The following is a 57,325-nucleotide window of genomic DNA, read 5'->3' on the forward strand; positions in this document are numbered from 1 at the left end:
GAGCTCCTGTCCGTGTCTCCCTGTCGGGCTGACATCCAGAACATTACAGCCGGAACAACGAACCACCAAATCCCCCCGACGTGACCCCCACCACCCCTCGTTGCACCCCTTCCCACGGGGGTGGATCGTCGCCCGCAACTGCTCACCCTCGACAGCGCTCACCCTCGACAGCTCTGGTGCCGATGCCCCCGCTCGCCGGGCCCAGCGCGGGGCCGGCATGGACGAGCACTCGAAGAGTGCCGGTTGTACGGCGACAGCGCGCCCCGGTGCATTCCTGCTTCGTTCGAAGCGTCGCGGCCACGCAGGCCGATGCACCGTCTCGAGGACAGGCGGCGCACGACACACGGCGGCGGTTGCCTCGCACTGACGGCGAAGGGGCCCTGCGCACCACCCGTGTGGTGTGCAGGGCCCCTTCGGGCGTTGCGAGGACGATCAGGCGGTAGCGCCTGCCTCCTTGCGTGCAGCCTCGATGTCGTCCGACTTCGCGTAGACACGGGCGGCGTTGAACTCCGCATCGACCTGCGGGTCGTCCTGCTTGGTGACCAACGAGACCACCCAGGCGACGACGAGGCAGATGACGAAACCGGGAACGATCTCGTAGAGCGTGCTCGACAGCTCGGTGTGGCCCCAGATGAAGGCCGTCACGCCACCGCTGATCATTCCGGCGAGCGCACCCCAGCGGGTCAGGCCCTTCCAGTACAGCGCGAGGAGGATCAGCGGACCGAACGCGGCACCGAAGCCGGCCCAGGCGAACCCGACGAGGTCGAGCACGGAGGAGTCGGGGTCGAGAGCGAGCAGCGCGGCCACGACCGTCACGACGAGGACACCGATACGTCCGAGGACGACACCCTTCTTCGCCGTCGTCTTCTTGCCCACGATCATGTAGAGGTCCTCGACGAGGGCCGAGGCTGACACGATGAGCTGCGACGAGATCGTCGACATGATCGCGGCAAGCACGGCGGCGAGCACGAGGCCCGCGACCACAGGGTGGAAGAGGATCTGCGACAGCTCGAGGAAGACCGTCTCCGGGTCATCGAGGGTGGCGTTCGTCTGCTGGAAGTAGGCGATACCGACGAGCCCGGTCATCACAGCACCCGTGGCCGAGATGATCATCCAGGCGATACCGACACGGCGGCCGGTGGTCGCGTCGCTCGGCTTACGCATCGCCATGAAGCGGACGATGATGTGCGGCTGGCCGAAGTAGCCGAGGCCCCAGGCCAGCGACGAGACGATGCCCGCGACGGTCGCGCCCGCGGTCCAGGAGAGGGCGTCGCCCCCGTTGGTCACGTCGGCCTCGCGGATGCCGTCGACGACCGAGCCCCAGCCACCGATCTCGACGATCGCGACGATCGGCACGGCGATGAGTGCGGCGACCATCAAGATGCCCTGGGCGACGTCGGTCCACGTCGCGCCCAGGAAGCCACCGAACAGCGTGTAGGCGAGGGTCACGCCGATGACGACGGCGATGCCGACCCAGTAGTTCGAGTCGAACGAGCTCTCGAAGAACTTCCCGCCGGCCACCATGCCGGAGGACACGTAGAACGTGAAGAAGACGAGCACGATGATGCCCGCGGTGACGCGGAGCGAGCGCGAGGTGTCGCGCAGACGGTTCTCGAAGAAGCTCGGGATCGTGATCGAGTTGCGCGTGACCTCGGTGTACGCGCGCAGCCTTGGCGCCACGAACTTCCAGTTGAGCCAGGCACCGACGGTCAGGCCGACGGCGATCCAGGCCTCGATGAGACCCGACGCGTAGATCGCTCCGGGGAGTCCCAGCAGGAGCCAGCCCGACATGTCGGAGGCTCCGGCGCTGAGTGCGGCCTGCGCCGGCTTCAGGCGCCGCCCACCGAGCATGTAGTCGTCCATGTCGGAGGTGTTGCGGTAAGCGGTGTAGCCGATCGCAAGCATCGCGAGCAGATAGACCACGATGGCGATTGTCTGCCACGTTTGGTCGCTCATGGGGATGGAATCCTCTCCATTTGCTGGTTGAGGCACACCGACGGCGTGCCCAAAGCCCTAGACACTGCCAGTCCATCCCTGGGAAGAGTCAACCCCGAGGCCGCCACGGTCATGGAGTTGCCGCGCTCGGACGCTCTGCACGACGGGCGTTGGACGCCGACGTCGCAGGAGTGACGTGACCCCCCTCACGATCGTTGAAACGACGGGGCTGAGAGAGATCGAGCGTTGGCCCGTCAGGCGAACTTCTTTGCATCATCGACCATAACATGCTGTGTGACGGCGGTCACACTTTCACACACCGTCCACATCCTGAGCACAATCTGCTCAGCGTGCCGCTGGCGCCCACCGTCCGCGAACCATGTCGAACAGCCGTGGGACGATCCGTGCGCCGTCCGCACGGAGCCCGTCGTGCAGGTACTCGTTGGTCACCCAGAGACTCGAGCTCCCCGTCGCATCGAGCGTCTCCCGCGCGAGACCGAGGTCGACGTACGGGTCGTCGTCGTACTGCACCGCGGCCAGCGGGACCTCGTTCGACGCGAGCCGATCGACGTCGTACAAGAGGGGCCAGGACTTCCGCGAGGCCAGGGCCTCGGCCACTCCACGGAACGGGCGCAGGGCCCGGATCTCGTCGAACATCCACGGGTAGACCGTCTCACCGGTCAGTCGCAGGGGACGTACCGACGTCGAGAACTCCGGTGTCCGCAGGTACTCGTCGTGCGCGGCCCAGCCCGGCTCGCGCTCGCCCTGGTGGTAAATGACCTCCTGCAGCAGCATGTACAGCGGGTTGCTCACGTACCCGGTCCGTGCGCCGACCGCAGACAGGAACGCGGGGTCGAGGCCGCCGTCGGACGCGAACGGGGACTCGAGCAGCCAGTGCAGACCGTCGGCCCCGTCACTCATCCCGAGAGACTGTCCGAGCACCTGCAGCCGGTGCGGAGTGAGCACGTCGCCGTCGGGCAGGAGGACCTCCTGTGCGCCCAGGAGGTCGGCGATCGCTCCCAGGGTCGCGACGTCGTCGGGAAACTCCCGCTCGAAGGCGCGGTTCCGCTCGAGCTGGCGGGGGAAGGTCCGGGCGTAGACCGTCTCTGCGTCGGCACGGACGGACGGGATGCCACCGGTCGTCAGGCAGGCGTCGAGCGCCTCGGGGTACCGCGAGAGGTAGGACAGGGTGATGAAGCCGCCGTACGACTGACCGAGCGTCGTCCACCGCCGTCCGCCGTAGAGGGCATGGCGCAGCCGCTCCGCATCCTCGACGATCGCGTCGGCCCGGAAGCACGCGACGTACTCGGCCGCAGCGGCTGGGGTCGGGAACGAGTCGAGGAGCGCGCCGTCGATGCGGGACGACCGGCCGGTCCCCCGCTGGTCGAGGAGGACGACCCGGTGGGTCTCAAGGACCTTCGACCACCAGCCGCCGGCTGCCGTCGGGCGAGGCCCCTGGCCGCCAGGGCCGCCCTGAAGGAAGAGGAGCAGGGGTAGGTCATCGCCGTCACGTGCCGGATCGACGACCTCCCGCGCATAGACGGTGATCTCGCCGAACCTCGTCGGGTCGGTCCAGTCGACGGGGACGGAGATGTGGCGGTCGCGGAACAGCAGCCCGGGGATCGTGGAGGTCATCCATCTACCGTATGCCGACATCGCCTGACGGATCTGTTCGCGTCGGGACCGGGGTGAGGACGGCTGCGACCATCGTCTCGACCGCCCCCGCCATGTCCAGGTCCGGCTCCGAGAGGAAGTGGAGCTGCAGCCCGTCGGCGAGAGCGTGCAACCCCGTCGCGAGCGTGTCGGCGTCCAGGGACGGTTCGATGCGACCGTCGGCCTGCATCTGCCGGACCGCGCCGGCGAGGACTGCTCGGAAGAGTCCGCGCCGGCTGACGAAGTACTCGTGCGCGGCGTGCGCCGGGTCGGCAGCCTCCACCGCGAGCGCGGTGTAGAGGTGGACCAGACCCGGTACGTCGGCATTCGCACGCATGACCTCGACGAACGTGTCGAGGGCACCCTCGATCCCCCCGTCGACGAACGCCGTCAACGCACGCGTGCTGTCGGCGTCGTCCCGAGCTCGCAGGACCTCGACGAAGAGGTCCTCCTTGGAGTCGAAGTGGTGGAGCAGCCCCGTCTGGCTCAGCCCTACCTCGTCCGCGATCTCCTTGAGCGAGGCGCCACGGTACCCCTGGCGTGCGATCACGGCGAGCGCCGCCGTGAGCAGCCTCTCGCGTCTGGCGATCCCCTTGGCGTACGGCCCGCGTCGTGGCATGGAGCGATCGTAGGCCCGGACGGGCCCGAACTGAGTCTGGTGTCGCCGTCGGGAAAAGAGACCGATCGGCAGCGTTGAACGGGAGTTGGCGAAGACACGATGGAAAACGAGCCTTGCCCCGGCGGATCGAAGGAGCACGGTCAATGACACGCAACGAAGAGACCGCGCGTCGCGGGATCCCGTACTCGGTGCTGGCGAAGCCCGCGGGCGCGGCCTGCAACCTCGACTGCTCGTACTGCGTCTATCGCTCCACGTGCTGCCGTACGACGAGAAGCCCCAATGGATGTCCGCCGAGACGCTGAGCACCTACGTCCGTGCGCTGTTCGCCGCGCACCCCGACGGCGAGGTCACCGTCGCCTGGCAGGGACGCGAGCCCATGCTCCGTGGTCTGCCCTTCTTCCGCCGCGTCGTCGAGCTCTCCGAGCGGTACCGGCGCCCGGGCCAGCGCGGCGCGCACGTCATCCAGACCAACGGGACCCTGAACGACGACGAGTGGGCGACGTTCCTCCGGCGTCACCACTCCCTCCAGTTCATCCCGATCGTCGAGCGGGTGCCGGCAGGAATGGGGCCGACGGCGGAACGCAGCTGGCGTGACGACGACGGGCACCGCGTCCTCTATACCCAGGACGGAGACGGAGTCACGTCACGCACCGTCTCCCCCGCCGGCTGGGGGCGCTTTCTCAGCACCGTCTTCGACGAGTGGGTGCGCCACGACGTCGGCGAGATGTTCGTCCAGCACTTCGACGGAACCCTCGGGAACTACCTCGGCCGGCCCAGCCTGTGCGTGCACGTCCCGCAGTGCGGGCAGGCCGTCGCGGTCGAGCACAACGGCGACGTCTACGCGTGCGACCACTATGTCGAGCCGGACTACCGCCTCGGCAATATCACGGAGACGAGTTTCCCTGACCTGCTGGCACAGCCAGAGCAGGTCGAGTTCGGCCTCAGCAAGCTCACGAGCCTCCCCGAGCAGTGTCGCGAGTGCCCCGTGCGCTGGGCCTGCAACGGAGGATGCCCGAAGGACCGGTTCGTCCCGACCCCGGGCGGCGAGCCAGGGCTGAACTACCTCTGCGAGGGTTACCGGGCGTTCTTCGGCCACGCGCAGCCTGCGGTCTCCGCGATGGCCGAGCTCCTCCGGCGCGGCAGGCCGGCGACCGACGTCATGACGATGGTCCGTTGACCACCGCCGCGCTACTCGTCGTCGTGCCGTACCGGCTCGGGTGAGTGCCGCGGTGCCGTCACGATCGCGACGACCGCCGCCACCGAGACGACGAGCAGGGCGATCAGGCCAAGCACGAGGATCGCCACCAGAAGAGGGTGATCGGCCCCGAGCACCCCGACCTCGTGCGGGTCCCACGAGAATCTCTGCATGTGCCCCTCCTCGGACCGACGCGTCGACAGATCAGAACTCCAGTTAACCAGGTCCCGCGCACCGATGCCGAGAACGACGAAGGGCCCTGATCGGCGTCTTGCCGATCAGGGCCCTTCTGCTGTGCGCCCGGAGGGATTCGAACCCCCAACCTTCTGATCCGTAGTCAGATGCTCTATCCGTTGAGCTACGGGCGCGTACCGTGACTCCCCCATCGGGCGAGCCGTAGATGAGCCTAGCGCTTCCCCGGCCTGTTCCCAAACCGATGAGCCCTGGGGCCACCGTGATCCGCACCACGTCCCACCGTAAGGGCCGGACGACGTCGGATCAGCAGAAAAGGTCCCGACTTGTGCAGCCGAGACCTTCCTGAGCGGAGACGGAGGGATTTGAACCCTCGAACGGGTTGCCCCGTTACCACCTTAGCAGGGTGGCGCACTAGGCCGGACTATGCGACGTCTCCTCAGACACACACGAATGTACGTCCGCCGATAGGTTACCTGGCCGGGGGCGCATGGAGCAAAGCGCCGTCCCGAACCGCGCGATTCCGCCGTACTGCGGGGCTCGCCGGCGTGCTCCACAAACGGAACGAGCGGGCACCGAGTCTCGGTGCCCGCTCGTTCCGTCGGCGGAGGGCGAGGGATTCGAACCCCCGGTTGCTTGCACAACAACGGTTTTCAAGACCGTCACATTAGGCCGCTCTGTCAGCCCTCCCAGAACCAACGCCCTGCACGGTCGAGTCTACCGAGAGTGGGGCGAGGATCCGAACCTGAGAACCGGAGGCCCCTGGATCAGGCCCGTGCGTTGGCGCGGAGCTGACGCATCGCAAGCTGCACGAGCGCGATCAGCGTCTGCTTGGTCGCGGCACGCGAGCGGGCGTCCGTGTACAGCATCGGCACGTGCGCGGGGATCTGCAGAGCCTCACGCACGTCGTCGAGCTTGTGCTTGGCCACTCCGTCGAAGCAGTTCACACCGACGACGAACGGGATGTTGCGGGACTCGAAGTAGTCGATCGCGGGGAAGCACTGCTCGAGCCGCTCGGTGTCGACGAGGACGACTGCGCCGATCGCGCCGCGGACCAGGTCGTCCCACATGAACAGGAAGCGGTCCTGACCCGGGGTGCCGAACAGGTAGAGCCACAGCGAGCCCGGCAGCTCGATACGGCCGAAGTCCATGGCAACCGTGGTCGACGTCTTGCGCTCGGACTGACCACCGGCGTCGTCGACGCCGACGGAGTGCTCCGTCATCGCAGCCTCGGTGTTCAGCGGCTCGATGTCAGAGATCGACCCGATGAAGGTCGTCTTGCCGACGGCGAAGCCGCCCGCGACGACGATCTTGACGACCGTCGGGGCGGTCCGGGCCGGCGCGGCCGAGCCCTGGGCTGCCGGTGCTGCTCCAGCCTGCTGAGCAGGCTGACCGCTAGAGGGCGGAAATGCCATTGAGAACACTCTCCAGAACACTCAGGGACATACCCGAGCTCGCGCTGCCGTGACCGGTGTGCACGTTGACGGGGGTCGAGGTGTGGACGGTGACGTAACGCTCCTCCTGGAGGTCCGCCACGAGGATGCGGGTGACGCCGAGCGGCAGTCGGAGCAGCGCGGACAGCTCGGCCACGGACACGTAGGTGTGCGCGGCGTGCTGGAGGATGGCGCGCTTCTCCGGAGGCAGCCCCTGACTGCTGACCGCACCGGGAAGCACCTCCACCAGTGCCTCGAGCGGCAGGTCGGACGTCGCCGACCGTACTCGCCCTCCGGTGACCGCGTACGGCCGAACCGTTGACGCCTCATATGTATCAGCGCTGTGCATACCGCCTCCGAAAGATCCGTTCGTCATCGATCCGACCTCATGCCACTGGTGTACGCGTTGCCCCGTCGACGGGGAGGCTGCCGCGCATCTCGGAGATGAGCTGCGGCGTCAGCGTCGCCTCGGTCCGAGAGACGAGAAGCGCCATCTCGTAGCCGATCAGACCGATGTCGCAGCTGGACTCCGCCACGACGCCGAGAACCGAACCGTTCGACACGTTCATCAAGAAAAGGAAGCCATTGTCCATCTCGACAATCGCCTGGCGCACGTTCCCGCCATTGAGCTGGCGTGCTGCGCCACGGGTCAGGCTGGACATGCCGGAGACGATCGCCGCCAGCTGGTCACCGCTGGTGCGGTCCAGCTGGTCGGACATCGCCATCAGCAGACCGTCTGCCGACACCACCAGCGTGTGGCGGCTGCCGGGCACGGTCCGCACAAAGTTGTCCAACAACCAACCAAAGTTGGTGGCCTCGGTACTGAGCGCGTTCACTCTTCCTCCTCGTCAGGTCCCATCGGTCCGTGCGCGCCGTCAGCGCGCCGGAGCCGATGAGTGGGGCTCATCATTCAGGGTGACAGGGGCTCCTGTCGAGGGTGCCTCGTCGGTGACGGCCTGACGGCCGCGTGAGATTCCCGATTGGAAGGCAGAAAGTCGGGTCCGCATCTCTTCCGGATCGCGATCGATCGTTGCGGTCGGGCCGTCGTTCGCCGGCGGTGCCGAGGAGCGACGCCGGGGTGCGAGTCCATCACCGAACGACATGGAGGCCGGCTGGTACTGCTCCTCCGCGTCACGCTGGAACGGGTCGTCCTCGCCGCCCGACCGCAGCAGCGACGTCATCTCCTCGTAGAGAACCGCCGAGGCGAGCCACTCCGAACGCGCCTCGACCGAGTCGTGGGACTGTGCGGCGACAGGCTTGCCCGCTCCCGAGCTCTCTGTCGTGGCACGAGCACTCGGGCGCTGCGGCATCCCGGCGACCCGGGAAGGCTGCTGCGACTCGGCCGCAGGCTGCGTCGGCGCAACTCCGGACGACGTACGGCTCGGCGCGGAGAGCGGTGCCGCATCGTCGCTGACCTCGGGCGGGGTCCAGACAGCGTCGGCCTGGGGGGCCGGAGCCGGCTGGCTCGGTACGGGGTCCGGTGCGGGTGCCGGTGCCGGTGCCGACTGCGGCGCGGCGACCTGCGAGGGCTCCTGCGCCTGCTGCGCGGTGGCGGACGAACGAGTGCCGAACGGGTCGCTCGACGTCGACTGCTCCGTGAGGCGCGGTGTCGCGAGCGGCATCGATGCCAGTGCGGCAGCGGAGGGACCCGAAGACGGACGCTCGTCGTCGCGGTTCTTCTTTCCCCCGAAGCGCGACTTCTTGCGCTGGCTCTCGCGGAGCGAGCGGCGCGTCGGCAGATCCGCCATCAGGTCCTCGAAGGCAGGGAGCGTCTGGAACGCCTCGTCCTTCGGCTCGCTCCGAGACTCGGCCGGAGCAGGCTCGGGCTCGGGCTCCTCGTACCGGTACTCGACCGGGGCCGGAGCGGGCTCGGCAGGAGCCGACTCGGGCTCAGGCTCGACCGGTGCGGGCTCGGGCGTCCACTGGCGGGTGTCGCCGAACGGTCCGGGCTGAGCAGGTTCAGGCGCCGCGTCCGGCGCAGGCTCCGGGGTCCACGCCCGATCAGCCGCGGGTGCGGGTGCCGGCGATGCCGGCGCCTGGTCGTCTCCGCTCGCGACACGGTCCTCGAGAGCACCCATGCTGCGGAAGCTGGAGAACATCGCGGAACGCGAGTCGGCGTCGACGGAGATCTCCTCGACGGCGCCGTCGCCGGGCAGCAGCGCAGCCGGGTCGGCAGCGTTCGTGTCGAGCGCGACGGAGGGCTCCTCCGACCGCGTCCGGCTCGGCAGGGCTGCCGCGGCCGACTGGACCTCCGACGGAGGCATCCAGTTGTCGTCCGCCGACGTCGGCAGCTCGTCGGGGAGGGTCGGCTCCGCCATCGGGGGCAGGACGATCGATCCCGTGGTGGGGCGCGAGTCGTTCTGCGGCATCGCGGCACGACGACGAGGCATACCGGTGCCGGTGGTGCCGTCCGTCAGGGCCTCGAGGTCCACGGGAACGGCGACGGGTGCGTCGCCGACGGGCAGGGCACCCGTGGAGGGTCCACCGCCACGGACGGGCAGGCTCCCGGTGGCCGGAGCCACCGGCTGCTGGCCGGTGTCCGCCGCACCCACGAACGACCCGGCGGCGATCTGCGTCGAGGCGGACAACGGGTCGGTCGGCTCCGGGAGCGGCAGGTTCTGCTCCGCCACGAAGAGCGGCAGCGGCAGGCCGACGATGACGAGCGTCCCGTTGCCGTCCTGGACCGGGAGGAACTGGACGGTCGCCCCGAGGCGGTCCGCAAGGCGGCCGACCACGTAGAGCCCGAGGCGCTGTGCGCCGACGGCGTCCGAGGCCGAGCTGGAGCGCACACGACGCGAGGCCTCGGTCGTCTCCTCCTCGGTCATGCCGAGACCGTGGTCGCGGATCAGGATGCGGACGGCGCCGGCGTCACGCTCGATCGAGACCTCGACCGGGGTGTGCGGCTCCGAGAAGTTCGTCGCGTTCTCGAGGAGCTCGGCGAGCAGGTGGGCCGTGTTCAGCGCGTTGTGGCCGAGCATGACGGGGTCGACGTCGAGATTGAGCCGGATCCGGTCGTAGAGCTCGATCTCGGACGACGCCGTACGGATGACGTCCGAGGTCGGCATCGGCTGCCGCACGCGGCGACCGGAGTCGATGCCCGCGAGCACGAGGAGAGACTCCGCGTTGCGGCGCATTCGCGTCGCGAGGTGGTCGAGCCGGAAGAGGTTCGACAGCGCGTTGGGGTCTTCCTCGGAGCGCTCGAGGTCGTCGAGGAACGCGAGCTGACGGTTGAGGAGAACCTGGTCGCGGCGCGCGACGTTGACGAACATCTCGGCGATGGAGCCACGCAGTGCGGCCTGCTCCCGTGCCACCTGGATGGTCGTCGAGTTCACCTCGTTGAACGCCGTCGCGAGCTGGCCGACCTCGTCCCCGGACTCGACGGCGATCGGAGCGATGTCGATGCTCGGCCCCTGGCCGGGCACCGACACCTGCTCGACCATCGTCGGCAGCTGGTCACGGATGTCACCGGCCGCCTGGGTCAGGCGCTTCAGCGGTCGCGTGATGTACCGGGCGATGAGGGTCGCGATGAGGACAGAGAGGAAGAACGCGACGAGGGTCGCGGCGATCGTGATGCCGGCCGCGGTGTTCGCGCTCGTCTGGGTGTCGGTCGCGAGGTCGCCCGACGTGCTCCGCAGGTCGTCACGCAGCAAGGTCGACTGGTCGAGCTGGCTGCGCGACAACGAGAGCCAACGGCTCTTGTCACGGTCCGAGAGCGAGGACAGGGAGCGGTCACCCACGGACTGGCGGACATTGGCGTACGAGCCACGGGTGGCGGGCAGCGCCTCACCCCCGGGCAGGTCGGCGACCGCGGCCTCGGCCGTCTCGAGGACGGCGTCGCCGCCGTTCACGACCTGGGCGGCACGGTTCGCCTCGCGGTCCAGGTTGGTCTGGCCGCTCGCGGACTTGATGAGGAGCGACTGGACGATCGGCTCCTCGACGGTGATCTCAGCCATCCAGTCGTCGACGTCCGCGTACGCCTGCAGGTACTGCGCGAGGGCGCGGTCTTCCGACGTGAGCGCGACGGTGCGCTGCACGCCGACGGCGCGGTCGATCAGCTCGGAGTACTCGCTGGTTCGCGTGTACTCGGTCGCGCTGTCCGCGTCGATCCGCTCGCGCAGGTCCTCGAGCTGCTCACGGTCGGCGATCGTACGGTCGACGGCGGTCTGGACCTCGTCGTCGAGCGCGGAGAGGTTCAGGTCGCTGAACCTCGCGTCACGACTGTCGAGCACGTCGTCCGTCGACGCGCGGGCGCCGTCGACCAGACCGTAGAAGGCCTCGATCGCCTGCTCCGGCTCCGCGTTCTCGGCGCCATCGACCGTACGCCCGATCGCAACACGCACAGCTGGGCCGCCGGAGTCGTAGATCGACAGGGCCCGCTCGACGGCGAACGCCTTGCCGGCAGCATCCTGGACCGTCAGCGCGTCCACCAGCTCGTGCGTCTGCGCGGCCACCCGAGCGCTCGACAGCGACTGTGCCGAGATGATGGTCGCGGCGATGAACAGCACGAAGACCGGCACCGCAAGTGCCGCGAGAATCTTCCCGCGGACGCTCAATCTGCGGAGCATACGAACCTCTCTCGTCAGTGGCCGTTCCAGGGCTCTGAGGGTGACCCATGGCCCGTCGTGCCGGTGGATACTCCGGCGTGCGAACCAACTATCGGTGGTATTTGCGCGTTCACCTAATCCGCTCAGAACGCTGACACGACACACGCACGTGGTCGGCGTAGGGTCAAAACGTGCGAGCTGTGACAACTACCGCGCCGGGCGGCCCTGAGAACCTATCGCTCATCGAGACGGTTGAGAACCCCCCTTCTGCAGGTGAGGTGCAGATCAGAACGGTCGCTTCCGGTGTCAATCCTGCCGATTTGCTGCAGAGGGCGGGCCACTACCCACCGCCGCCCGGAGCCTCGGACCTACTCGGTCTGGAGCTTTCGGGAATCGTCCACGATGTGGGATCTGGTGTCACTGACGTGGCCGTCGGCAACCGTGTCTGCGCCCTCGTCGACGGTGGCGCGTACGCCGAGCTGGTGAACGCGCCCGCGGCCCAGGTGATCCGCGTTCCCGAGGACTTGGAACTCCGCGACGCGGCAGCGGTCCCCGAGGCGGCGTGCACCGCGTGGAGCAACCTCGTCGGCGTCGCCGGGCTCACCGCAGGGATGACGGTCCTGATCCACGGAGGCTCGGGCGGCGTCGGGTCCATGGCGGTGCAGATCGCGCATGCTCTCAACGCCTTCGTGATCTCGACGGCCGGGGGCCCGGAGCGCTGCGAGCAGGTCCGGGCGCTGGGTGCCGACGTCGTCGTCGACCACCGCTCCGAGAGCTTCGCCGATGCCGTGCTCGAGGTGACGGACGGCCGAGGCGTCGACGTCGTGCTCGACGTCGTCGGCGCCGCCTACCTGGCCGACAACGTCCGGGCCCTGGCCACGAACGGGCACCTCGTCGTCATCGGCATGCAGAAAGGACGGCGGGCGGAGCTCGATCTGGGCGTACTCCTGACAAAACGCGCAAGTATCACGGGAACGACCCTGCGATCACGGCCGGCGGCCGAGAAGGCGGCCATCGTCGACGGGGTCAGGAGGCACGTCCTCCCGCTGATCGCGGACGGGCGGATCAGACCGGTCGTCGACACGGTCTACCGGTTCTCCGAGGCTCGACAGGCTCACGAGAGACTGGCAGCGGGCGGCGTGTTCGGAAAGATCCTCCTCACGCCGTAGCCCCCGGTGCCGCAATCGTCAGGCCGGCGGCTCGGGCGTAGCGGCCACAGCCCGTCGTCCCCGCCCCTGCCGACCGGTCAGGGCGATGGCGCTCGAGACCAGCAGAAGTCCGAGCAGCTCGGGCCAGGTCGGGATCTGGCCGAGACCGATCGCCCCGACGACGGTCGCGGACGCCGGGAGCAGTGCCAGCAGGATCGAGAACGTGGCGGTGCTGACGCGCCGCAGCACCACCTGGTCCAGGGCGTACGGGATCACCGAGGACAGCACCCCGACCCCGACGACGGCGGCGAACAGCCCGGCGTCGTGCAGCACGGGTGCGGAGCCTGGCGCGAGGAACGGCGCGAAGACCAGCGCGCCGGCCGTCATCGCGACGGCGAGGGAGGTGACGCCCTCTCCGCGCACGGCGACCTTCCGGCCGAGGAGGATGTACCCGGCCCAGCAGGCCGCGGCGGTGAGCAGCGCCGTCAGACCGATGACCGCGTCGTCGCGCGGCACCGCCTCCAGCGTCACACCCGCCAGGAGCACGACGCCTGCCCCCGCGAGCAGGATCGCGACCCGGTCGCGCCACCCACGGCCCGTGATCGCGGCGACAGCCACCGGTCCGAGGAACTCGATGGCGACCCCGGTGCCGAGCGGCAGGTACTGGATCCCGATGTAGAACGCGACGTTCATCGCGGCGAGCGCGATGCCGAACACCGACGCCCACCCGAGGTCACGGGCCGTCCACTCGCGGCGCCACGGTCGCCGCCACAGAGTGAGGACGACCGCCGCCACGACGATCCGCAACCAGGCCACCTCGGGAGCCCCGAGGACGGCGAAGAGGCCGACGGCGATGGCCGCACCGGCGTACTGCGTCAGCCCGGAGGTGACGAAGATGGCGGGCGCGGGGACGGAGTCGAGCGCCCGTCCGGGTCGAAACTGCATCAGGCGAGCCTAGGCCCTCGACCCACCGGGGACGAGACGGCTCGGGTGCGGGGCGGCGACCCGCCCCGCACCGCGTCAGCCCTTGACCGAGCCGGCGAGCAGGCCGCGGACGAAGTACCGCTGCAGGCCGAGGAACACGGCCACCGGGACGATCATCGAGATGAACGCGCCCGCGGGCAGCAGGTGCCAGCTGGCGCCGCGAGAACCGGAGAGCTCGGCGAGCCGAACCGTCATCGGTGCCACGTCCTTGGCCGACCCGAAGGTCAGTGCCACGAGCAGGTCGTTCCACACCCACAAGAACTGGAAGATGCCGAACGCCGCGATCGCCGGGACCAGGAGCGGCATGAGCACGACGAAGAAGATCTTGACGTGCCCGGCGCCGTCGACGCGGGCCGCCTCGACGAGCTCGCGCGGGATGTCCTTCATGAAGTTGTGGAGCAGAAAGATCGCGAGCGGCAGCGCGAAGATCGTGTGCGAGAGCCAGATGGGCCAGAACGACCCGGCGATCCCCCAGTCGACGTACTGCGTCAGCAGCGGCACGAGGGTGACCTGGATGGGCACCACCTGGAGCGCGAAGACCGCGACGAACAGGAAGGTGCGGCCCTTGAAGTCGATCCACGCGAACGCGTAGGCCGCGAGCAGCGCGATCGTGATGGGCATGACGACGGCGGGCAGCGTGATCACGATCGAGTTGATGAAGTAGCTGGCGAACGACGTCGAACCGCTGAACAGGGCGTCGGAGTAGTTGTCGAGCGTGTAGTCCGTGCTGAAGAACGACGTCCACCAGCCGCTGGACCGGATCTCCGTCGGCGGCCGGAACGAGGTGACGAACAGGCCGAAGGTCGGGATGGTCCAGAGGACGGCGAGACAGATCGCGATGATCGACGCCGGCTTGGAGGTCAGCCGCCGGGCGGCCTTGTCGGAGCGGGTGCGACGGGGGGCCTTGGTGTCGTCGCCGCGACTCCCCTCGGGGGCGTCGATGTCGGGCGTCGTGGGGACTGCCTGGCTCATCGGATCTCCTCCGTCTTCCGCAGCTGACGCACGTTGTAGATGATGATCGGGACGACGAGGACAAAGAGGATCACGGCGAGTGCGCTGCCGAGGCCGGTGTCGCCCTGCCGGAGCGCCTGGGTGTAGAACTCGTTGGCGATCACCGACGTCTCGAACCGCCCGCCCGTCATGGTGCGCACGATGTCGAAGACCTTCAGCGTGCCGATCGCGATGGTCGTCAGGACGACGACGAGCGCGGGGCGGATGCTCGGCACGGTGATGTGGCGGAAGAGCTCGAGGCCGTTGACGCCGTCGAGCCGGGCCGCCTCCACGACGTCGTCCGGGATGGCGCGGATCGCGGCCGCCAGGATCGTCATCGCGAACCCGGCCTGGATCCAGATCATCACGACGATCAACCAGAACGTGTTCATCGGCGCGTCGAGCAGGAACTTCTGCGGCTCGAGGCCGAGCCACACGAGCGTCTGGTTCAGGAGGCCGATCTGCGGACGCGAGGCCGGCTTGTACTCGTACATGAACTTCCAGATGATCGAGGCACCGACCATCGAGATCGCCATGGGCATGAAGATCAGGGTCTTGGCGAACTTCTCGAACCGCGAGCGGTCCACGACGACGGCGTAGATCAGCCCCAGCAGCGTCGCGGCGATCGGCACGAGGATCACCCAGATCGCGGTGTTGCGCAGCACGATCTGGAACTCGTCCTGCGTGAACGCGGTGACGTAGTTGTCAAAGCCGACGAAGACGTCGCTCGTGCGGTTGTAGAACGAGTCACGGATGGTCTTGATCCCGGGGTACAGCAGACCGAAGGCGATCAGCAGCACCGCCGGGCCCGTGAAGGCGGTGACGACCACCCATCGCGGCGTGTTCTTGGGGCGGTCGACGAAGAAGAGGATCAGACCCATCACGACGACGAACAGCAGGATCGCGACGAGCATGACGCCGAGCTTCTGTCCGACCCCGTCGGCTTCCAGCAGCCAGTCCATGGAGCACTCCCTTGTGCGGGTCGGGGCCCGGCGTCGTACGACGCCGGGCCCCGACCGGGTTCAGGCGGATCAGGTCAGGAGGACGGCCAGGAGGCCTCGATCGCGTCGAGCACGTCCTCGTCGGACTTGTCGCTCGCGATCCACTCCGTCATCTCCGTCCAGAACGACCCTGCGCCGACCTGGCCGGGCATCATGTCCGAGCCGTCGAAGCGGAACTCGTACTCCTCGTCGGTGAGCAGCTCGACCGAGAGCTGGTCGATCGGCGACTGCAGCAGGCTGGTGTCCAGCCCGTTGTTGGCGCTGATCCAGCCCTGGGGCGTCGCCGTGGCCTTGTTGTTGGACCACTCGGGGCTCGCGAGGTACGCCTGGAAGGCCTGGACCTCGGGGCGGTCGTCGAAGGAGACGACGAACTCGCCGCCGCCGAGCAGCGGCTTCTTCTCGGCGTCGGACGGCGCCGGGAGGTAGAAGGCCCAGATGTCGCCGTCCTCGGCCACCTGCAGGTCAGGGTCGAGCGTGGACCAGTTGGCCTGGTAGAACGACGCCTGGCGGTGCATGTAGCAGAGCTGGTCGATGATCGGGTAACCGGCCTCGGTGAACTCGGTCGTCGCGATCGAGGTCACGTCGCCGAGACCGCCGTTGACGTACTCCTCGTTCTTGAGGACGGTGCCGACCTGGGCGAGAGCGTCCTGGACCTGCGGGTCGTTGAACGGGATCTCGTGGCTGACCCACTGGTCGTAGACGTCGGGCCCGGCCGTGCGGAGCATGACGTCCTCGAGCCAGTCGGTCGCCGGCCAGCCGGTCGCGTCGCCCGAGCCGATGCCCGCGCACCAGGGCTTGGTGTCCGGGTCGTCGGCGGTGTCCTCGACGATCTGGTCGGACAGCGCGATCATGTCCTCCCAGCTCTCGGGCACCTCGTACCCGGCGTCGGCAAACATCGAGGGCGAGTACCAGACGAACGACTTCACGTTGGCGCCGAGCGGGGTGCCGTACAGCTCCCCGTCGACCGTGCCGTAGTCGCGCCACGACTCGGAGTAGAACTCGTCGACGTTCTGCGAGGCCTGGTCACCGACGGGCGTCAGCGCGTCGGGGTAGTCCGCGACGAGCGTCCGGAGGAAGCCGGGCTGCGGGACGAAGGCGATGTCCGGCGCGCTGCCGGACTGGATCCGGACCGGCAGCTGAGCCTCGAACTCCTTGGAGCCCTCGTACTCGACGGTCGCGCCGGTGCACTCCTCGAACGGGTCGTAGGACTGCTCCTGCTGCTCGGCCTCGAGGTCGACGATGCTCGAGTAGACGGACACCGTGGTGCCCTCGAGGTCGCCGTAGACCTCGTAGTCGGCACAGTCGACGTCGGCCATCACGTCGGCGGTGTCGTCACTGCTGTCGTCGCTGCTCGAACACCCGGCGAGCACGAGCGCGAGCCCTGCCCCGCCTGCCGCGAGCACAGTCAGGCCGCGCTTCCCGCGGGCCGTCGTCGTTCTGGTCATCGAAGTTCCCTCCACATCGTCGTGGCGGCATCTCAGGCGAACCCTCAGATGCTCGGTGCAACCTCCGTCACACGTTCACACTACGTATGTAAGCGTTTGCACGAGCGACGTGCAACCGCTTTCGACGTGTTCTTCGCTAACGATTGAGTTACGCAGGACCTTCACCGGGACGGGGCGGCCCTGCCGACGTCCGGGCGACGAGCTCTGTCGGGTACGTGACGACCTCCGGTGCGCGCTGCCCCCCGAGCATGTCGAGCAGCAGCAGCGAGGCGTCCGCGCCCTGCTGGTAGGGGTCCTGCGCGATGGTCGTCAGCCCGACGAGCTCGCCGAGCTCGTGCCCGTCGATCCCGACGATCGACAGGTCTCCCGGCACGTCCCAGCCCTGGTCGCGGGCACCGAGCACGGCGCCCATCGCCATCTCGTCCGACGACGCGACGATCGCCGTGACGTCGGGCCGCCTCCGCACCAGCTCCTTCACGGACGAACGACCGCCCTCGACGTCGAAGTCCCCGTTGACCACGAGCGAGTCGTCGACCTCCAGCCCGGCGTCCGCGAGCGCCATGCGGTACCCCGCCTCCCGGCCGATGGGCGGGGACCAGGAGGAGACACGGTCGGGCACGCCGGTGATGTGCCCGACGACGCGGTGGCCGAGGTCGATCAGGTGCTGGGTGGCGAGCGCCCCCGTCTCGTCGTCGTCCAGGCGCACCGTGACGTGCCCCGCGGGCCCCGATCCGACGAAGACGAGCGGGTGGTCGAGCGCCGCGAGCGAGGCGACCTCGTCGTCGTCGAGGGGAAGCCCGACCACGAGGATCCCGTCCACGCGCCGGCGCAGCACCGCCGGGTCGACGCGGCGCCTCGGTGCCCCGCCCGCGACGTCGAACGTGTAGAGCAGGACGTCGTAGCCCAGGGACCGCAGCGTGCGCTCGACGCCGTCGATGACGTTGGCGAAGAACCAGCGGTTCACCCACGGGGTCAGCAGCCCGACGGTCCGTGTGCGCCCGCTCGCCAGCGACGAGGCCGACGGCGAGGCGACGTACCCGAGCCGCTCGGCCTCCCGCATCACCCGCTCGCGCGTGGCCGTCGAGACGTTCGGCAGACCCCTCAGCGCGCGCGAGACCGTCGCCGTCGATACGCCCGCGGCCTGTGCAACCTCTTCGATGCCCGTCACGACGCCTGATTGTGCTCCGACTAGGGTGGTGGTGCGACCGCGTCGCGCCCACTGGACGCCCGCGGCCCACGAAACCACGTGCTCGCGCACCCGTACCGCCACCGGAAGGACCCCGATGATCGAGCTCCGCACCCCCCGTGAGATCGAAGAGATGCGCCCGGCGGGAGCGTTCGTCGCGCAGGTCCTGACCGAGATCCGGGAGACGACGCGCGTCGGCACCAACCTGCTCGAGATCGACGCACTCGCCCACCAGCGCATCCGGGAGCGCGGCGCCGAGTCCTGCTACATCGACTACCACCCGTCCTTCGGCGCAAGTCCGTTCGGCAAGGTCATCTGCACGTCGGTCAACGACGCGGTGCTGCACGGGCTCCCCCACGACTACGCGCTGCAGGACGGCGACCTCCTGACCATCGACTTCGCGGTCGCCGTGGAGGGCTGGGTGTCCGACTCGGCGCTGTCGTTCGTCGTTGGTGGCGCGAAGGGCGAGCGCGGCGCCAAGGACGAGCGTCTGATCACGACGTCCGAGGAGGCCCTGGCGGCCGGCATCGCCGCCGCCCAGCCCGGAGGCAAGATCGGCGACATCTCCGCGGCGATCGCCGAGGTCGGTCACGGCGCCGGCTACCGGATCAACACCGACTTCGGCGGGCACGGTGTGGGTCGCACGATGCACGGCGACCCGCACGTGCCCAACAACGGTCGCAAGGGCCGCGGCTTCCCGCTCCGCCCGGGCCTCGTCATCGCGATCGAGCCGTGGTTCCTCGAGACGACGGACGAGATCTACACCGACCCGGACGGCTGGACCCTTCGGTCGGCGGACGGCTCCCGCGGGGCGCACTCCGAGCACACGATCGCCATCACGGAGAACGGGCCGCTCGTCCTGACCGACCGCGGCTGACCGACGGGTCCGGCCGCCCGTGGCTCGTCGTCCGCCGGCTGCGGAACGGGACCGTCGGGCGAGACGGCGGAACGGGACCGTCAGACGAGGCTGCGGAGCACGCGTGCGGCCCCGAGCTCCTCGACCGTGCCGGTGACCTCGTCGGCCGCAGCCCTCACCGACTCGTCGGCGTGGCCCATCGCGACGCCGCGCGCGGCCCAGTCGAGCATCTCGATGTCGTTGTGCCCGTCCCCGACGGCGACCGTCCGGTCCGGCTGCACGTGCAGGATCCGGCGCAGGCGCTCCAGCGCGCTCGCCTTGGACACACCCTGCGGGGCCAGGTCCATCCACGCCGACCAGCCGATCGCGTACGTGACGTCCCCCAGGCCGAGGTGCGACGCCAGCTCGTGGAACTCCTCGCTCGTGTGGTCCACCGAGCGCACGACGACGCGGGTCACCTCCTGCGACCACAGCTCCTCGAAGGGGACGACGGTCTGGTCCCCGCCGAGCTCGTGCCCGGGGAAGGGCTTGTTCAGCCGGAAGCCCGCGCCGATCTCCTCGACGGCGTAGAGCGCGTCGGGCAGCTGCTCCGCGATCAGGCGCAGCGCGGGGCCCGGGTCGAACGTGACGACGTCGTCCAGCTCCCACCCGCCCGGCAGGTCCGGGTCGAGGCGCACGGTGACGGACCCGTTCGAGCAGACGGCGTACCCGGTCAGCCCGAGGGCCGCCGCGACGTCGAGCACCGCCACCAGCGACCGCCCGGTGGACAGCACCACGTGGTGCCCGGCGTCCCGGACCGCGGCGACGGCGTCGCGCGTCTCGTCGGCCAGGTGCTCGTCGTACGTCAGGAGCGTGCCGTCGATGTCGAGGGCGACGAGCATCGGGCGGGCGGGGGTCGCCGGGGCGGACGTCACCGTGCGACCGGTTCGAGCACCTCGAGCCCGCCGAGGTAGGGCCGCAGCCCCTCCGGGACGCGCACGGAGCCGTCGGCCTGCTGGTGGTTCTCGAGGATCGCGACGATCCAGCGGGTGGTGCCCAGGGTCCCGTTGAGCGTCGCGACCGGACGCGTGTCACCGCTCTCGCCCCGCTCGCGCACGTTCAGGCGGCGGGCCTGGAACTGCGTCGTGTTGGAGGTCGACGTCAGCTCGAGGTAGCGCTGCTGCGACGGCAGCCACGCCTCGCAGTCGAACTTGCGCGCGGCGCTCGTGCCGAGGTCGCCGGCCGCCGTGTCGATCACGCGGTACGGCAGCTCGACCTTGGCCAGCATCTCCTCCTCCCAGGCGAGCAGGCGCTGGTGCTCGGCCTCGGCGTCCTCGATGCGCGCGTAGGAGTACATCTCGACCTTGTGGAACTGGTGGACGCGGATGATGCCTCGCGTGTCCTTGCCGGCCGACCCTGCCTCGCGGCGGTAGCAGGCCGACCACCCGGCGTACCGACGCGGCCCGTCGGAGAGGTCGATGATCTCGTCGGCGTGGTACCCGGCCAGCGCGACCTCGCTGGTGCCGACCAGGTAGAGGTCGTCCTTCTCCAGCCGGTAGATCTCGTCCGAGTGCTCCCCGAGGAACCCGGTGCCCTGCATGACCTCGGGCCGCACGAGCGTCGGGGTGATCATGGGGGTGAAGCCGGCGGCGACGGCCTGGTCCATCGCGGCGTTGAGCAGCGCGAGCTCGAGGCGCGCGCCGATGCCCGTGAGGAAGTAGAAGCGCGCGCCGGAGACCTTGGCCCCGCGCTCGGTGTCGATCGCCTGCAGCCCCTCGCCGATCGCGAGGTGGTCGCGGACCTCGACGCCCTCGGCGGCGAAGTCGCGCGGCGTGCCCTCGTGGCGCAGGACGACGTAGTCCTCCTCGAGCCCGGCCGGTGCGCCCTCGACGACGTTCGGGATCTGCCGGAGCACGGTCGTGAGCGCGGCCTCGGCCTCGGTGGCCTCCGCCTGGCGGGCCTTGACGTCCGCGGCGAGCTGCTTGGTGCGGGCGAGCAGCTCCTGCTTCTCCTCCCCCTGGGCGCGAGCGACCTGCTTGCCCAGACCCTTCTGCTCGGCGCGCAGCTCCTCGAACTGGGCCAGTGCCGCACGACGGCGCGTGTCGGCCTCGAGGGCGGCGTCCACCAGGGACGGGTCGGCTCGGCGATCGCGCTGGCTCGATCGGATGGTCTCGGGGTCGCTCCGCAGCATCTTCAGGTCGATCACCCCCGCAGCCTAGCGAACACACCTGGACGGCGAGCGCGGCACCGCGGACTTCGAGGCCCCGGGCACTACGGTGGCCCCATGCTGCCCGAACACTGGTTCGCCCTCGCCGCGCTCGCCGTCGCCCTGGTCGCGCTCGGATTCTCGATCGCGAGCTGGTACACCTCACGCACCGCTGCACGCGCGCTGTCCGAGGTCGCCGCGCTCCCGCCGACGGCCGGTGCGGAGGGCGAGCTGATCGCGTTCGTCGCCAACCCGTCGAAGCCGGACGTCGCCGACTTCGAGGAGATCGCCCGGACCATGTGTCGCGAGGCCGCGCTCCCCGACCCGCTGTGGATCGAGACGACGCCCGACGACCCGGGCATCGGCCAGACCCGCGAGGCCCTCGAGAAGGGCGCCAAGCTGGTCGTCGCCGTCGGTGGCGACGGCACGGTCCGCGCGGTCGCCGAGGCGCTCGTCGACACGGGCACGCCGATGGCGCTCGTCCCCTCGGGCACCGGCAACCTGCTGGCCCGGAACCTCGACGTCCCGGTGGGTGACCACATACGCGCGTTGCGCCGCGTGATCGCCGGTGTCGACCGGACGATCGACGTCGGCTGGATGACGGTCACCGAGTGGGCCGAGGGCGAGGAGCCGGAGGACCCGGACGCCGAGTTCATCTTCCTCGTGATCGGCGGCCTCGGCTTCGACGCCGCGATGGTGGCCGACACCGACGACCAGCTCAAGGCCCGGATGGGGTGGATGGCCTACTTCTTCTCCGGGGTCCGCCACCTGCACGGGCGCCGCATGCGGACGCAGATCACGATCGACGACCACGAGCCGGTCGAGGCCAAGCTCCGCAGTCTCATGATCGGCAACTGCGGACGGCTTCCCGGCGGCATCAACCTGATCCCCGACGCGGTGATCGACGACGGCATCCTCGACGTCACCGCCATCGACACCCGCGGCGGGATCGCGGGGTGGGCCCAGCTCTTCGGCGAGGTCGTGATGCAGGGGTTCGGCGTCTCGAACGACCTGCCCGCCAAGATCGGCAAGATCGAGCACGCCCGCGCCCGGACCGTCACCGTGCGCGTCGAGGAGGGGCAGCAGGCCCAGGTCGACGGCGACCTGATCGGCAAGGCCGTCGAGCTCAAGGCACGCGTCCAGCCGTCCTCGCTGGTCGTGCGCACCGCCTGAGCGCGGCAAACCGTAGGCTGGGCGCGTGTCGTCGACTTCGAGCTCCCGAGCAACCCGCCTGCGCGTGGGGGTCCTGGCGATCCTCGGGGCGCTCCTGGGTCTCGTCGCCCTCCCGGCCCACGCCGCGACGTCGGACGACGGCGTCCCCGGCCCGGTCCTGCTCCTCGGCACCACGGGTGTGCAGTGGGAGGACGTGGGCCCCGAGACGACACCCCACCTCTGGGCGCTCGGGCAGGACGCCTCCGTGGGGAACCTCGTCGTCCGGAGCGTCATCAGCTTCACCTGCCCCTCCGAGGGGTGGCTCGCGGTCTCCGCGGGCAACCGTGCGGGCGACACCGAGAACCCCGACCTCTCGTCCTGCCGCACGCTCGAGGAGCCGGCCGACGGCGCAGCGGTGCCGGGCTGGGACGACTACTCGACGCTCGCCGCCGACTCGAACTTCGCCCCGCAGCTGGGGACCCTCGGCGAGGCGGTCGCCTCGAAGGGCCTGGCCGCGACCTCCGTCGGGCCGGGTGCCGCCATCGCCCTCATGGACGCCGACGGCGTCCCGGTCGGCGAGCACGTCGTCGCCCCGCCCGCGGACGAGGCGTTCGGCGAGGCCGTGGGTGAAGCCCTCGCGACGTCGGACCTCGTGGTGGCCGACGCGGGCTCGTTCCGTGAACCCGGCTTCCCGCTGATCCCCCGGGGCGAGGACGACGTCCCCGCCGACGAGGACGACGACCCCGAGCCGCAGGCCGGCCCGGACGAGCCCGACCTCGACGACCGCGCCGCCGACCTCACCGCGCTCGACGCCCGGATCGGGGCAGTGCTCGACGCCGCCGCCGACGCCCGCGCCGACGGGCTCGACCCCACGATCCTCGTCGCCTCCGTCGCCGACGCCTCCCGCTCGCCCCGCATGCAGGTGCTCGCCGCCTCCGGCCCCGCCGCCGACGGCTCCTACGGCGAGAGCCTCCTGACGTCGCAGTCCACGCGCCAGGTCGGGTACACCCAGACCACGGACCTGCTCCCGACCCTGCGCGGGCTCCTCGACCTGACGCTGCCCGACGGCGTCGCGGTCGGCTCCCCCGTCACCCCCACCGACGGCCCGGACACGGGCACCGCGCGGATGGACAATCTGGTCGACCAGGGTGTGCACGCCGTCGCGATCCGTCCCCTCGTCGGTCCGTTCTACGCGATCTTCGTCGTCGTGAACCTGCTCCTGTACGCCGGCGTGACCGTCGGGCTCAGCCGCCGGGTGCTGTCCCGGGTCGGCGAGACACCCGCCAGCGACGCGCAGCCGGGCGACGACACGTTCGTCGGTCGCCTCGCCCGCCGGATGCGCGCCCACCCCAGCGGGGTGCTGCGCGCGATGCAGGCCGCCGCGGTCGCCGTCGCGGCGCTCCCGGTCTCCACCTATCTCGCCAACCTCACCCCGTGGTGGCGGGTGTCCGGCGCCGGCTGGGCGCTGACCGGGCTCGTCGTCGCGTGGGTCGCCGTCATCACGGTCATCGTGATCGCGCCCGTCTGGCAGCGGTGGCTGCTCGGGCCGCTCGGGGCGGTCGCCGCCCTCACGGCCGCGGTGATCGCGCTCGACGTCGCAACCGGCGCGCGCCTGCAGATCTCGTCCCTGATGGGCGTGCAGCCCATGGTCGCCGGGCGGTTCTACGGGTTCAACAACACCGCCTTCGCACTGTTCGCGACGTCGACGATCCTCTTCGCGGTCGCGGTCGCCAACCCGTTGGTGCTGCGCGGACGCCGGGGTCTCGCGGCGCTGTGCGTCGCCGTGATCGGGCTGGTCGCCGTCGTCCTCGACGGTCTCCCCAGCATCGGTGCCGACTTCGGCGGCCCCCCGGCGCTCGTCCCGGCGTTCGCGCTGCTCACCCTCTTCGCCGGGGGCGTCCGGATCACGTGGCGGCGGGTGCTCGGGATCCTCGTCGCCGCCGTCGTCGTCGTGTCGTCGTTCGCCGTCGTGGACTGGCTGCGCCCGCCGGACGACCGCACGCACCTCGGACGCTTCGTCCAGACGGTGATCGACGGCGGCCTGTGGGACGTCGTCGCCCGCAAGCTCGAGCAGAACCTGCAGATCCTCTTCGGCAACGCCCTCACGCTCGTCGCGATCGCCGGGATCCTGCTCGTGGTGCTCGTCCTCGGCAAGCCGCTACGGCTCGCCGCGACCCAGCCCGACGGCGGGGCGTACAAGTGGCTGTCCAACGGAACCCCGCTGACGCAGCTCGGCCAGGACGCGCCGATGCTGCGGCCGGGCCTGATCTCCCTGACGGTCGCGCTCGGGATCGGGTTCGCGGTCAACGACTCGGGCGTCGTGATCCCGGCGACGGGCATCGCGATCGCCGTGCCGCTGCTCGTGGCCGTCTACGTGAACTGGCTGCGCGTGGTGCGCAACCGCGCCACCGCGGACGAGGCCCGCGCGGGTCAGGCGGAGACGGACGAGCCCGGCGAGGTCAGCCGCGGCCGGTGACGGCGCCGACGGCGGCACGCGTCCGGCGTGCTGCCAGTGCCATCTGCACGTCGCGGTACTGCGCCGCGCGGTGCATCTGCCCCTTGAGGTCCGTGCCCGACGCGCGGTGGCGCAGGTCGCACGGAACCTCGACGGCCACGTAGCCCTGGCGGAGCAGGTCGATCGTCATGCCGGTCTCGACGCCCCAGCCGCGCGCGAGCGGTGTCGCGGCCTCGAAGGCCTGGCGCGTCATGCAGCGCATGCCCGACAACGGCTGGGTGGGGGTCCACCCCGTGAGCCGGTGGATGCCACGGCGAGCCGCGCCGACGACGATGCCCCGACCGCCGGCACCGGGCTGCGGAGGCAGCAGGGCGATCGCGATGTCCGCGACCCCCTCGAGGACCGGGGCGATCAGCGGGGCGGTGTTGACCGCCGACCCGCTGAGGTCGCCGTCGATGAAGAGCAGCAGGCGTGCGGCACGGTCGGCCACGTCGCGCATGCCCACGACGGCGGCGCCCGTCTCCATCGCCGCGGCCTTGCCCCGGTTGTGGGAGTGACGGACGACGACGGCCCCGGCCTCACGTGCGACGTCCTGCGTGTTGTCGTCGCTGCCGTCGTCGACCACGAGGACGAGGTCGACGTGCGGGATGGCGCGCGCTGCACGGACGGTCTCCGCGATGCGGCGGGACTCGTCCTTCGCCGGGATGATCGCGGCGACACGCTGCCGGTGCCGGCCCGCGGGCGGTCGCGGGGACTTCGCCACGGGGTCGGGCACGCTCGAGGTCGCGTACCCGGCGGCGTCAGGGCTGCCGGGCACGGGCCCGTCCGAACTTTGCGCGTTCACACCAATCATCCTAGTCAGGCCAAGAGAGCGTCGACGAATGCCACGCGGATGGTCCGTGGAGGTTCTGAGAAAGGCCCGGGACGGGTCAGCGCAGCGTCACCTGTCGCGCGACGATGCCGGCGCGGGCGCGGCGCTCGTTGGCGTCCAGCGGCTCCGTGATCGCGAGGACCTCGTCCAGCTTCGCACGGAACGCGACCGCAGGCTCCTCGAGCTCGGCCGCCTGCGTCCCCCGCGGGAACTCCCAGACGGGGACCGACAGACCCGACGCGCGGAACGCGCCGATGAACTTGCCCGAGCCGAGGCCAGAGTCGCGACGCGCCTGCAGGCGGGCGATCGCGTCGATCAGGGTCTCCTCGTCGTACGGGAACGCCCAGCGCAGGAACTCGCGGCTCATCTCGCACCAGTACGCGGACTCGACCGAGTCCAGCTTCACCGTCGGGATCAGGCCCTCGGCGGACTCGGCGATCGCCTCGCGGGTCTCAGCCGTGACCTCGTCCTCGGGGTCGAGCCAGAAACCGAGGTCCTCGTGCATCGTCACCTCGAACGGCACCGAGAGGTCGAGGATGTCCTGAAGGCGCGGACCCTCGCCCGGCAGACCACCGCTCGGCAGCGCGGTCCCCGGCTCCGTGTCGGCCGCGGCAAGGATCGTGGCCGCGAGGTCCCGGGACGTGTCGCCCGAACCCGCCAGCGTCTGCAGCGCGATCTGGATCACGCCGTCCGTGCGGTGGATCGCCGTCACGCCGTCGGGCAGGACGGTGCAGACCTGGATGTCCTTGGCACCGTGCTCGGCCGTCGTCCGCGCCGTCGCCGTCGCGGCGGGCACGACCTCACGCATCGCGACCCAGTCGGTCTCGCCGGGCAGGCCCTCGAAGGGGCGGAGGACGAAGTTCGATGCGGAGTGCTTGACCATGCCCCCGAGTCTATCCGGGCGACGCTGACTCCAGCACCGGCGGTCGAGCCGGTGCAGCCCCGGCGGTCGAGCTCGTCGAGACCCCGTCGGTCGAGCTCGTCGAGACCCCGTCGGTCGAGCTCGTCGAGACCCCGGTTTCGACAGGCTCAACCAGCACCGGCGGTCGAGCTCGTCGAGACCCCGGTTTCGACGAGCTCAACCGGCGGACGGTCTGACCTGCCGCGTCGCCCCGTTCGGTGGCAGTATCGGGGACATGGATCCCCGCGCCGGTACCCCCGCCCAGCCGTCCGACCTGATCGACGTCGACGCCGTCGTCGGTGCCTACTACGACCTCGTGCCCGACCTCGACGATCCTGCACAGCGCGTGGTCTTCGGCACCTCGGGCCACCGGGGGTCGAGCCTGGACCACGCCTTCAACGAGGCGCACATCATCGCGACGACCCAGGCGATCGTGGAGTACCGCCGCTCGCAGGGGACCGACGGTCCGCTCTACATCGGCCGCGACACGCACGCCCTGTCCGAGCCGGCATGGCGGACGGCCATCGAGGTCCTCGGCGCGGCAGGGGTGGAGACCTACGTCGACGCGCGCGACTCGTGGACGCCCACCCCGGCCGTCTCGTTGGCGATCCTCACGCACAACGGCGCTGCGACGTCGGACGGCGTGCGCACCCACGGCCCCGGGCTCGCCGACGGGATCGTGGTCACCCCGTCCCACAACCCACCCCGCGACGGCGGCTTCAAGTACAACCCCCCGCACGGCGGGCCAGCAGGGTCGGAGGCGACCAGCTGGATCGCGGACCGTGCCAACGAGATCCTGCGCAGCGGCGTCGGACAGGTCCGGCGCATGCCGTTCGAGCAGGCGATTGCCGCCGAGACGACGCGCAAGCACGACTTCCTGACGTCCTACGTCGACGACCTGTCGAACGTCGTCGACATGGACGTGATCCGCAGCTCCGGGGTACAGATCGGGGCAGACCCGCTCGGCGGCGCAGCCGTCGAGTACTGGGGCGAGATCGCGGAGCGCTACGACATCGACCTGACCGTGGTGAACCCGGAGGTCGACCCGCGCTGGTCGTTCATGACGCTCGACTGGGACGGCAAGATCCGGATGGACTGCTCGTCGCCGTCGGCGATGGCGTCGCTCGTCTCCAAGATGGTCTCGACAGGCTCGACCGACGGAGGCGGGGCGCCGTTCGACATCGCGACGGGCAACGACGCGGACGCGGACCGCCACGGCATCGTCACGCCCGACGCGGGCCTGATGAACCCGAACCACTTCCTCGCGGTCGCGATCCACTACCTCTACGGCGGAGCCCGCCCGGGATGGGGCGACGGCGCCGCGATCGGCAAGACGCTCGTCTCGTCCTCGCTCATCGACCGCGTGGGTGCCTCGCTGGGGCGACGCGTCATCGAGGTTCCGGTCGGCTTCAAGTGGTTCGTCCCCGGGCTGCTCGACGGGTCCGTCGGGTTCGGTGGCGAGGAGTCCGCGGGAGCCTCGTTCCTGCGCTCGGACGGTCGCGTGTGGACCACTGACAAGGACGGCATCCTTCTGGCACTGCTCGGCTCCGAGATCCTCGCCTCGACCGGCAGGACGCCGTCCCAGCACCACGCCGAGCTCGTCGCGGAGCACGGAGAGTCCTGGTACGCCCGCGTCGACGCACCCGCCACGCTGGACGAAAAGGCCACGCTCGCCAAGCTCTCGCCCGAGCAGGTCTCGGCAACGTCGCTCGCCGGTGAGGAGATCACCGCGAAGCTGACGTCGGCGCCGGGCAACGACGCACCGATCGGCGGCCTCAAGGTCACCACGGAGAGTTCGTGGTTCGCGGCACGCCCGTCGGGGACGGAGAACGTCTACAAGATCTACGCCGAGTCGTTCCGCTCGGCCGAGCACCTCGAGCAGGTGCAGGCCGAGGCGAAGGACGTCGTCTCCGCCGCGCTCGGCGGCTGAGTATGCGGGCCGGACACGTCACGACGCGCCGACGTGCGCTCGTCGCGCTCGCGGCGGGGTGCGTGCTTCTCGCCGGGTGCTCGACGCCGGACGACCCGGACGCCGGGACGAGCGCGACGTCGGCCGGTGAGACGGCCTCCGAGGCCGGCACGCTCGCCGAGGCCTCCGTCGACGCGGTCGACGCCGTCGGACGCGGTGCCGCGATCTCCGCGCAGCGCAACGGCGACGCGTGGGACGTGATCGTGTCCAGCCATGCGGGTCAGACCTGGCAGGTCACGGGCCTTCCGGACGACGACGCGACGGCCGCGGAGGTCGAGGTCAGCGACGAGGTCGCCGAGGTGAACGGGCGCGTCCGCACAGTGCTGGACACGGCTCCCCTGCTTGACGAGCGTGCCGAGGAGATCGTCTCGTCCGCCGACGGCGAGCCGGTCGACTCGGTCGTGCTGGAGGAGCGTGGGGACGAGACCGTCTGGGCCGTGACGACGGTGGACGGGACGACGTCGGACGTCACCGCGACGTCGTAGTCGTCACCGCACCGCGTCACCGCACCGGGTCACCGCACGAGGTCGGCGTACTCCGGGTGTCGGTCGATGTACGTGGCGTAGAACGAGCAAGCCGGGACGACCGTCAGGCCCGCGGCGCGGGCGTCGTCGAGCGACGTCTTCGCGAGCGCCGACGCGATCCCCTGGCCGCCGTGCTCGGGCGGCACGACGGTGTGCGGGAAGACGATCGTGTCGCCGTCGCGGCGGTAGGCGGAGTATCCGACGACCTCACCGGCGGGGGTGCGTGCCTCGTACTGGCCGGACTCGGGGGCGTCGACGACGGTGTACTCGAGTGTGCTCATGCCGGGCCAACGCCCGGGGGCGCGGATTCCTTCCCCGGCACCACGGCCGGCGCTCGCAGGGCAGGGTCACGAACACCGGCGATACTGGGACGGTGGTCCAGAATCCGTCCGACGCGCCCGACACCCCCGGTGCACCGTCCCTCCCTCCGCGCCGCACCAACCCGTACGCGGCCGTCCTGCGCACCCCGGGTGCCGCCAAGTTCTCCGCGGCCGCGGTCCTCGCGCGCCTGCCGATGTCGATGCTCGGCATCGGCACCGTCCTCATGGTCGAGTCGCTGTACGACTCGTACGCCCTCGCGGGGCGCGTCTCGGCGACGCTGATCCTGGCCCAGGCCCTCGTCTCGCCGCAGGTCGCGCGGATCGTCGACCGGCACGGCCAGCGCCGCGTGATGCTGCCGCTGATCTTCCTGGCGGCGCTCGGGCTCGGTGGTCTGATCGTCACCGGGATCATGCGCGGCCCCGAGCCGCTGCTGTACCTGACCGCCGCCGTCGCGGGCGGTGCGTCGGGGTCGTTCGGGTCGTTCGTCCGTGCCCGGTGGTCCTACGTCCTGACCGACCCGAAGACGCTGCACACCGCCTACTCCCTCGAGTCCGCGCTCGACGAGTTCGTCTTCGTCGTCGGGCCCGCGGTCGTGACGATCCTCGCGACGACGGTCGCTCCCCCGGCGGGACTCGTCGTCCCCCTGGTCGCCGCGTTCGTCGGCGGCTGGTGGTTCCTGTCGCAGCGCAGTACCGAGCCACCCCCCGTGCCACCCGTCGAGGGCGTGCGCACGACGTCGGCCATGCGGCAGTCCGGGATGGTCCCGCTCGTCCTGGTCTTCATCGCGATGGGGACCGTGCTCGGGGGCGTCGACGTCGCGACGATCGCGTTCGCGGAGGAGCAGGGTGTCCCCGGGATGGCGGGGATCGTGCTGGCGATCTTCGCGCTCGGCTCGCTGACGTCCGGCCTCGCGTACGGCGCGAAGCACTGGGTCTCGCCGCTGTGGCGTCGGTTCGTCATCGGGGTGGTGCTGCTCGCGGTCGGGACGTCGCTGTTCTCGTTCGCCCACACCCTGCCGGCGCTCGCCGCGATCATGTTCGTCGCCGGGTTCGCGATCGCGCCGACGCTGATCAACGGCAATGCGCTCGTGCAGAACCTCGTGCGCCCGTCCCAGCTCACCGAGGGTCTGGCCTGGGTGGGTACGTCGCTCGGCATCGGGGTCTCGATCGGGGCCTCGCTCACGGGTGCGCGGGTCGACGTCGGTGGCGCTGCCGCCGGGTTCCACGTCGTCATGGCCGGTGGCGCGGTCTCCGTGATCGTCACCCTGATCTCGTTGCGGAGCCTGCGCAAGGACCGGTCGACGGAGCAGATCCGGACGGCCTGACTCCAACGTCACAGCCGATCCGGCTGCGTGGAGGCCTGACGAGGAGCAGAGTGGGAGGTACCCCATTCTCTCGGAGGTCGTTCCATGCCCTTGAAAATCGGCCGCGCTCCCCAGGACAAGCGCAACCGCACCGTCGCCGACCTGCTGGTCGCGCAGCTCGTGGAAGCCGGGGTGAGGCACATCTACGGCATCGTCGGCGACAGCCTCAACCCGGTCGTCGACGCCGTGCGCCGCTCCAACGCCAACGGCACGGGCATCGAGTGGGTGCACGTCCGCCACGAGGAGGCTGCCGCGTTCGCCGCGGCGGCCGAGGCCGAGATCACGGGGCAGCTCGCCGTCTGTGCGGGCTCGTGCGGGCCCGGCAACCTGCACCTGATCAACGGCCTCTACGACGCGAACCGCAACAACGTCCCGGTGCTCGCGATCGCCTCGCACATCCCGAGCGCCCAGATCGGCACCGAGTTCTTCCAGGAGACGCACCCGGACCGGCTCTTCGTCGAGTGCTCGGTGTACTCGGAGATGATCTCGTCGGCCAAGCAGGCCCCGCGGGTCATCAACTCCGCGATCCACCATGCGTTCGCGGGTCCCGGCGTCTCCGTCCTGACGATTCCCGGCGACGTCGCCGACCTTGACGCGGACGCAGCCGTCTCCGACGTCGCGCTCCCCCCGTCCCCGCCGCGCGTCATCCCCAACGCGGACGCCGTCCGCGAGCTCGCCGAGGCGATCGACGCCGCGGAGAAGGTCACGATCTTCGCCGGAGCCGGCGTGCGCGGGGCCCGCGACGAGGTGCTGGCGCTCGCGGAGAAGATCGCCGCTCCCGTCGGGCACTCGCTGCGCGGCAAGGAGTGGATCCAGTACGACAACCCGTACGACGTCGGGATGTCGGGCCTGCTGGGGTACGGCGCCTGCCAGGACGCGATGGAGGGGGCCGACCTCCTCCTGCTCCTCGGCACGGACTTCCCGTACGACCAGTTCTTGCCCGACGACGTCCGCACCGCCCAGGTGGACACCGACCCCGCCCACCTCGGGCGCCGCACCCGGCTCGACCTCGCGGTCGTCGGGGACGTGGCGGAGACCCTCCGGCTCCTGCTCCCGCAGGTCCAGGAGAGCCGCTCGCGCAAGTTCCTCGACGGCAAGGTGAAGGCGCACCGCAAGGCGATGACCGGCGTCGTGGGGGCGTACACCAAGAACGTCGAGAAGGCGGTGCCGATCCACCCCGAGTTCGTCGCGGACCAGCTCGACCAGCTCGCGGGCGACGACGCCGTCTTCACCGTCGACACGGGGATGTGCAACGTCTGGGCGGCGCGCTACCTGACGCCCAACGGCCGGCGGCGCGTGATCGGCTCGTTCAAGCACGGCTCGATGGCGAACGCCGTCCCGCACGCGATCGGCGCGGCCTTCGCGGCACGGGCTGCCGGCGACGAGCGCGACATCATCGCGATGGCCGGCGACGGCGGACTGTCGATGCTGCTCGGCGAGCTCATCACCATCAAGGCGTACGACCTGCCGATCACCGTCGTGCTGTTCGACAACGCCACGCTGGGCATGGTGCGTCTGGAGATGCTGGTCGACGGCCTGCCGTCGTTCGGCACCGACTCCCCGGAGATCGACTACGCCGCGATCGCGAACGGCGTGGGCATCCCGTCGCAGCGCGTCACGGACCCCAAGGCCGTGAAGTCGGCGCTCTCGAAGGCGCTGGCGACGCCCGGGCCGTCGCTCGTGGACGTCGTCACGGACCCGCGGGCGCTCTCGATCCCCCCGACGATCAGCGCCGGCCAGGTCCGCGGGTTCGCCGCCGCGCTGACCAAGGAGGTGCTCGGCGGAGGCATGGGCGAGGCCGTGTCGATGGCACGGTCGAACCTGCGCAACGTCCCGCGCCCGTAGTCCTCCGGCACGGCACAGCAGAACGCCGCCGACCCTCTCGAGGGTCGGCGGCGTTCGTGCGTCAGGAGAGCCGGGTCAGGAGTCGGCGGCGTCCCCCATCGTGGACTCGACGAACTTGCCACGCTTGACCTGGACGTCGTCGCGCATCGCCTCGAGCTCCATCCCCTTGGTCTCGGGGACCCGGAAGTACACGAAGACCAGCGAGAGGACCGCCATCGCCGCGTAGAACCCGTAGGCGAACGTCAGCGAGAAGGACGCCATCGCGGGGAACGTCATCGTGATGGCGAAGTTCGCGAGCCACTGCGCCGCGGCGGCGACCGCGAGCGCCGTCGCACGGATCCGGTTGGGGAACATCTCGCCGAGCAGCACCCAGACGATGGGGCCCCAGGTTGCACCGAAGAAGACGACGAACGCGTTGGCCCCGACCACGGCGACGGTGTCCCAGTTGCCGCTGAACGCGACGTCGTCGCCGGTCCCGGTGGCCTGCGAGAACGCGATCGCCATGAGGCCGAGCGAGATCGCCATGCCGGTGGATCCGACGAGGAGCATGAGTCGGCGTCCGACGCGGTCGACGAGCATGATCGCGATGATCGTGACGACGATGTTGGTCACCGACGTGATCGTCGAGGTGAGGAACGCCTGGTCGGAGTCGAACCCGACGGACTGCCAGAGCGTCGTCGAGTAGTAGAAGATCACGTTGATGCCGACGAACTGCTGGAACACGGAGAGCAGGATGCCGGTCCAGACGATCGGCTTGAGCCCGAACGCGGACCCGCGCAGGTCGCCGAGAGACTGCTTGTCCTCGATGTGCAGGGTCTCGCGGATCTCGTCGATCTTGTGGTCGACGTCCTGCTCGCCCGAGAAGGTCCGCAGCACCTCGGCGGCTTCCTTGTCGCGTCCCTTGTTGACGAGGTAGCGCGGCGACTCCGGGAGGCGGAGTGCGGCGAGTCCGTAGATCGTGGCGGGCACGATCTCGACGAGGAACATCCAGCGCCACGCCTCCTGGCCCAGCCACAGCTGCTCACCGGCACCGCCGGCGACGCCCTGCAGGAGCTGGTCGGAGAGGAGCGCGGCGAAGATGCCGAGCACGATCGCCATCTGCTGCAGCGAGCCGAGACGCCCGCGGAACTTCGACGGCGAGACCTCGGCGATGTACGCGGGGGCGATCACGGACGCGGCACCGATGGCCAGACCGCCGATGATGCGCCAGAGCATCAGGTCGTAGGCACCGACGGCCAGGCCCGAGCCGAGCGCGGAGACGATGAAGAGGATGGCGGCCAGCACCATGACGCGGATGCGTCCGTACTTGTCGGCCAGCGAGCCTGCGAACCAGGCGCCGACGGCGCAACCGAGGAGGGCCGAGGCGACGACGAAGCCCGCGAAGGTGTCGTTGCTCATCCCGAAGTCTTCGCGCAGGGCGTCGACGGCACCGTTGATCACGGACGAGTCGAACCCAAAGAGGAACCCGCCGAGCGCGGCTCCGATACTGATCCCGACGACGCGCCTGTTCAGTCGCGTGGTCTGTACACCCCCGGGTGAATCGCTCACCGTACGCCTCCTCGTTCGTGCGTGGGCCTTGTCGGCCCCTGCTCCGTCGAACACTAACGGGGGGCTATTCCGCTCGCCTGGGGAGAACTTGTGAGCCTCGCCATGGTGGTTCTCACCAGATCTCCCCAGGTCCGGGCGGTCCTGGGCGTCGCGTCAGAGTAGCGCGCAGACGGAGCCGGCCTTGGTGTGGCCCCACGTGACGTCGCGCCAGAAGGTCGCGTTGTAGCCGCTGTTCTGGGTCTGGTAGAACCACGTGCTCAGCGTCTGCCCGGCGCTCAGCGAGCGCTCGGAGGAGGTCGCCCGGGTGCTCCCGGTCGGGCACCCGCTCGCCGAGGGCGAGATCTGGTAGAGCCGGACGAACCCGCGGGTGGAGCTCGACGCCGTGTACGTGCCCCGGATCGTGCTGCCCGAGTCGGAGATGCAGATCTTCCCGCCGGAGACGTACGCACAGCGGTTGCCGGAGGCGAGACGGGCCTGCGGTGCCGCGTCGATCCCGCGGGCGGGTTTGGCGGCGGACTCCGCGGCCTCCTCGCCGCAGTCCTCCACGGCCCGGACGACGGGCATCGCCAGGTCGGCCGGCGCCCCGATCTGCGCGTTGGCGTCGGCGTCCACGACGAGCTCGACCGACGACTCGACCACCGTGCACCCCGGTGACGGGTCGTCGGCCCGCAGGCGCGCGTCGTCGGTGACGGCCTGCGCCCAGGCCCGCCACTCGGCGTCGGAGGACTCCGCGGTCGGCACGCCCGGGATCGGCTCGCCCTGCGACGGCGAGCTCCCGTCTACGTCGGCGGGCTCGGGCCCGGAGACCGCCCCCGCGACCGTGGGCGTCAGCACGAGCGCTACGGCTGCGGTCAGTGCGGTCAGTGTCTTTCGCATGTCACTCCATCGTGGTCTGCTCTGCGGGAACGGTGACGACGGTGCTGTCGGTCACCACGGTGATGCTGTCAGCGGGACTGGTTCCCGGCCACCAGGCCGTGAACCACCCGTCCTGCACGGTCGCCTCGACGACGAGGCCCGCCTCGTTCTCGATGCTGACCTCGGTCACGGCGTCGCCGACGGCACCGACGACGGAGACGACCTCCCCGTCACCGGCGCCCCAGGCCTGCGCCCCGGCGTCGTAGACCACGACGTCGTCCGGCCCGGCGGGAGCCGGGAGCGCCCCCGTGGTGGCGGTCCCCGCGGTCGGCACGTCGCTGCCGGTCAGGCACTGGGCGATCCGACCGTCGTCGGCATAGACCGCCAGGACGTAGGAGCCACGCTGCTCGAGGACCCGCTCCGTCCCGCCCTCGGCCGCGGCGGGCGCGCACTGCGTCTCGGCCGTCGCGAGCGCCGACGCGGTCGCTGCCACGGGGGTCGCCTCCCAGGTCGCGTAGGCGACGGTGCCCGACGGGCCGAGCACGGCGACGCCGACGAACACGAGTGCGACGGCGGCCGCACCGGCCGCGGCCACGGCGGCCGGACGACGTCGTGGGACCGGGCGGGGCTCGGGGACGGGCTGGGCGACGGTCCGTGCGAGCAGCGCACGCGCGGGCAGCGAGTCCGGGTCGGCGACCACGTCACGCGCGGGGTCAGTGGCGGCGAGTGCCTGCAGGACGGGTGAGTCGTTCATGATCGTGCCCCCTGAACGTCGGCCCGCCGCGTCGTCGCGGCGAGCATCGTGCTGAGTCGGCGTCGCGCCCGGTGCAGCCGGACGAGGTACGCCCTGGAGGAGCAGCCGAGAACCTGGGCAGCCTCGGCGGTCTCGAGCTCTTCCCAGACGGCCAGGGAGAGCACCTCCTGGTCGGCGGCGCGCAGGCGACCGAACGCCTCCACGACGTCGGTGCGGAGCGCGACCTCGTCGGCGAGGTCGGACGGCGGCAGGGGTGGCTCGGCGTCCATGCGGATCTGGAGGGACTCCCAGCGTCCGAGCCCCCGCAGCTGGGTGCGCATGACGTTGTAGGCGATGGCGAAGAGCCAGGGCCGCACGTGCGTGGGCTCGGGATCGAAGCGCCGCCAGGCGGTCGCGAAGGTGTCGGCGACGACGTCGTCGACGATCCGGGACGGAGCACGACGGGCGACGAACCGGGTCAGCTCGCCGTAGTGGGCGCGGAACGCCTCGCTGAACCGCTCCTCGCGGTCGCCCATCGCCTGTCCCTCTCGGTCGGTGTACCCCTGCTCCCCCTGCGTTGCCGGCACCGGCATCGTGGTTACACCCCGCTGTCGAGAAATCTCAGGACCCATCCTGCGGACACTCTAGGCAACCTGCGGCAATCGGTCCGGTACGGCCGCGCACCCGTGCTATCCAGGGAGGATGACCGTCGAACACCTCGTCCTCATGGGCGTCGCAGGCTCGGGCAAGACCACCGTCGCGGAGATCCTCACGGAGCGGACCGGCCGGCCGTACGCCGAGGCGGACGACTTCCACCCGGCGGAGAACGTCGCGAAGATGCAGGCCGGGACACCGCTGGACGACGCAGACCGGGCACCCTGGCTCGCCGCGATGCGCGACTGGTTGACGACACAGGCGGACGCCGGGCGGTCCACGGTCGTCACGTGCTCGGCACTGCGCCGCCCATACCGGGACACCCTCCGCGAGGCGCGCGGACGCGTGCGGTTCGTCCACCTCGACGGCTCCCCCGACCTCCTCGCCGAGCGGATCGGCGCGCGCGCCGGGCACTTCATGGGCGCCGGGATGCTGGCCTCCCAGCTCGAGACGCTCGAGCCCCTCGACCCGGACGAGGACGGCATCCGCCTCGACGTCGCGGCGGCACCGCACGAGCTGGCCGACGCCGCGCTCGCGCCCCGGGACAGCGGGTCGTCGCCGACGGACTAGCCGACCGTCACGCCGAACACGAGTCCCAGCCCGTACGTGACGGCGGCGGCCCCCAGCCCGATCGCGAGCTGACGCAGCGCCCGCGTCACGGGCGAGGTGCCCGAGAGCAGCCCCGTCGTCGCGCCGGTGAGGATCAGCGCCACGCTGACCAGGCCCGTCGCGGTCAGCACCGCAGCGATCCCCGTCATGCCGAACAGGTACGGCAGCACCGGGATCAGCGCGCCGGAGGCGAAGAAGCAGAAGCTCGACCAGGCAGCGCCCCAGGCGGTGCCGTGGGTCTCGTGGTCGTCATCCGTACCGGCCGGGACGATCGGCCGACCGGTCGCCGCGAGCATCTCGGCGGCGTGGGCCTCGGCCTCCTCGGGCGCCATACCGCGCGCCCGGTAGACGAGCGCGAGCTCGTTGGCGTCGACGTCCAGGCGTCCGACGGCGGCGCTCGCCTCGGGATCGGGCGTCGAGGCGTCGAGCAGCTCCCGCTGGGAGCGCACGGAGACGAACTCCCCCGCCGCCATCGACAGCGCGCCGGCGAGCAGGCCCGTGAGCCCGGAGATCAGGACCGTCGCGGCCCCGGCACCCGCCGCGCCGATGCCGAGCACCAGGGCGAGGTTTGAGACGAGTCCGTCGTTGGCCCCGAAGACGGCGGCGCGGAACGTGCCGGAGAGGCGGTTGCGGCCTCGCGTGGCGAGCCCGCGGACGACCTCGGCGTGGATCTGCTCGTCCGCCGCCATCGCGTCCGTCGCGTCGACGTCGGCGGCGTACTCCGACCGCCCCTCCGCCCGCTGGGCCAGGGCCAGGACGAAGACCCCGCCGAACCGCCGCGCGAGCCACGCGAGACCGCGGCTGCGCCAGTCGCCCCTCTGCGGCCGGCCCACGTCGTCGCCCAGCAGGTCGATCCAGTGCTGGGCGTGACGCTGCTCCGCGTCCGCGAGCGCCAGCAGGATGTCGCGCTCCTCCCCCGTGCGCCGGGACGCGAGGTCCGTGTACACCCCCGCCTCGGCACGCTCGTCGGCGAGGTACCTGCGCCAGCGCTTGACGTCGGCGGGCGTGCGGGAGCCGTTGCCGGACAGGCGCGGGTCGGTGGATCGGTCGTCGCTCACCCCTCCAGTGTCTGACTTTCGGCCCCGAGGCGCGTTCGGTCGTCCACACTCTTCGGTGCGCCGGGCGCGTCTGGGTCCTTGACGACGGCCGCCGAGCAGCCGTGGTCGAGTACGACGGGTCCGCCACCTGCGCTCCGCCCTTCGACGGCGAGAACCACCCTCTCCCCTGTCACGGTTGCGCCGCAGACCGCGGGCGGGGTTGGATCGCACCATGACTGCTGACCTGACCCGTCCCGAGATCGACGCCCCCGAGGGCCCCGCACCCACCGACCTGGAGGTCGTCGACGTCGTCGTGGGCGACGGCGAGGAGGCCCAGCCGGGCGCGACCGTCACGATCCACTACCTCGGCGCGGAGTACGAGTCCGGCGAGGAGTTCGACTCGTCCTGGAGCCGCGGCGAGCCCATCGAGTTCCCCCTCGCCCGTCTGATCCCGGGCTGGCAGCGCGGGGTGCCGGGCATGAAGGTGGGTGGGCGTCGCAAGCTCGTCGTCCCGCCGTCGCTGGCCTACGGCCCCGCGGGCGCCGGCCACCGCCTCTCCGGCAAGACCCTGATCTTCGTGATCGACCTGCTCGGCACCCGCTGAGCACCGCCCGGGCGTCCGACGCCGCCCGGGTCCACACGTCCTGTGCGCACGACGGCGGCCCGCCCGGGTCGCCGTCGTCGTCGTTTCTGTGATCTGTGGGTGCGATCAGGCACAATGCACCGTGGTAGGTGGACTCCGGTCCACGAAGCCCGAACCTTGAGGTCAACCGTGATCACTGTCAGTACGGACGGATCGTGCCTCCGCAATCCAGGTGGCGCGGTCGGGTGGGCCTGGATCAACCACGACGGGACGTTCGACGCCGGTGGTGCAGCCTCCGGGACCAACCAGACCGCGGAGCTGACGGCCCTGCTCGAGGCCGTCCGCGCTCATCCGGGCGACGAGCCGTTGATGATCGAGTCGGACTCGCAGTACGCCATCAAGTGCGCCTCCGAGTGGCTCGAGGGCTGGCGCCGCAAGGGGTGGAAGACGGCAAGCGGGAGCCCCGTCAAAAATCTTGAACTGGTGCAGTTGATCGACCGCGCAATCTCCGAGCGCGAGGGCCCGGTGCGGTTCCGTTGGGTGCGTGGCCACGTCGGCAACCCGTTCAACGAGCGCGCCGACCAGCTCGCGGGGCACGCCGCCCAGGACTGGGCGTCGGGGCGCGGAGACCTGGACGCCGTCTTCGGCGAGGCCTCCCCGCTCGTCGAGGGCGCGACGTCGCGCCGCCCGAGCTCTGCGCGCGAGGAGGTCGCCGCGACCACCGGTACCAAGGCCGCCACGGAACGCCCCGCGGAGCCCGCCTGGTCGAACGGCACGCTCTTCGACTGAGTCGCTCACGCGCAGACCTCCGACGGACGGATCAGACCGGTGAGCTCGACGCACAGCCCCGACGCGGAGGTCCGGCACGTCTCCGACCGCCCGCTGAGCCTCGGTGACACGCTCGGCCTGCTCGCCCGCGGACCGTACGACCCCGTGCAACGCCACGTGGACGGGACCGTCTGGCGCACCGCCCTTCTCCCGGCCGGCCCCGTGACCACGGCGCTGGTCGCGGACGGCACGCGGTCCGCCGTCGTGCGGGCGTGGGGTCCGGGCGCCGAGGAGGCGCTCCGCCGAGTCCCCACGCTGCTCGGCGAGCTCGACGACGCGACGACGTTCACGCCCCCGGCCCCGGTCCGGGAGGCACACCATCAGCACCCCGGCCTGCGGATCCCGCGGACGGACGAGGTCGCCCAGGCGTTCGTCGGCGCGATCCTGGACCAGCGCGTGACGAGCATCGAGGCGTTCGGCGCCTGGGGACGGCTGGTCCGCCGCTTCGGCACGCCGGCCCCGGGCCCCGCGCCGGACGGGATGCGCGTCCCCCCGGCCGCCGCCGACTGGGCACGGATCCCCACCTGGGAGTGGCAGCAGGCCGGCGTGGACCCCGGACGCGCACGGACTGTCACCTCGGCGATGGCCCGGGCCGCCTCGCTCGAGCGCCTCGGCAGCCTGCCCGCCACCGAGGCGCAGGAGCGCCTGACGTCGCTGCCGGGCGTGGGTCGCTGGACGGCGTCCGAGGTGGCGTGCCGCGCCTGGGGGGACGCTGACGCGGTGCCGGTCGGCGACTTCCACGTCGCCTACGGGGTGGTGCACGCCTTCACCGGGGAGCACGTCCCGCGCCCCGGACCCGGGGTCCGGACCACGGGGCTCTCACCGGCAGACGCGCAGATGCTCGAACTGCTCGAGCCCTCGCGACCCCACCGGTTCCGTGTGCTGCGGCTCCTCGCCCTGTCCGGCCGGGGGGAGCGTCCGCGCCGCGGTCCGCGGGCCGCACCCCCGACGCACCTGCGTCACTGACCTCGCAGCCGCACGACGTCGTTATTCCCCCGTTCGCCCGTAGCGTCACCGCTGGCGAGCGCGCGGTCCGCCTGACAGGTTGGGACGTACCGCAACGACTTTGGAGGTCGACGCATGACTGTCCCCATGATCACGCTCAACAACGGTGTGCAGATCCCCCAGCTCGGCTTCGGCACGTACCAGATCCCGCCCGAGGACACCGCCGACGCGGTCGCCACGGCGCTCAAGGCGGGCTACCGCCACATCGACACCGCCGAGATGTACGGCAACGAGGCGGGCGTCGGCGAGGCCGTGCGCAACTCCGGCCTGGACCGCAGCGAGGTCTTCGTCACGAGCAAGCTCAACAACGGCTTCCACGACTACGACGACGCGCTGGCCGCGATGGACCAGACGCTCGCCGACCTCGGTCTCGACTACGTCAACCTCTTCCTGATCCACTGGCCGCTGCCCGAGGTCGGTGACTTCACCGAGACGTGGCGCGCGATGGAGGAGATGTACCGCCAGGGCAAGGCCCGCGCGATCGGCGTCTCGAACTTCCAGCCGCACCACATCAACAAGCTGCTCGACTCGGGCACGGTGGTTCCCGCCGTCAACCAGATCGAGGTGCACCCGTACTTCGTCCAGAGCGACGTGCGCGAGGCGAACGCCGGCCACGACATCGTGACCGAGGCCTGGTCGCCGATCGCCCAGGGCAAGGTGCTGGACGACCCGACGGTGGTGCGCATCGCCGAGCGCCTGGAGCGCACCCCCGCCCAGGTGGTCCTGCGCTGGCACATCGAGCGCGGCGACGTCGTGTTCCCCAAGTCGGCGACGCCGAAGCGCATCGAGGAGAACTTCGCTCTCTTCGACTTCGAGCTCACCGACGCCGACCGGGCGGACATCACGGCCCTCGACAAGGGCGAGCGGATCGGCCCGAACCCGGACGAGTTCAACTACGTCCCGAGCTAGTCACCCCGCACGGACAGGCGCCCCCGTCGACCTCGGTCGGCGGGGGCGCGGTCGTGCTCGGTGCTAGATCGCGCAGCCGTCCGGCCCGCAGGCCTCGGCGTCCGTGGTGCCCGGGACGGTCTGCAGCGTCGGCGGGGCGACCTGGGCGAGCACGTCGCGGAAGACCTCGGGCGACTGTGCCCCCGAGACGCCGTACTTGCCGTCGAAGACGAAGAACGGCACGCCCTGGATCCCGTAGGCCCGCGCCTGGGCGATGTCTGCCTGCACGGCGTCCGCGTACGTCCCGGCCTCGAGAACCTCGCGGGTCTCGTCGGCGTCCAGCCCGACGTCGGCCGCGAGCGCCACGAGCTCGTCGACCTTGCCGACGTGGCGGCCCTCGACGAAGTAGGCGCTGAGCAGGCGCTCCTTCATCTCGAGCTGCACGCCCTTGGACAGCGCGTGGTGCAGGAGCTGGTGGGCGGCGAGGGTCTTGGTCTGGTGGACGTCGTCGAAGTGGTAGTCCAGCCCTTCGGCGGCGGCCAGCTCGGTCATCTGCCCGAGCATCTGCTCGACCTGGGGCAGCGGCATGCCCTTGTGGTGAGCGAGGAAGTCCGCGGCGGTGCCCTCGAAGTCCACGGGCGTGTCGGGGGCGAGCTCGAACGAGTGGTAGGTGATCTCGACGTCTCCGTCGTGGTCGGCGAGCGCCGTCTCGAGGCGGCGCTTGCCGACGTAGCACCAGGGGCAGGCGATGTCTGACCAGATATCAATAGTTGTCACGGCAACGACAACGGCATGCGGACGTGCGTCATTCCCGGGCCGCGGCGCGGGCGAGTGCCTTCTGCGCCTTCTCCTCGATCTCGTCGGTCAGGCGGACCGCGCCCTGCGCGTGGGCGTCGAGGAGCGCACGAGCCACTTCCGGGTCGCCGCCGCCGGAGCTGGCACGGAACCAGTCCGAGACCCGCACCCCGTGCTCGGGCCGGTGCTCGACGACGACGCCGTCCCCCGCCTGCACGACGCCGGGGGTCAGCACCCGCAGGTAGCAGCCCGTCCGGTTCGCCTCGGTGAAGCGCCGCACCCACTTCTCCTCCCCGAGCCGCCGCGCGAACGTCGCACACGGTGTGCGGGCGTCCGTGACCTCGAGCAGCGCGGTGCCCACCCGCCAGCGTTCGCCGATCACGGCGTCGGACGTCTCGACCCCGCGCGTGCGCAGGTTCTCCCCGAACAGCCCGGGGACGACGTCGTACCCGAGCTCGGCGGACCACCAGCCGGCGTCCTCGGCCGAGTAGGCGTAGACGGCCTGCTCCGGCCCGCCGTGGTGGTCGCGGTCCGCCTGGACGTCGGCGTAGAGGCCGAGCGGTCGGACTTTGACGGGGCCGTCGACCGGACGCTTGTCGATCGCGGTCACGCCGACGCTGCCCGGGTCGGGGGCGAGCTGTGCGACGCGGCAGACGGCGAGGACGGTTCCCGGGGAGGTCATGGCCGAGATTCTCCCACCGGTTCCCCCTGCCGACGAGTGCTTTCCGTGGCAATCTGCCGTCGTAGGCCCTACTACCCGCCGGAGCGACATGTCAGCCCAGAGCACCGAGACGGCTCAGCTGCCTCAGCGTCAGATCTACCTCATCTTCGGCGGGCTGATGCTCGCGATGCTCTTGGCCGCACTCGACCAGACCGTGGTCTCCACCGCGCTGCCGACGATCGTCTCAGACCTCGGCGGGGCCGAGCACCTGTCGTGGGTGGTCACGTCGTACATGCTCGCGTCGACGGCCACCACGGTGCTGTGGGGCAAGCTCGGCGACCTCTACGGCCGCAAGTGGCTGTTCATCATCTGCATCGTGATCTTCCTGATCGGCTCGATCCTCTCGGGCACGTCGCAGACGATGGGCCAGCTCATCGCCTGGCGTGCCGTGCAGGGCGCAGGCGGCGGCGGGCTGATGGTGCTCTCCCAGGCGATCATCGGCGACGTCGTCTCCCCCCGGGAGCGCGGCAAGTACCAGGGGTTCTTCGGTGCGGTCTTCGGCGTCTCGTCGGTCGCGGGACCGCTGCTCGGCGGGTTCTTCGTGGACAACCTGTCGTGGCGCTGGGTGTTCTACATCAACATCCCGATCGGGATCGTCGCGCTCATCGCCGTCGTGGCGGTGCTGCCGAAGATCACGCCGCGGGCCAAGCCGTCCATCGACTACGCGGGGATCATCCTGCTCGGCGCGATCGCCACGTCCCTCGTGCTGGTCACGAGCCTCGGCGGCACGACGTGGGACTGGAACTCGCCACAGATCTGGGGGCTGGCGATCTTCGGCGTCGCCGCGATCGGCGCCTTCGTCCTCGTGGAGCAGCGCGCGCCGGAGCCCGTGCTCCCCCTGCGCCTGTTCCGCAACAAGACCTTCTCCACGGCCGCGGTCGTCGGCTTCGTGATCGGGTTCGCGATGTTCGGCGCGATCACGTTCCTCCCTCTCTACCTGCAGCAGGTCAAGGGCTCGAGCCCGACGGCCTCCGGACTCGAGATGACCCCGATGATGGTCGGGATGCTCCTGACGTCGATCGGGTCCGGGCAGATCATCTCCCGCACCGGCCGCTACAAGGTCTTCCCGATCCTCGGCACCGCGATCACCGCCCTCGGGCTGTACCTGCTCTCGCTCATGGGGGTCGGGACCTCGACGCTCCAGGCGGGCCTGAGCATGTTCGTGCTCGGCGCCGGGCTCGGCATGGTGACGCAGGTGCTCGTGCTGTCGGTGCAGAACTCGGTCGAGTACCGCGACCTCGGCACGGCCACGTCAGGCGCGACGTTCTTCCGCACCATCGGATCCTCCGTGGGGGTCGCCGTCTTCGGGTCCGTGTTCGCGAACCGGCTCGAGGGCAACCTGCTGAGCGGGGCGCCGGACAGCGCCCAGGGTCCGTGCGCACCCGACGTGCTGGCGGCCAGCACCGCCGGGCTGGCCCAGTGCCCGGACGACGTCCAGACCTGGTTCACCCAGGCCTACGCCGACTCGCTGCACACCGTCTTCCTCTGGGCGGTACCAGTCGCTGTCGTCGCGTTCCTGCTGACGTGGATGCTCCCCGAGGTCACCCTGCGCACCGCGACCAAGGACAGCGACGAGGCACAGAACGCCGGCCAGGCCGCGGGCGACACCTTCGCGCTGCCGTCGAGCCGGACCTCGTCCGAGGAGCTGCGGCTGATCCTCTGGCAGCGCGTCGGCGCACGCGACCCGCTGCGCGTCTACTCCGCGATCTCCGGGGAGGTCGACCTCGACCCGGAGGAGTGCTGGATGGTCACGCGCGTCTCGCTCAAGGGCACCCGCTCGATCGCCACGATGGCGGAGCGCGCCGAGGTCTCGGAGGCGACGGCCCGCAGCGTCGCCCTCGGCCTGGAGGCGCAGGGCCTCGTCAGCGTGGACGGCGACCGGGTCGACGCGACCGCAGCCGGGCACGAGGCCGCGGAGCGGATCCGCGCCGTCGAGCGCACCCACATCGAGCACCTCGTCTCCGAGTGGGAGGGCGAGCCCGAGGTCGACGCGCTCGTCGAGCACTTCACCGACAGCCTCCTGGAGGACGTACCGCCGCCACGCCGCGCGGACTGAGCCGGGCCGGCGGGGTCAGGCCAGGTCAGGCCGTCGCGGGGCCGAATCCCGCACGGTCGACGACGAGCGCGAGCTGCACCCGGTTCGTCGCGCCCACCTTGGTCATGGCCCGGTTCAGGTGGGTCTTGACCGTGGCCTCGCTGACATACGCCGTGGCGGCGATCTCCGCGTTGGACAGACCCTGCGCGACGGCGCACGCGAGCTCGTGCTCCCGGGCCGTCAGCGCGGCCATCTGCCGCTGGGCGTGGTCCCGCTCCGGAGCGCGCGGGTCGGCCGCGACACGCGCAACGACCGCCTTGGCCGCACGGGGCGAGAGCGTGCCGTCGCCGGCCGCGACCGCCGCCACCGCGCGCGAGATCTCGCCCGGGTCGGCGTCCTTGGCCAGGAACCCGGCGGCACCGGCCTGGATGGCGTCGATGACGGCGGCCTCGCTGCTGAAGGAGGTCATCGCGAGCACCGCGGGCGGCGTCGGGAGGCGTGTGACGGCCCGCGTCGCCGCGATCCCGTCCACCCGTGCCATGTGCAGGTCCATCAGGACGACGTCGGGGTGGTGGGCCTGGATCCCCGGCACCACCTCGTCGCCGTCAGCCGCCGTCGCGACCACCTCGACGGTGCCGTCGGCACCGAGGATCGTCTCGAGCAACCTGCGCACCATCGGGTCGTCGTCGACGACCATCACCCTGATCACCCGCCGACCCTATCCGTGACCGGCGACATCCCCGGTCAGGCGGGGTCGACCGCCCACGGCAGGTGCGCGGTGACCACGAAGCGTCCGTCCTGGGCACCGGCCGAGAACGTGCCGTTAAGCGCCTCGCACCGCTCCTGCATGCCGACCAGCCCGGCGCCCGCGCCCGGCATCGTCGCCGAGGTCCCGTCCGCGGGCAGTGCATTGCGCACGACCACGTCAACGCCCTGCCCGGGCCGTGCCCGCACGTCGACGTCCGCGCGTGCACCCGGCGCGTGCTTGACCACATTCGTCAACGACTCCTGCACCACCCGGTAGACGGCGCGGTTCAGGGCGTCCGGCGCCTGCTCTGCCTCCTGGACGAAGACCGTGCCGGAGACGTCCAGCCCGGCCGACCGTGCGTCGTCGAGAAGCCTCGGCAGGTCCGCGAGCGCCGCCGGAGTACCCGCGTAGTGCTCGGCACCGGCACGCAGGGAGTGGATGAGGCCGTGCATCTCGTCGAGGGCGGTGCGCGCGGAGGTCCGCATGGACCGTGCCGCCTCGCCGACGGCGTCGTCGTCGCTGCCGACCTCGAGCGCCGAGGCGTGCAGGGACAGGACCGACAGGTGGTGGGCGACGGTGTCGTGCATCTCGCGGGCAATCAGGTCGCGCTCCTCCTGCCGGCTGAGCTCGGTGCGCATGAACGCGGCCTCGGTGGTGAGGGTGTCGGCGCGCGTGGCCTCGGCGGCGGCGAGGCTACGGGCCTCCGCGGCGTTGGCGGCGTACCGGCGCAGGAGCCCCACGCCGGTGGCGAGGGCGATCGCCACCAGGGCGAGGATGACGTAGCCGATCCACGTCATCGACGAGTAGGTGCCGTCCGACGACGTCGCCGACCAGATCACCTGGCTGCCGGTCCGGCCTCCGTCGCGCCGGAGCGACGCCGCCGTGGCGAGCAACGTCGCGCCGCCTGCGACCAGGATCGGCCGCACCGGGTGTCGGCGAACCACCCAGCTGAACGCGATCAGCGCTCCCAGCGAGCCGATCGGCAGGACGACACCCAGGGCGGCCGCCCCGAGGCACACGAGGAGCGGGTACCGCCGCCGCCAGAGCATCGACGTCGCGACGAGGGCCGCCGCGCTGAAGCCGACGACCGCGGCCAGGATCTCGACGTCGCCCTCGGCCGGCTGCTCCAACGCCGCGTTCAGCATCGACCAGAACCACACGCTCGCGACCGCGAAGCCCGTCCCGATCTTGCTCAACGCGCGCCGTTCGGTGCGCTGCGCTGCGGTGGGGGCCTTGGCGGGCGGCGCCCAGTGATCGGGATGCATGGCCGCGAGCCTACGCAGGCCCACCGACTCCGTCGTCCACCGTCCGGCTGGTGCCGGGCCGCCGAACGTCAACCGTCCGGCTACCCGGTCCGAGCCGGTCGGGTGACGCGTCCGTAGACCCCGGCCGAGCAGGATCGGTGGTGTTCGCAATCGTCCTGCACGACGCACCGACCGAGGAGTCATCGTGACCGTTCCCACCGAGCCCACCGGGCCCACCCAGAAGCAGTCCGCCCCCGAGCAGCCGCCGTTCGCCCCGCAGAACCCCGCACCGGTCGCCACGAAGTCCTGGTTCGCCCGGCACAAGATCCTGACCGGGATCGGCGGGGTGATCGTCCTGATCATCGCCGTCAACGTGCTCGGCGGCGGCGGGGACGACGGCGACGTGGCCGCGACGACGGGCGACGCCACCGCGGTCGAGGAGTCGGCCGTCGAGTCCGAGGACGCCGCGGCCGACATGGCCGACACAGCGGACGCCGAGGACGCGCCGAAGGAGGACGCCCCGAAGGAGGAGCCGGCCGAGACCACCCCCGGGATCGGCGACGCCGTCCGCGACGGCAAGTTCGAGTTCACCGTCACCGGGGTCGAGACGGGCGTGGCCTCGGTCGGGAACGAGTACCTCAGCCAGGAGGCGCAGGGCCAGTACGTCCTGGTGTCGATGAGCGTCGAGAACATCGGCGACGAGTCGCAGTACTTCTTCGGCGACAACCAGTCCCTGACGGACACCGAGGGGCGCACCCACTCGGCCGACAGCTCGGCCTCGATCTACCTCGAGGAGTCCGACAGCCTCGCCACCGAGATCAACCCCGGCAACTCCGTCGACGGGATCGTGGCCTTCGACGTCCCCGCCGACGCGGTCCCCGCGACGATCGACCTGCACGACTCGGCGTTCTCCGGCGGAATCGTGGTCACGCTCAAGTGATCTGAACCGCGCCGGCCCGGTGCGTGCAGACCGTCCGGTCGTCCGGACGGCCCGTGCGCGCCGGGCCTCCGTGCGTCACGGCGTCACGGCGTCACGGCGTCACGGCGTCAGCAGTGCACGGCCCCCAGGTCGGCGAAGACCGCGCTGTTGAGGCGGAACGCGACGCAGGCCTCCGCGACCGTCCGCTCGACCTCCGCCTCGGTGAGCGGCAGCGCGTCGAGGCGCTCGCGGTACAGGTCCTTAAACGGCTTGGCCTTCGGGATCTCGGGGAACGTGTAGAACGCGAGGCTCTCCGGCCCGAGCCCGTAGTGCCGCTCGAGCATGCGCTTGACGATCTGCCCGCCCGAGAGGTCGCCGAGATACCGGGTGTAGGCGTGCGCGGCGTACAGCGCGACGTCGTCCCCCAGGTCTGAGAGCGCCGCCACGTAGGCGCGGGTCGCCGGGCGGATCGTCACGGCGCGCTGCCACTCGGGGCCGAGGAGGAACGTCAGGTCCTGCTCGATCGCCGTCGTCCGCTCGAGCTCGTCGAAGACCAGCGACGCCCCGGCGGGGTGGACGCCGACCCTGGCGCTCGCCGCCTCCAGGGCCCCGTAGATCGCCCACTGCTGCGCCGCGAGGTCGGCATAGGCCGCCACGGTGAGCTGCCCGGACATCAGCGCCTCGATGAACCCGGTGGACTCCGCCTTCCCGTGCTCGGCACGTGTTCCCTCCCGCAGGCTCGCCGAGAGCGTCGGGCGGTCGGTCAGGGTTGCTGCGGGGGACATGGCGCCTCCGGGGTGGCAGGACGTGGAACTGACGGTACGTCAGCACCTTATCTTACTGAGGTAAGGCTTGCCTAGCCTAGGCCGCATGTCGCTCTGACGAGGAGCGCCACCGCTCCCGTGCGAAGAAGATCGCCGCGATCACCACGGTCAGCCCGGCGGCCGAGAGCACCTGAGCGCGCGCGACGTCGTCGGTCAGCATCAGCAGGACGAGCCCGCCGAGCGCGGCGAGCGTGAACCACGTCAGCCCCGGGTAGCCCCACATCCTCAGCTTCATCGGCTGCCCCGACTCGCGCGCCGCCGCCTCGATGCGGGGACGCAGCCGCAGCTGGGAGACCGCGATGAAGATCCAGATCACCAGCAGCGCGGCGCCCACCGCGTTGAGCAAGATCTCGAGGAGCGCCTCGGGCAGCAGGTAGTTGAGGAACACGGACACGAACCCGAAGAACACGCTCAGCAGCACCGCCGTCCACGGCACCTCGGTGCGCGAGACACGTCCCATGACGGCGGGCGCGTCACCACGTCCCGCGAGCGAGAACATCATCCGTGACGTCGCGTAGATGTTGGCGTTGAAGGCGCTGAGCAGCGCGACGACCACCACGACCTCCATCACGCGGCTCGCGTTCTCCAGCCCGGCCACGTCGAGAACCGCGACGAACGGACTCTCCAGCAGAGCCGGCGAGTTCCACGGCAGCACCGTCACCATGATCGCGATCGACCCGACGTAGAAGAACAGGATGCGCCAGACGATCGTGTTGGTGGCCTTCGCGACGGCCTTCTGCGGGTCACGCGCCTCGGCCGCGGCGATCGTGACGATCTCGATCCCGCCGAACGCGAAGACGACCACGAGCAGCGCCGACGCGATCCCCTGGATCCCCATCGGGGCGAAACCGCCGTACCCCAGCAGGTACTCCGTCCCCACCGGCTCGGTCCCGGGCAGGAGCCCGAAGACCAGCAGCACGCCGACCACCAGGAACGCGACGATCGCCGCCACCTTGATGAAGGCGAACCAGAACTCCATCTCCCCGAAGTTGCGAACGCCGGCGAGATTCACGACGGCGAACACCACCACGATCGCGGCGCCGAACACCCACGCGGGGACGCCCGGGAGCCAGCGCTCCATGATCTGCGAGGCCCCGGTGATCTCGGCGCCCAGCACCATGATCAGCATGAACCAGTACAGCCAGCCCATCGTGAACCCGGCCCAGCGCCCCAGCGCCGTCTCGGCATAGACCGAGAACGAGCCCGACGCCGGGACGGCCGTCGCCATCTCCGCGAGCATCCGCATCAGCAGGATCACGAGCCCGCCCGCGATCATGTAGCTGATCAGCACCGCGGGGCCCGCCGTGTGGATCCCGACCCCGCTGCCGAGGAAGAGGCCGGCCCCGATGGCGGACCCGAGGCCCATCATCGTCAGGTGCCGGGTGCGCAGACCCTTCGCGAGCGGCGCACCCTCCGAGGGAGGGCCTGTGGGTGCGGTGGATGCTGGGTCGCGCGGGGCGTCGTCGTGCATGGGAGGCACGCTATGCGTCCGCACGCGCCGACGCCTGGTCAGCCTGACCCCACCGAGCCCGAGTCCGTGGCCTCCGCCTCGTCCCGGGCGTTCGCGTGCGACGAGGTCAGCCACGCCGCGACGATGAAGGCGAGACCCGCCAGCCCGATCACGACGTCGGGGATGTCGAACCGCAGTGTCAGCAGGAGCAGGGTCGCGAGGGTGCCGATCGCCCAGTGCGCACCGTGCTCCAGGTACCGGTACTCGGCGAGCGTCCCCTGCCGGACGAGGTAGACCGTCATCGACCGGACGAACAGCGCCCCGACGCCGAGCCCGAGAGCGATGATGAGCGGGTCGGGGGTGATCGCGAAGGCCCCGATGACGCCGTCGAACGAAAACGTCGCGTCGAGCACCTCGAGGAACATGAACATCGAGAACGCCGCCTTGCCCGCGAGCGCCACGGTCCCACCGGCCGAGCGTTCGGCGGCGTCGAGCTTCTCGGCGCGACGCTCCTCCTGGGCCTCCATGACGGTCGCGATCCCGTTGACGGCCAGATAGGTCACCAGGCCCGCGAGGCCGGCGAAGAGGACCCTGCCGGCATCCTCGGGCTCGGCGAGGAACCGCGACGTCAGCATCAGGGCGAGACCCGCGAGGATCACGGGCAGCGTGCCGAGGTGCCCGGCCTTCTGCAGCGGCCGCTCCACCCAGCTGAGCCACGTGATCCTGCGCTCGGGGTCGAAAATGAACTCGAGGAACAGCATGAGCAGGAAGATCCCGCCGAACGCCGCGATCGTCGGGTGCGCCTCGTTGAGGATGTACCCGTAGGTGCCGGGCTCGTGCGGGTCGCCCTTCTCGAGTGCGAGGGTGAACGCCTCCGACGGCGAGATGCCGCCCGTGAGGCTCACGATCACGAACGGGAAGATCAGCCGCATGCCGAAGACGGCGATGAGGATGCCGACGGTGAGGAACATCTTCTGCCAGAACTCGTTCATCCGGCCCAGGTACTTCGCGTTCACCGCCGCGTTGTCGAACGAGAACACGATCTCGACGACGATCAGGATCGCGGTGAGCGAGACGGCGGCCCAGCCGTCGTACCAGAACGCGATCGCCAGCGCGGCGACGAGCACCACGATGTCGATGCGGAAGAACTTCAGGGTGCCCACGGCGGGCCTCTCCAGACGGGGACGACGGAAGGCGCGACGACGGCGGGCGCCCCGACGAGTGTAGGACCGCTACGCGGACGCTCGCCGGACCAGGGACGTGGGGAGGGTGACGGCCGCGGGCTCCTGTCCGTCGATGACCTCGAGGAGGAGCCGCACCATCTCGGAGCTGATACGGGCGAACGGTTGCCGCATGGTCGTCAGTGGCGGATGGAGCGCGGCGGCGACACCGGAGTCGTCGAACCCTCCCACGGCGACGTCCTCAGGAACTCGGCGACCAGCGGCCTGGAGCGCGACCAACGCACCGGCCGCCATCAGGTCGGACGCCACGAAGACCGCGTCGAGATCCGGTCTCCGCCCCAGGAGCTCCACCATGGCGTGCCTGCCCGACTCGCGGGAATAGTCCCCGTGCGCGACGAGCTCGGGGTCGAAGGAGTCACCGAGCACGTCGCGGTACCCGTCGAACCGCAGCTGCCCGCCCGGGGTGTCGAGCGGGCCGGTGATCGTCGCGACGCGACGTCGACCCGTCGCGACGAGGTGCTCGGTCATCTTCCGGCCACCGCCGGAGTCGTCGGCCGCGACGAACCCGATCTCACGCTCGTGCCCCAGAGGCACCCCGCAGGCGACGGTCGGGATGCCCTGGCGGATCAGGTCCGTGAGGATTGGGTTGCCCTGGTGAGAGCTGATCAGCAGGACACCGTCGACGTGCCCGGCGGCGACGTATGCGCTGATCCGACGACGTTCCTCGGCCGTCCCGGCGACCATCAGCAGCAGCGGCATCTCGCGTTTCGCGAGCTCTTCCGCGGCCCCGCGCAGGAGGATCGAGAAGTTGGGGTCGTCGAAGAGCAGGTGCTGGGGTTCGGTGAGCAGGAACGCCACCGAGTTCGCTCGGCCCGTGACCAGCGAGCGGGCGTGCTGGTTCGCCTGGTACCCGGTCGTCCGGATGGCCTCCTCCACGGCGGAGAGAGCGTCGGGCGAGACCCAGTGACCACCGTTGATCACCCGGGAGACCGTGCCTCGGGAGACCCCGGCGGCCGCCGCGACGTCGCGGATCGTCGGCCGTCGCCGGTCCGCCCTTCCCGGGCGCGATTCTGCTCCCTCGTCCACGAGTCGTGAGTCTACGGACATCTCTCAGGCCTTGACCGCACCGGCCGCAAGATCGACCTGCCAGTACCGCTGCAACGTCAGGAACAGGGCGATGAGCGGGATGATCGAGAGCAGGGCACCGGTGATGACGAGCGTGTAGAGCGCGGGCTGCGAGGCGCCCTGGTTGAGGAGCCCGGAGAGACCGACGGTGAGCGGGTAGAGCTTGTCGTCCCCGAGCATGATGTAGGGGAGCATGAAGTTGTTCCAGATCGCGACGAACTGGAACAGAAACACGGTGACGAGCCCGGGCAGCATCATCGGGAGTGCGAGGGTGCGGAAGATCCGTCCCTCACCGGCGCCGTCCGTGCGTCCGGCCTCGACGATCTCGTCCGGAACCGACGCGGCCGCGTAGATCCGGGCGAGGTAGATCCCGTACGGGCTGATGATCTGCGGCAGGAGGACGGCCCAGTAGGTGTTGGTCATGCCGATCTGCGCGAGCAGCAGGTACTGCGGGATCGCGAGAACCACACCCGGCACGAGCACGCCGGCGAGCAGCATGTTGAAGATCGCCTTCTTGCCGCCGAACCGGTACTTGGCGAGACCGAACCCGGCCATCGCCGAGACGACGGTGGACAGCAGCGCTCCGACGCCCGCGTACAGCGCGGTGTTCGCCATCCAGCGCCAGAAGAGCCCGTCGCGATAGGCGTTGAGGTCGCTCACGTTCTCGAGGAGATGTGTCGACGGTGCGAACGTGAAGGTCGAGAACAGCTCCCCGCCCGACTTGGTCGACGCCACGACGACCCACAGGACGGGGAGGAGGCAGTAGGCGGCGCCCAGCAGGAGCACGAGCGTGGCGAGGACGCTCGCGGGCTCTCCGCCGCGGCGTCGTGGGAGGGTGCGGGGCGCAGAGGCAGTGGCCGCCGACGGCGGCGCGGGGGCGAGGATGCTCATGTCACTTCTCCTGACCGAAGGCACGGCTCTGCACGAGGTGCAGGAACCCGAACGAGAGTGCGAACGTCGCGACGGCGATGATCACGGAGGTGGCGGCGGCAGAGTAGAGATCGCCACGGATGAACGCGTCGCGGTAGACCTTCATCAGTGGTGTCCACGTGCTGGAGATCGTGTTGCTCAACGGCTTGAGCGTCGTCGGCTCGGCGAAGACCTGGAGCGTCGCGATCATCGAGAAGACGAAGGTCATGATGATCGACGGCGTGACGATCGGGATCTTGATCCGCCAGGCGATCCGGGTCTCCGAGCACCCGTCGAGGCGTGCGGCCTCGTAGAGCTCGGTCGGGATCGCCTTGAGCGACGTGTAGATGACGACCATGTTGAACCCGACACCGCCCCACACGGCGATGTTGGCGACCGCGAAGATCACGAGGTTCGAGCTGAAGAGCGACGGAACGTCCCATCCGAGCCGGTCGAATACGTAGTAGAACGGGCTGACGTCGGGCAGATAGAGAAAGCCCCAGAGCAACGAGGAGATCACCGCCGGGACGGCGTAGGGCAGAAAGATCGAGATCCGCGAGAAGCCCCGTGCGCGACTCCGGCGCGAGTCGAGCATCAGCGCGAAGATCAGCGCGAGACCCAGCATGGTCGGGACGACGATGACGCCGTACAGGGCGACGCGCCCGACGGACGCGAGAAACTCGGGGTCCGTGAGCGCCTGCGCGTAGTTGGTGAAGCCGGTCCAGACCTGCGTACGAGCCCCGGATCCGAGTCCGAGGCCGGAGACCTGCTCGGTCCGAAAGCTCAGGTAGACCGCGTAGGCGATGGGCAGCGCGAGAAAGACCACGAAGAGCACGATCGCCGGGGCCAGGAAGAAGTAGGGCGCGGTACGTCGCCCGTCACGGCCGGCGGTCGTCCGCCGGCTGGTCGCCGTAGTGGTCGGCGCGTCTTGTGTCGCAGTCACGTCACGTCTCCTCGGTATGCGTGGAAGATGGCAGCTCGCCCGGTGCCCCGGGCGAGCCGCCCGTCGTCACTCGGTGACGTTGAACCCGGACGACTCGAGGTCGTCGAAGGTCACGGACTGCATGGACTCCACGGCCTGCAAGAACTCCGACTGCGACCGCGCCTCGGCGGCCCGCCCGAACTCGTCGTTGTAGGCCGAGTACGCGACGTTCACGTTCGGTCCGTACGTGAAGCTGCCGGCGGTCTGTGCGATCTCGCCGGCCAGCTCGTAGAAGTCGGGCTGGTTGGAGAAGAACTCGGGCGGGGCCGAGAGCGCGCCCGCCTGCGCGGGTGTGTACGCCGGGTAGATCCCCGCCTCGGAGACGAGTGCGTCGACGGCCTCCTGCGACGTGTTGAGCCAGGAGATGAACTCGGCCGCCTGCGCCGGGTGCTCGGACTGGGTGGTCACGGCCACGGCCGATCCGCCCCAGTTGCCCGTGGCCGGTGCCGCGGAGTCCCACTGCGGCATCGGAGCCATCTCCCAGAGCCCGGCCGTGTCCGGGGCGTTCCCCTGCAGGACGCCCGGCGCCCAGACCGCCGAGAGCCAGCCGATCTGGGAACCGTCGTTCAGCGCGGCGTTCCACTCCGGGGTGTACATCGGCTTGTTGTCGATCACACCCTCCTCGACGAGGCCGCCCCAGTACTCGGCGACGCGACGGGTCGGCTCGGAGTCGATCGACACGCTCCACGCGTCTCCGTCGATCCCCCACCACGACGCACCGGCCTGCTGCGCGAGCCCGGTGAACCAGCCCGCGTCCGTCGCGGAGAACGTCCCGAGGTACTTCTCCGGGTCGGCCTCCTGCACCGCCCGCGCGACGTCTGCGTACTCGTCCCACGTCGTCGGGACGTCGAGCCCCAGTTCCTCGAAGACGTCGGCCCGGTAGTAGAACTCCATCGGCCCCGAGTCCTGCGGGACGGCATAGACGGCGTCGGACCCCAGCGTCACGGCGTTCCAGACGCCCTCCGGGAAGCCCTCGGCGATGCTCGGGTCGACGTCGTCGACGTCGTCGGCGATGTCGGCGAGCGCGTCGGACGAGACGAGCGTGGGGATCTTCTGGTACTCGGCCTGCATGATGTCCGGTGCACCGCTGCCGGCCTGGATGGCGGTGAGCAGCTTGGTGACAGCAGGGTCGCCGCCGTCCTGCTTGTTCACCGTGACCTGGATGTCAGGGTTCTCGTCGTTCCAGATCTCGACGACGTTCTCCATGTTCGGAGCCCACGTCCAGAACGTCAGGTCCACGGGACCGGCCGCGCTCTGGTCGTCCTCCCCCGTCGTCGACGCCTCGCCGCCCGAGCAGGCGGTTGCCAGCAGTGCCGTCACCGCGATCGTCGAAGCGAGCTTGAAGCCTGTGTGCAGGCGCATGAATCCTCCTCGTCAAGGAACCGCCGCTCCGTCGCGACGGCATGTGCACCACAACGACCGGGTGTCCCTGCGGCTGTGCACTTCAACTGTGCACGGTCACAGTAGTTGCATCATGTGCGCTCTTGTCAAGACCATGTTTCATCGTGTTACCTAGTTGCAGCACAGGTCGCCGACCTGGGAACGTGCACAGAGTTGTGAGCAAGGAGCACCCATGACCAGCCCCCACCCGCCCGCCGCCCGACGCCCCGTCGGGCCCGCGTACGACGGATGGCTGCCCGGGATCGACCGCATCAGCTTCGGGGGTGACTACAACCCCGAGCAGTGGCCCGAGGAGCTCTGGGAGGAGGACGTCGCGCTGATGCACGACGCCGGGGTGAACCTCGTCAGCGTCGGGATCTTCAGCTGGGCACTGATCGAGCCCCGCGAGGGCGAGTTCGAGTTCGGCTGGCTCGACCGACTCCTCGACCTCCTGCACGCGCACGGAATCCACGTCGCCCTGGGAACCCCGACGGCGTCACCGCCCGCCTGGTTCTTCCACACCTACCCGGACGCGCGGGTCGTCACGGCGGACGGGACGACGCTGGGCTTCGGCTCACGCGGGATGGTCTCGCCGAGCTCCCCCGCCTACCGTCGGGCGGCCACCCGGATCGCGACCGCGCTCGCGGAGCGGTACGGCGACCACCCGGCGCTCGCGCTCTGGCACGTGCACAACGAGTACGGCGCTCCGGTGTCCGCCGACCACTCACCCGCGAGCGCCAGGGCGTTCCGCGCGTGGTTGGCCGAGCGGTACGGGTCGCTCGACGAGCTCAACGCCGCCTGGGGCACACGGTTCTGGGGCCAGGTCTACGGCGAGTGGGAGCACGTCGGCGTGCCCGCCGCCACGCCGTCGGTGGCGAACCCGGCCCAGAAGCTCGACTTCGCCCGCTTCACCAACGACGCCCTCCTGGCCTGCTTCGTCGCGGAACGCGACGCCATCCGGGAGCACTCCTCCGTACCCGTGACGACGAACTTCATGGCGGGCGAGTGCCCGTCGACCGACCTGTGGGCGTGGGCCCGCGAGGTCGACGTCGTCTCCAACGACCACTATCTGACGGCGTCCGACCCACGGAACCACGTCGGGCTGGCCCTCGCCGCGGACCTGACGCGCTCCGTCGCCGGAGGCAAACCCTGGCTCCTGCTGGAGCACTCGACGTCGGGCGTGAACTGGCAGCCGCGCAACGTGGCGAAGCGACCGGGAGAGATGGCCCGGAACTCGCTGTCCCACCTCGCTCGCGGCGCCGACGCGGTGATGTTCTTCCAGTGGCGAGCCTCGCGATCGGGCGCGGAGAAGTTCCACTCCGCGATGCTCCCGCACGCCGGCACAACCAGCCGGGTGTGGCGAGAGGTCGTCGAGCTCGGCGCGACCGTCGAGGCGCTGCAGGAGGTGCGCGGCTCGCGAGTGCACGCCGACGTGGCGATCCTCTGGGACCCCGAGTCCTTCTGGGCGCAGGACCTCGAGTGGCGCCCCTCGGTGGACGTCCGCC

51 protein-coding genes and 3 tRNA genes (1 of these 54 cut by a window edge) are annotated in these 57,325 nt (G+C 70.5%); 17 read left to right on the forward strand and 37 right to left on the reverse strand.

The window, feature by feature from the left end:
• Positions 1 to 432: 432 nt before the first annotated feature.
• From putP to Q343_RS0113300, 3 genes are all read right to left on the reverse strand, one after another.
• Positions 433 to 1,956 (reverse strand): sodium/proline symporter PutP, encoded by a 1,524-nt coding sequence (putP, locus tag Q343_RS0113290; RefSeq protein ID WP_029254052.1) that lies wholly within the window; start codon positions 1,954 to 1,956, stop codon positions 433 to 435.
• A gap of 324 nt (positions 1,957 to 2,280) precedes the next feature.
• A complete protein-coding gene (locus Q343_RS0113295) occupies positions 2,281 to 3,570 on the reverse strand; it encodes an alpha/beta fold hydrolase (RefSeq protein WP_029254053.1) in 1,290 nt (429 codons plus the stop codon).
• Between the two features lie 4 nt (positions 3,571 to 3,574).
• Positions 3,575 to 4,207: a TetR/AcrR family transcriptional regulator gene (locus Q343_RS0113300; protein WP_052367251.1), complete on the reverse strand. Its 633-nt coding sequence runs from the start codon at positions 4,205 to 4,207 to the stop codon at positions 3,575 to 3,577.
• Positions 4,208 to 4,490: 283 nt separating this feature from the next.
• On the opposite strand from Q343_RS0113300, the gene Q343_RS14250 reads away from it, so the two are divergent.
• Positions 4,491 to 5,384 carry an SPASM domain-containing protein gene (locus Q343_RS14250; RefSeq protein ID WP_211249016.1) on the forward strand — a complete coding sequence of 298 codons (894 nt, stop codon included), beginning with the start codon at positions 4,491 to 4,493 and terminating at the stop codon, positions 5,382 to 5,384.
• Positions 5,385 to 5,395: 11 nt separating this feature from the next.
• On the opposite strand, the gene Q343_RS0113310 is transcribed toward Q343_RS14250, so the two are convergent.
• From Q343_RS0113310 to Q343_RS0113345, 8 genes are all read right to left on the reverse strand, one after another.
• Positions 5,396 to 5,575, reverse strand: coding sequence for a hypothetical protein (locus Q343_RS0113310; RefSeq protein WP_029254055.1), 180 nt, complete (start codon positions 5,573 to 5,575; stop codon positions 5,396 to 5,398).
• Between the two features lie 122 nt (positions 5,576 to 5,697).
• Positions 5,698 to 5,770 (reverse strand) — tRNA-Arg (locus Q343_RS0113315).
• 174 nt (positions 5,771 to 5,944) lie between these two features.
• Positions 5,945 to 6,033 (reverse strand) — tRNA-Ser (locus Q343_RS0113320).
• 166 nt (positions 6,034 to 6,199) lie between these two features.
• Positions 6,200 to 6,284 (reverse strand) — tRNA-Ser (locus Q343_RS0113325).
• A 77-nt stretch (positions 6,285 to 6,361) separates the two neighbouring features.
• The gene (locus Q343_RS0113330; protein ID WP_029254056.1) at positions 6,362 to 7,009 is read right to left on the reverse strand and encodes a GTP-binding protein; all 648 of its coding nucleotides are present in this window, start codon (positions 7,007 to 7,009) and stop codon (positions 6,362 to 6,364) included.
• Positions 6,990 to 7,376, reverse strand: a complete 387-nt coding sequence (locus Q343_RS0113335) for a DUF742 domain-containing protein (RefSeq protein ID WP_029254057.1) — start codon at positions 7,374 to 7,376, stop codon at positions 6,990 to 6,992. Before Q343_RS0113335 ends, Q343_RS0113330 begins: the two co-directional genes overlap by 20 nt.
• Positions 7,377 to 7,413: 37 nt before the next feature.
• Positions 7,414 to 7,863, reverse strand: a complete 450-nt coding sequence (locus tag Q343_RS0113340; RefSeq protein ID WP_029254058.1) for a roadblock/LC7 domain-containing protein — start codon at positions 7,861 to 7,863, stop codon at positions 7,414 to 7,416.
• 39 nt (positions 7,864 to 7,902) lie between these two features.
• Positions 7,903 to 11,580, reverse strand: a complete 3,678-nt coding sequence (locus Q343_RS0113345) for an ATP-binding protein (RefSeq protein ID WP_162175494.1) — start codon at positions 11,578 to 11,580, stop codon at positions 7,903 to 7,905.
• Positions 11,581 to 11,771: 191 nt separating this feature from the next.
• Here Q343_RS0113345 and Q343_RS0113350 point away from each other — a divergent pair, with 191 nt between their 5' ends.
• Positions 11,772 to 12,740 (forward strand): NAD(P)H-quinone oxidoreductase, encoded by a 969-nt coding sequence (locus Q343_RS0113350; RefSeq protein WP_345940126.1) that lies wholly within the window; start codon positions 11,772 to 11,774, stop codon positions 12,738 to 12,740.
• An 18-nt stretch (positions 12,741 to 12,758) separates the two neighbouring features.
• Here the strand turns inward: Q343_RS0113350 and Q343_RS0113355 are convergent, their stop codons facing one another.
• From Q343_RS0113355 to Q343_RS0113375, 5 genes are all read right to left on the reverse strand, one after another.
• Positions 12,759 to 13,664, reverse strand: a complete 906-nt coding sequence (locus Q343_RS0113355; protein ID WP_052367253.1) for an EamA family transporter — start codon at positions 13,662 to 13,664, stop codon at positions 12,759 to 12,761.
• Between the two features lie 75 nt (positions 13,665 to 13,739).
• Positions 13,740 to 14,675, reverse strand: coding sequence for a carbohydrate ABC transporter permease (locus tag Q343_RS0113360; protein ID WP_029254062.1), 936 nt, complete (start codon positions 14,673 to 14,675; stop codon positions 13,740 to 13,742).
• Positions 14,672 to 15,655, reverse strand: a complete 984-nt coding sequence (locus Q343_RS0113365) for a carbohydrate ABC transporter permease (protein WP_029254063.1) — start codon at positions 15,653 to 15,655, stop codon at positions 14,672 to 14,674. Before Q343_RS0113365 ends, Q343_RS0113360 begins: the two co-directional genes overlap by 4 nt.
• A gap of 74 nt (positions 15,656 to 15,729) precedes the next feature.
• A complete protein-coding gene (locus tag Q343_RS0113370) occupies positions 15,730 to 17,139 on the reverse strand; it encodes an ABC transporter substrate-binding protein (RefSeq protein ID WP_029254064.1) in 1,410 nt (469 codons plus the stop codon).
• A gap of 148 nt (positions 17,140 to 17,287) precedes the next feature.
• Positions 17,288 to 18,307, reverse strand: coding sequence for a LacI family DNA-binding transcriptional regulator (locus Q343_RS0113375; RefSeq protein ID WP_029254065.1), 1,020 nt, complete (start codon positions 18,305 to 18,307; stop codon positions 17,288 to 17,290).
• Positions 18,308 to 18,422: 115 nt separating this feature from the next.
• Between Q343_RS0113375 and map the strand changes: the two genes are divergently transcribed.
• Positions 18,423 to 19,202, forward strand: a complete 780-nt coding sequence (map, locus tag Q343_RS0113380; protein WP_029254066.1) for a type I methionyl aminopeptidase — start codon at positions 18,423 to 18,425, stop codon at positions 19,200 to 19,202.
• Between the two features lie 80 nt (positions 19,203 to 19,282).
• Here the strand turns inward: map and Q343_RS0113385 are convergent, their stop codons facing one another.
• Positions 19,283 to 20,095, reverse strand: coding sequence for an HAD family hydrolase (locus Q343_RS0113385; protein ID WP_331713070.1), 813 nt, complete (start codon positions 20,093 to 20,095; stop codon positions 19,283 to 19,285).
• Complete coding sequence (serS, locus tag Q343_RS0113390; protein WP_029254068.1) at positions 20,092 to 21,366, reverse strand: serine--tRNA ligase; 1,275 nt, start codon at positions 21,364 to 21,366, stop codon at positions 20,092 to 20,094. The genes Q343_RS0113385 and serS overlap by 4 nt, the downstream gene beginning before the upstream one ends.
• A 78-nt stretch (positions 21,367 to 21,444) precedes the next feature.
• Here serS and Q343_RS0113395 point away from each other — a divergent pair, with 78 nt between their 5' ends.
• Positions 21,445 to 22,539, forward strand: a complete 1,095-nt coding sequence (locus Q343_RS0113395) for a diacylglycerol/lipid kinase family protein (protein WP_029254069.1) — start codon at positions 21,445 to 21,447, stop codon at positions 22,537 to 22,539.
• Between the two features lie 25 nt (positions 22,540 to 22,564).
• Entirely contained in the window at positions 22,565 to 24,994 is a 2,430-nt protein-coding gene (locus Q343_RS0113400; protein WP_155990766.1) for a hypothetical protein, read from the forward strand.
• Here the strand turns inward: Q343_RS0113400 and Q343_RS0113405 are convergent.
• On the reverse strand, positions 24,978 to 25,748 hold the full coding sequence (locus tag Q343_RS0113405) for a glycosyltransferase family 2 protein (RefSeq protein ID WP_052367265.1): 771 nt from the start codon (positions 25,746 to 25,748) through the stop codon (positions 24,978 to 24,980). The two genes, Q343_RS0113400 and Q343_RS0113405, sit on opposite strands and share 17 nt — an antisense overlap.
• 154 nt (positions 25,749 to 25,902) lie before the next feature.
• Positions 25,903 to 26,727, reverse strand: a complete 825-nt coding sequence (locus Q343_RS0113410) for a DUF5926 family protein (RefSeq protein WP_029254072.1) — start codon at positions 26,725 to 26,727, stop codon at positions 25,903 to 25,905.
• A gap of 253 nt (positions 26,728 to 26,980) precedes the next feature.
• Here Q343_RS0113410 and pgm point away from each other — a divergent pair, with 253 nt between their 5' ends.
• Both pgm and Q343_RS0113425 read left to right on the forward strand, forming a co-directional pair.
• Positions 26,981 to 28,675, forward strand: coding sequence for a phosphoglucomutase (alpha-D-glucose-1,6-bisphosphate-dependent) (pgm, locus tag Q343_RS0113420; RefSeq protein ID WP_029254073.1), 1,695 nt, complete (start codon positions 26,981 to 26,983; stop codon positions 28,673 to 28,675).
• Positions 28,676 to 28,677: 2 nt separating this feature from the next.
• The gene (locus Q343_RS0113425; protein ID WP_029254074.1) at positions 28,678 to 29,199 is read left to right on the forward strand and encodes a hypothetical protein; all 522 of its coding nucleotides are present in this window, start codon (positions 28,678 to 28,680) and stop codon (positions 29,197 to 29,199) included.
• A gap of 29 nt (positions 29,200 to 29,228) precedes the next feature.
• On the opposite strand, the gene Q343_RS0113430 is transcribed toward Q343_RS0113425, so the two are convergent.
• Positions 29,229 to 29,519: a GNAT family N-acetyltransferase gene (locus tag Q343_RS0113430; protein ID WP_029254075.1), complete on the reverse strand. Its 291-nt coding sequence runs from the start codon at positions 29,517 to 29,519 to the stop codon at positions 29,229 to 29,231.
• 92 nt (positions 29,520 to 29,611) lie between these two features.
• Here Q343_RS0113430 and Q343_RS0113435 point away from each other — a divergent pair, with 92 nt between their 5' ends.
• Entirely contained in the window at positions 29,612 to 30,883 is a 1,272-nt protein-coding gene (locus tag Q343_RS0113435; RefSeq protein WP_029254076.1) for an MFS transporter, read from the forward strand.
• Between the two features lie 84 nt (positions 30,884 to 30,967).
• Positions 30,968 to 32,767, forward strand: a complete 1,800-nt coding sequence (locus tag Q343_RS0113440; RefSeq protein WP_052367255.1) for a pyruvate dehydrogenase — start codon at positions 30,968 to 30,970, stop codon at positions 32,765 to 32,767.
• A gap of 75 nt (positions 32,768 to 32,842) precedes the next feature.
• On the opposite strand, the gene Q343_RS0113445 is transcribed toward Q343_RS0113440, so the two are convergent.
• The 4 genes from Q343_RS0113445 to Q343_RS0113460 all read right to left on the reverse strand — a co-directional run bounded on the left by Q343_RS0113445 (position 32,843) and on the right by Q343_RS0113460 (position 36,490).
• Positions 32,843 to 34,315 carry a sugar porter family MFS transporter gene (locus Q343_RS0113445; RefSeq protein ID WP_052367256.1) on the reverse strand — a complete coding sequence of 491 codons (1,473 nt, stop codon included), beginning with the start codon at positions 34,313 to 34,315 and terminating at the stop codon, positions 32,843 to 32,845.
• A 153-nt stretch (positions 34,316 to 34,468) separates the two neighbouring features.
• Entirely contained in the window at positions 34,469 to 35,191 is a 723-nt protein-coding gene (locus Q343_RS0113450; protein ID WP_029254079.1) for a hypothetical protein, read from the reverse strand.
• A gap of 1 nt (position 35,192) precedes the next feature.
• Positions 35,193 to 35,924, reverse strand: coding sequence for a hypothetical protein (locus Q343_RS0113455; RefSeq protein ID WP_029254080.1), 732 nt, complete (start codon positions 35,922 to 35,924; stop codon positions 35,193 to 35,195).
• Entirely contained in the window at positions 35,921 to 36,490 is a 570-nt protein-coding gene (locus tag Q343_RS0113460) for an RNA polymerase sigma factor (protein ID WP_162175495.1), read from the reverse strand. Before Q343_RS0113460 ends, Q343_RS0113455 begins: the two co-directional genes overlap by 4 nt.
• A 115-nt stretch (positions 36,491 to 36,605) precedes the next feature.
• On the opposite strand from Q343_RS0113460, the gene Q343_RS0113465 reads away from it, so the two are divergent.
• Positions 36,606 to 37,127 (forward strand): gluconokinase, encoded by a 522-nt coding sequence (locus Q343_RS0113465; RefSeq protein WP_043110124.1) that lies wholly within the window; start codon positions 36,606 to 36,608, stop codon positions 37,125 to 37,127.
• Here the strand turns inward: Q343_RS0113465 and Q343_RS0113470 are convergent.
• Positions 37,124 to 38,224, reverse strand: a complete 1,101-nt coding sequence (locus Q343_RS0113470; protein ID WP_248616840.1) for a VIT1/CCC1 transporter family protein — start codon at positions 38,222 to 38,224, stop codon at positions 37,124 to 37,126. The two genes, Q343_RS0113465 and Q343_RS0113470, sit on opposite strands and share 4 nt — an antisense overlap.
• Before the next feature lie 211 nt (positions 38,225 to 38,435).
• Here Q343_RS0113470 and Q343_RS0113475 point away from each other — a divergent pair, with 211 nt between their 5' ends.
• From Q343_RS0113475 to Q343_RS0113490, 4 genes are all read left to right on the forward strand, one after another.
• Positions 38,436 to 38,807, forward strand: a complete 372-nt coding sequence (locus Q343_RS0113475) for an FKBP-type peptidyl-prolyl cis-trans isomerase (RefSeq protein WP_029254084.1) — start codon at positions 38,436 to 38,438, stop codon at positions 38,805 to 38,807.
• A gap of 168 nt (positions 38,808 to 38,975) precedes the next feature.
• Entirely contained in the window at positions 38,976 to 39,575 is a 600-nt protein-coding gene (locus Q343_RS0113480; protein ID WP_029254085.1) for a ribonuclease H family protein, read from the forward strand.
• A gap of 39 nt (positions 39,576 to 39,614) precedes the next feature.
• A complete protein-coding gene (locus Q343_RS0113485; protein WP_029254086.1) occupies positions 39,615 to 40,580 on the forward strand; it encodes a DNA-3-methyladenine glycosylase family protein in 966 nt (321 codons plus the stop codon).
• A gap of 114 nt (positions 40,581 to 40,694) precedes the next feature.
• A complete protein-coding gene (locus Q343_RS0113490; protein ID WP_029254087.1) occupies positions 40,695 to 41,528 on the forward strand; it encodes an aldo/keto reductase in 834 nt (277 codons plus the stop codon).
• A 63-nt stretch (positions 41,529 to 41,591) separates the two neighbouring features.
• Here the strand turns inward: Q343_RS0113490 and Q343_RS0113495 are convergent, their stop codons facing one another.
• Both Q343_RS0113495 and Q343_RS0113500 read right to left on the reverse strand, forming a co-directional pair.
• Positions 41,592 to 42,284, reverse strand: a complete 693-nt coding sequence (locus Q343_RS0113495) for a DsbA family oxidoreductase (RefSeq protein ID WP_081829858.1) — start codon at positions 42,282 to 42,284, stop codon at positions 41,592 to 41,594.
• 28 nt (positions 42,285 to 42,312) lie between these two features.
• On the reverse strand, positions 42,313 to 42,984 hold the full coding sequence (locus Q343_RS0113500; RefSeq protein WP_029254089.1) for an MOSC domain-containing protein: 672 nt from the start codon (positions 42,982 to 42,984) through the stop codon (positions 42,313 to 42,315).
• Between the two features lie 88 nt (positions 42,985 to 43,072).
• On the opposite strand from Q343_RS0113500, the gene Q343_RS0113505 reads away from it, so the two are divergent.
• Positions 43,073 to 45,079: an MDR family MFS transporter gene (locus tag Q343_RS0113505; RefSeq protein ID WP_043110125.1), complete on the forward strand. Its 2,007-nt coding sequence runs from the start codon at positions 43,073 to 43,075 to the stop codon at positions 45,077 to 45,079.
• Positions 45,080 to 45,104: 25 nt separating this feature from the next.
• On the opposite strand, the gene Q343_RS0113510 is transcribed toward Q343_RS0113505, so the two are convergent.
• Both Q343_RS0113510 and Q343_RS14695 read right to left on the reverse strand, forming a co-directional pair.
• The gene (locus tag Q343_RS0113510) at positions 45,105 to 45,767 is read right to left on the reverse strand and encodes a response regulator transcription factor (RefSeq protein WP_052367258.1); all 663 of its coding nucleotides are present in this window, start codon (positions 45,765 to 45,767) and stop codon (positions 45,105 to 45,107) included.
• Positions 45,768 to 45,802: 35 nt separating this feature from the next.
• A complete protein-coding gene (locus Q343_RS14695) occupies positions 45,803 to 47,071 on the reverse strand; it encodes a sensor histidine kinase (protein ID WP_052367259.1) in 1,269 nt (422 codons plus the stop codon).
• Positions 47,072 to 47,255: 184 nt separating this feature from the next.
• On the opposite strand from Q343_RS14695, the gene Q343_RS14255 reads away from it, so the two are divergent.
• Positions 47,256 to 47,990 carry a DUF4352 domain-containing protein gene (locus Q343_RS14255; protein ID WP_052367260.1) on the forward strand — a complete coding sequence of 245 codons (735 nt, stop codon included), beginning with the start codon at positions 47,256 to 47,258 and terminating at the stop codon, positions 47,988 to 47,990.
• 107 nt (positions 47,991 to 48,097) lie between these two features.
• On the opposite strand, the gene Q343_RS0113525 is transcribed toward Q343_RS14255, so the two are convergent.
• The 7 genes from Q343_RS0113525 to Q343_RS0113555 all read right to left on the reverse strand — a co-directional run bounded on the left by Q343_RS0113525 (position 48,098) and on the right by Q343_RS0113555 (position 55,802).
• The gene (locus Q343_RS0113525; protein WP_029254094.1) at positions 48,098 to 48,754 is read right to left on the reverse strand and encodes a biliverdin-producing heme oxygenase; all 657 of its coding nucleotides are present in this window, start codon (positions 48,752 to 48,754) and stop codon (positions 48,098 to 48,100) included.
• A gap of 76 nt (positions 48,755 to 48,830) precedes the next feature.
• Positions 48,831 to 50,264, reverse strand: a complete 1,434-nt coding sequence (locus tag Q343_RS0113530; RefSeq protein WP_081829859.1) for an amino acid permease — start codon at positions 50,262 to 50,264, stop codon at positions 48,831 to 48,833.
• A gap of 38 nt (positions 50,265 to 50,302) precedes the next feature.
• Positions 50,303 to 51,406, reverse strand: a complete 1,104-nt coding sequence (locus tag Q343_RS0113535) for a DUF475 domain-containing protein (RefSeq protein ID WP_029254096.1) — start codon at positions 51,404 to 51,406, stop codon at positions 50,303 to 50,305.
• A 69-nt stretch (positions 51,407 to 51,475) separates the two neighbouring features.
• Positions 51,476 to 52,531: a LacI family DNA-binding transcriptional regulator gene (locus Q343_RS0113540; RefSeq protein WP_043110126.1), complete on the reverse strand. Its 1,056-nt coding sequence runs from the start codon at positions 52,529 to 52,531 to the stop codon at positions 51,476 to 51,478.
• 3 nt (positions 52,532 to 52,534) lie between these two features.
• Entirely contained in the window at positions 52,535 to 53,440 is a 906-nt protein-coding gene (locus Q343_RS0113545; RefSeq protein WP_029254098.1) for a carbohydrate ABC transporter permease, read from the reverse strand.
• Between the two features lies 1 nt (position 53,441).
• Positions 53,442 to 54,401 (reverse strand): carbohydrate ABC transporter permease, encoded by a 960-nt coding sequence (locus Q343_RS0113550; protein ID WP_029254099.1) that lies wholly within the window; start codon positions 54,399 to 54,401, stop codon positions 53,442 to 53,444.
• A gap of 66 nt (positions 54,402 to 54,467) precedes the next feature.
• Positions 54,468 to 55,802: an ABC transporter substrate-binding protein gene (locus Q343_RS0113555; protein WP_029254100.1), complete on the reverse strand. Its 1,335-nt coding sequence runs from the start codon at positions 55,800 to 55,802 to the stop codon at positions 54,468 to 54,470.
• Between the two features lie 211 nt (positions 55,803 to 56,013).
• Between Q343_RS0113555 and Q343_RS0113560 the strand changes: the two genes are divergently transcribed.
• Positions 56,014 to 57,325, forward strand: partial view of a beta-galactosidase gene (locus tag Q343_RS0113560; protein ID WP_029254101.1) — the 5' portion only. The gene runs 752 nt beyond the window's last position; the window shows 1,312 of its 2,064 coding nt (coding positions 1–1,312); it begins with the start codon at positions 56,014 to 56,016; its stop codon lies beyond the right edge, outside the window.

The organism is Paraoerskovia marina DSM 21750, assembly GCF_000701465.1.
Lineage (GTDB): Bacteria > Actinomycetota > Actinomycetes > Actinomycetales > Cellulomonadaceae > Paraoerskovia > Paraoerskovia marina.

Bases quoted from the DNA above. Each gene is read 5' to 3' on its own strand.
- putP (WP_029254052.1), bottom strand. From the start codon at position 1,956: ATGAGCGACCAAACGTGGCAGACAATCGCCATCGTGGTCTATCTGCTC.
- Q343_RS0113295 (WP_029254053.1), bottom strand. From the start codon at position 3,570: ATGACCTCCACGATCCCCGGGCTGCTGTTCCGCGACCGCCACATCTCC.
- Q343_RS0113300 (WP_052367251.1), bottom strand. From the start codon at position 4,207: ATGCCACGACGCGGGCCGTACGCCAAGGGGATCGCCAGACGCGAGAGG.
- Q343_RS14250 (WP_211249016.1), top strand. From the start codon at position 4,491: ATGTCCGCCGAGACGCTGAGCACCTACGTCCGTGCGCTGTTCGCCGCG.
- Q343_RS0113310 (WP_029254055.1), bottom strand. From the start codon at position 5,575: ATGCAGAGATTCTCGTGGGACCCGCACGAGGTCGGGGTGCTCGGGGCC.
- Q343_RS0113330 (WP_029254056.1), bottom strand. From the start codon at position 7,009: ATGGCATTTCCGCCCTCTAGCGGTCAGCCTGCTCAGCAGGCTGGAGCA.
- Q343_RS0113335 (WP_029254057.1), bottom strand. From the start codon at position 7,376: ATGCACAGCGCTGATACATATGAGGCGTCAACGGTTCGGCCGTACGCG.
- Q343_RS0113355 (WP_052367253.1), bottom strand. From the start codon at position 13,664: ATGCAGTTTCGACCCGGACGGGCGCTCGACTCCGTCCCCGCGCCCGCC.
- Q343_RS0113360 (WP_029254062.1), bottom strand. From the start codon at position 14,675: ATGAGCCAGGCAGTCCCCACGACGCCCGACATCGACGCCCCCGAGGGG.
- Q343_RS0113365 (WP_029254063.1), bottom strand. From the start codon at position 15,655: ATGGACTGGCTGCTGGAAGCCGACGGGGTCGGACAGAAGCTCGGCGTC.
- Q343_RS0113370 (WP_029254064.1), bottom strand. From the start codon at position 17,139: ATGACCAGAACGACGACGGCCCGCGGGAAGCGCGGCCTGACTGTGCTC.
- map (WP_029254066.1), top strand. From the start codon at position 18,423: ATGATCGAGCTCCGCACCCCCCGTGAGATCGAAGAGATGCGCCCGGCG.
- Q343_RS0113395 (WP_029254069.1), top strand. From the start codon at position 21,445: ATGCTGCCCGAACACTGGTTCGCCCTCGCCGCGCTCGCCGTCGCCCTG.
- Q343_RS0113410 (WP_029254072.1), bottom strand. From the start codon at position 26,727: ATGGTCAAGCACTCCGCATCGAACTTCGTCCTCCGCCCCTTCGAGGGC.
- pgm (WP_029254073.1), top strand. From the start codon at position 26,981: ATGGATCCCCGCGCCGGTACCCCCGCCCAGCCGTCCGACCTGATCGAC.
- Q343_RS0113425 (WP_029254074.1), top strand. From the start codon at position 28,678: ATGCGGGCCGGACACGTCACGACGCGCCGACGTGCGCTCGTCGCGCTC.
- Q343_RS0113430 (WP_029254075.1), bottom strand. From the start codon at position 29,519: ATGAGCACACTCGAGTACACCGTCGTCGACGCCCCCGAGTCCGGCCAG.
- Q343_RS0113440 (WP_052367255.1), top strand. From the start codon at position 30,968: ATGCCCTTGAAAATCGGCCGCGCTCCCCAGGACAAGCGCAACCGCACC.
- Q343_RS0113450 (WP_029254079.1), bottom strand. From the start codon at position 35,191: ATGCGAAAGACACTGACCGCACTGACCGCAGCCGTAGCGCTCGTGCTG.
- Q343_RS0113455 (WP_029254080.1), bottom strand. From the start codon at position 35,924: ATGAACGACTCACCCGTCCTGCAGGCACTCGCCGCCACTGACCCCGCG.
- Q343_RS0113465 (WP_043110124.1), top strand. From the start codon at position 36,606: ATGACCGTCGAACACCTCGTCCTCATGGGCGTCGCAGGCTCGGGCAAG.
- Q343_RS0113475 (WP_029254084.1), top strand. From the start codon at position 38,436: ATGACTGCTGACCTGACCCGTCCCGAGATCGACGCCCCCGAGGGCCCC.
- Q343_RS0113490 (WP_029254087.1), top strand. From the start codon at position 40,695: ATGACTGTCCCCATGATCACGCTCAACAACGGTGTGCAGATCCCCCAG.
- Q343_RS0113500 (WP_029254089.1), bottom strand. From the start codon at position 42,984: ATGACCTCCCCGGGAACCGTCCTCGCCGTCTGCCGCGTCGCACAGCTC.
- Q343_RS0113505 (WP_043110125.1), top strand. From the start codon at position 43,073: ATGTCAGCCCAGAGCACCGAGACGGCTCAGCTGCCTCAGCGTCAGATC.
- Q343_RS14695 (WP_052367259.1), bottom strand. From the start codon at position 47,071: ATGCATCCCGATCACTGGGCGCCGCCCGCCAAGGCCCCCACCGCAGCG.
- Q343_RS0113525 (WP_029254094.1), bottom strand. From the start codon at position 48,754: ATGTCCCCCGCAGCAACCCTGACCGACCGCCCGACGCTCTCGGCGAGC.
- Q343_RS0113530 (WP_081829859.1), bottom strand. From the start codon at position 50,264: ATGCACGACGACGCCCCGCGCGACCCAGCATCCACCGCACCCACAGGC.
- Q343_RS0113540 (WP_043110126.1), bottom strand. From the start codon at position 52,531: ATGTCCGTAGACTCACGACTCGTGGACGAGGGAGCAGAATCGCGCCCG.
- Q343_RS0113545 (WP_029254098.1), bottom strand. From the start codon at position 53,440: ATGAGCATCCTCGCCCCCGCGCCGCCGTCGGCGGCCACTGCCTCTGCG.
- Q343_RS0113555 (WP_029254100.1), bottom strand. From the start codon at position 55,802: ATGCGCCTGCACACAGGCTTCAAGCTCGCTTCGACGATCGCGGTGACG.